We start from the raw sequence: 56,479 nt of genomic DNA, 5'->3' as shown, positions 1-56,479 counted from the left end.
CCTCCGGCCAGCGCAAGGCGCCGGCCGACCCGGCCCCGGTCTTCGGCCCCTCCGTCAAGCTGGACATCGAGGCCGAGGTCGGCTTCGTCGTCGGCGTCGGCTCCGAGCAGGGCACCCCCGTCCCGCTGGGCGACTTCCGCGACCACGTCTTCGGGCTCTGCCTGCTCAACGACTGGTCGGCGCGGGACATCCAGGCCTGGGAGTACGTCCCGCTCGGCCCGTTCCTCGGCAAGTCCTTCGCCACGTCCGTGTCGGCCTGGGTGACCCCGCTGGAGGCGCTGGAGTCGGCCCGGATCGCGCCCCCGGCCCGCGACCTCCCGCTGCTCCCCTACCTGGAGGACGCGGACGAGGACGAGCCCGGCGGCTTCGACCTGCGGATCTCCGTCGCGATCAACGGGCAGGTGGTCGCCGAGCCGCCGTTCGCCACCATGTACTGGACGGCGGCCCAGATGCTGGCCCAGATGACGGTGAACGGCGCGTCGCTGCGCACCGGCGACCTGTACGGCTCCGGCACGGTCAGCGGCGCCGAGCCCGGCCGGCGCGGCTCCCTCCTGGAGCTGACCTGGAACGGCCGCGACCCGCTGGACCTCCCGGACGGCAAGCGCACGTTCCTGGAGGACGGCGACGTCGTGACGATGACGGCCTGGGCCCCGGGCCCGGACGGCACCCGGGTCGGGATCGGCGAGGTCACCGGACGGATCGTGCCCGCGTCATGACACCCCCGCCCCGTCGCTGACGCTCCCCCGGACCCGTTCCTCACCCAGGTCCGGGGGAGCTGTCGGCCCCGGCCCCGGCCCCCGCCGGCCCGGGAGGCGGACGCGGAGGCCGGCCGGTACGCCGCACATGGGGCGTTCACCCGTCCGGGGGGCCTTCCTCCTGTTCCTGGCATACGCGGGAGAAGGCCCGCGAGGCTCTGTGCCATGGAAGCACCGACGAACACCGGACCCGAGGCCCCCCAGCCGCGGTGGGCGGTTCCGCCCGTGGGCGGCTGGACCGCAGATGACCTGGACACACTCCCGAATCTGCCTCCGCACACGGAGCTGATCGACGGGAGTCTTGTCCTCCGGCCTCCGCAGACCGTGTTCCACATGCGGGCGGTCGACTTCTTCACCTGGCAGTTGCAGGCGTTCGCGCCACACGAACTCGAAGTCGTGCGCGAGTTCACCATCGACATCGACCGCTGCAACCGACCCGAACCCGATGTGATCGTCGTGGACGGCGAGATCGTCCAGGATCTGAACCAGACCCGCTTCCCTGCGGACAGCGTGCTGCTGGCCGTCGAGGTCGTGTCCGAGGAATCCGTCACCCGGGACCGCAAGACCAAGCCCGTGAAGTACGCACGGGCGAAGATCCCGCACTACTGGCGGGTGGAGAACCACGACGGTCGTGCCGTGGTCTACGTCTTCGAGCTGGAGCCGTCGACCGGGGCCTACACCTCCACCGGCATCTTCCACGACCGGATGAAGGTCTCCGTCCCCTTCCCCGTCGACCTCGACCTCACCGCGATCACCGCGCGCCGCCGGGCGGCGGAGCCGCAGTAGGCCGTCCCGCCGCCCGGTCCGTACCGCTCGCTCGTACCCGGGTCACTCGTACTCCGGCGGCTCCTCGTCCCAGTCGAACTCCGGATCGCCGTCGGGAGCCGACGGAACCGCCGGGGCCGACGAGGCCCGTGCGGCGGGGACCACGGCCGGGGCGGAGGACTCCAGGGGCGGCCGGTCCGAAGCCGGGGCCGGGTCCGGAGCCGGGGCCGCCGTCGTCCCCGCCTCCCCGAACGTCGCCAGGACCTCCAGCACCCCCTCCCCGTACGTCGCCAGCTTCTTCTCGCCCAGGCCGCTGATCCCGCCCAGCGCGCTCGTCGAGTCCGGCCGGACCGTGGCGATCTCCCGCAGCGTCGCGTCGTGGAAGATGACATACGCCGGGACGCCCTGCTCCTTCGCCCGTGCGCCGCGCCAGGCCCGCAGCGCCTCGAAGACGGGGACGGCCTCGGGGGCCAGCTCGGCCCCGGCCGCCGCCTGGGGCTTCGCCTTGCGTTCGCCCTTCGTGGACCGCGAGGCGGGCTTCGGGGCCTCCTTGCGCAGCAGCACCTCGCGCCCGCCGCCGAGCACCGGGCCGCTCTGCTCGGTCAGCACCAGCGTGCCGTATTCGCCCTCGACCGCGATCAGCCCCTGGGCCAGCAACTGCCGTACCGCGCCGCGCCATTCGGCCTCGGTCAGCTCGCCGCCGATGCCGAAGACCGAGAGCTGGTCGTGGTCGAACTGGATGACCTTGGCGGTCTTGCGGCCGAGCAGGATGTCGATGATCTGGCCCGCGCCGAACTTCTGCCCGCGCTCACGCTTCAGCCGCACCACGGTCGACAGCAGCTTCTGGGCGGCCACCGTGCCGTCCCAGCTCTCCGGCGGGGTGAGGCAGGTGTCGCAGTTGCCGCAGGACTCCTGGGCCGGTTCCTGGCCGAAGTACTTCAGGAGCTGGGCGCGCCGGCACCGGACCGTCTCGCACAGGGCGAGCATCGAGTCGAGGTGGGCGGCGGCGCGGCGGCGGAAGGACTCGTCGCCCTCGCCGCCCTGGATGAGCTTGCGCTGCTGCACGACGTCCTGGAGGCCGTACGCCATCCAGGCCGTGGACGGCAGCCCGTCACGGCCGGCGCGGCCGGTCTCCTGGTAGTAGCCCTCGACCGATTTCGGCAGGTCGAGGTGGGCGACGAAGCGTACGTCCGGCTTGTCGATGCCCATGCCGAAGGCGATGGTCGCGACCACGACCAGGCCCTCCTCGCGCAGGAACCGGGACTGGTGGGCGGCGCGGGTGCCCGCGTCGAGCCCCGCGTGGTACGGGACGGCCTCGATGCCGTTGCGGCAGAGGTACTCGGCGGTCTTCTCCGTCGAGTTGCGCGAGAGGCAGTAGACGATGCCCGCGTCCCCGGGGTGCTCCTCCTCGAGGAAGGAGAGCAGCTGCTTCTTCGGGTCGGCCTTCGGCACGATCCGGTACTGGATGTTGGGCCGGTCGAAGCTGGCGACGAAGTGCTTGGCGTCGGGCATGCCCAGGCGCCGGGTGATCTCCTCGTGCGTGGCGGCGGTCGCGGTCGCCGTCAGGGCGATGCGCGGCACGTCGGGCCAGCGCTCGCCGAGGACCGACAGGGCCAGGTAGTCGGGGCGGAAGTCGTGGCCCCACTGGGCCACGCAGTGCGCCTCGTCGATCGCGAAGACGGAGACCTCGCCGCGGGAGAGCAGCGCCAGCGTGGAGTCGAGACGGAGCCGTTCCGGAGCCAGGTAGAGCAGGTCGAGCTCACCGGCGACGAACTGCGCCTCCATCGAGCGGCGCTCGTCGAAGTCCTGCGTGGAGTTGATGAAACCGGCGCGCACGCCGAGCGCCCGCAGGGCGTCCACCTGGTCCTGCATCAGTGCGATCAGCGGGGAGACGACGACGCCCGTACCCGATCTGACCAGGGACGGGATCTGGTAGCAGAGGGACTTTCCGCCACCGGTCGGCATGAGGACCACGGCGTCCCCGCCGGCCACCACGTGGTCGACGATCGCTTCCTGCTCACCGCGGAACGCCTCGTATCCGAACACCCGGTGCAGCGTCCGCCGTGCGTCGCTCTCGGTCACATCCATGGTCCCGCCCGTCGTGCCATCGTCCTGTCCCGGCTCCGTCCCGGACCGGTCGCGGCTCGTCCTTGTCCGCAGCCGTCCCCTGCCACGATAGGCGCCGGGTACGACAACGCCGGACGGGCTTGACTTCCAGGGCCCGTCCGGCGTCGTCGCGGCGTCGTCGCTGTGCGCGGGGTGCTACCGCACGAAGACTCCCGCCTGGCTCGCCAGGTCCAGGAAGTACTGCGGGGCCAGGCCCAGCACCAGGGTGACGGCGACGCCGACCGCGATCGTGGTCATCGTCAGCGGGGACGGGACGGCGACCGTGGGGCCCTCCGCCTTCGGCTCGCTGAAGAACATCAGCACGATGACCCGGATGTAGAAGAACGCGGCGATGGCCGAGGAGATCACACCGACCACGACCAGGCCGCTCGCCCCGCCGTCCGCCGCCGCCTTGAAGACGGCGAACTTCCCGGAGAAACCGGAGGTGAGCGGGATGCCGGCGAAGGCCAGCAGGAACACCGCGAAGACCGCGGCGACCAGCGGCGAGCGGCGGCCGAGCCCGGCCCACTTCGACAGGTGCGTGGCCTCCCCGCCCGCGTCGCGCACCAGGGTGACGACGGCGAACGCGCCGACCGTCACGAAGGAGTACGCGCCCAGGTAGAAGAGGACCGACGAGATGCCGTCCGGGGTCGTGGCGATCACACCGGCGAGGATGAAGCCGGCGTGGGCGATCGAGGAGTAGGCGAGCAGCCGCTTGATGTCGGTCTGGGTGATGGCGACGATCGCGCCGCCCAGCATCGTGACGATCGCGACGCCCCACAACACCGGGCGCCAGTCCCAGGCGAGCCCGGGCAGCACCACGTACAGCAGGCGCAGCAGCGCGCCGAACGCGGCGACCTTGGTGGCCGCGGCCATGAAGCCGGTGACCGGGGTCGGGGCGCCCTGGTAGACGTCCGGGGTCCACATGTGGAACGGAACGGCGCCGACCTTGAAGAGCAGGCCGGTCAGGACCATCGCGCCGCCGATCAGGAGCAGCGCGTCGTTGCCCATGGTGTCGGCGAGCGCCGGGTCGACCTGGGTGACCGTGCCGTCGATCACCTGGGCGATGCGGGCGTACGAGACGGAGCCCGCGTACCCGTAGAGCAGGGCGATCCCGAAGAGCAGGAACGCCGAGGAGAACGCGCCGAGCAGGAAGTACTTCACCGCGGCCTCCTGCGACATCAGCCGCTTGCGGCGGGCGACGGCGCACAGGAGGTAGAGCGGGAGGGAGAAGACCTCCAGGGCCACGAAGAGTGTCAGCAGGTCGTTGGCGGCGGGGAAGACCAGCATGCCGGCCACCGAGAACAGGAGCAGCGGGAAGACCTCGGTGGTGGTGAATCCGGCCTTGACCGCGGCCTTCTCGCTGTCGCTGCCGGGGACCGAGGCGGCCTGGGCGGCGAAGGAGTCCACCCGGTTGCCGTGCGCGGTCGGGTCGAGGCGGCGCTCGGCGAAGGTGAAGACGGCGACCAGTGACGTCAGCAGGATGGTGCCCTGCAGGAACAGGGTCGGCCCGTCGATCGCGAGGGCGCCCATCGCGGCGATGTGGGCCTTCGTCGTGGCGTATCCTCCGGCGGCCAGGCCGACGACCGCGGCGAACGCGGCGGCCAGGGCGACGACCGTCAGGAAGACCTGGGTGTAGTGGCGGAGCCGGCGCGGCACGAGGGCCTCGACGAGCACGCCCACGACGGCCACACCGATCACGATGAGGACCGGCATCAGCTGGGTGTACTCGATGACCGGCGCCTCGAACCTCTCGCCCGGGGCGGCCGTCGTCACTCCTCCCGCCGTCGTCCACAGGTTGTGGACAGCTGTTGCGCTCACTTGGCGGCCTCCACCTCGGGCTGGGGGTCCTTCTTCTGTACGTCCGACATGGTGTGCTGCACCGCCGGGTTGACGATCTCGGTCAGCGGCTTCGGGTAGACGCCCAGGAAGAGCAGCAGCCCGATCAGCGGGACGACCACCGCCAGTTCCCTGACCTTGAGGTCCGCCATGCCCCGGACCTCCTCCTTCACCGGGCCCGTCATCGTCCGCTGGTAGAGGACGAGGACGTAGAGCGCGGCGAGGACGATGCCGGTGGTGGCGACGATGCCCGCCGCCGGGTAGGCGCTGAACGCGCCGACCAGGACCAGGAACTCGCTGACGAACGGGGCGAGTCCGGGCAGCGACAGGGTGGCCAGACCGCCGATCAGGAAGGTGCCGGCCAGCACGGGCGCCACCTTCTGCACCCCGCCGTAGTCGGCGATGAGCCGCGATCCGCGCCGGGTGATCAGGAAGCCCGCCACCAGCATCAGTGCCGCGGTCGAGATGCCGTGGTTGACCATGTAGAGCGTGGCGCCGGACTGGCCCTGGCTGGTCATCGCGAAGATGCCCAGGATGATGAAGCCGAAGTGCGAGATCGACGCGTAGGCGATCAGGCGCTTGATGTCGCGCTGGCCGACGGCGAGCAGCGCCCCGTACACGATGCTGACCAGTGCCAGGACGACGATCACCGGGGTCGCCCACTTGCTGGCCTCCGGGAAGAGCTGGAGGCAGAAGCGGAGCATCGCGAACGTGCCGACCTTGTCGACGACGGCGGTGATCAGGACGGCGACCGGGGCGGTCGCCTCGCCCATGGCGTTGGGCAGCCAGGTGTGCAGCGGCCACAGCGGGGCCTTCACCGCGAAGGCGAAGAAGAACCCGAGGAACAGCCAGCGCTCGGTGCCGGTCGCCATGGACAGCGAGCCGTCGGCGCGGGCCGCGGCGATCTCGGAGAGCGAGAACGTCCCCGCGACCACGTACAGCCCGATCACGGCGGCCAGCATGATGAGCCCGCCGGCCAGGTTGTAGAGGAGGAACTTGACCGCGGCGTACGAGCGCTGGGCCGCGGCGTTCTCGTCGCTGCCGCTGTGCGCCCGGTCCCCGAAGCCGCCGATGAGGAAGTACATCGGGATGAGCATGGCTTCGAAGAGGATGTAGAAGAGGAAGACGTCGGTGGCCTCGAAGGAGAGGATCACCATCGCCTCGACCATCAGGATCAGGGCGAAGAAGCCCTGGGTCGGGCGCCAGCGCGAGGACTTCGTCTCCAGGGGGTCGGCGTCGTGCCAGCCGGCCAGGATGACGAAGGGGATCAGCAGCGCGGTGAGCGCCATGAGCGCCACCCCGATGCCGTCCACGCCCAGCTCGTAGCGGACGCCGAAGTCCTTGATCCAGGCGTGCGATTCGGTGAGCTGGTAGCGGTCGCCGCCGGGCTCGAAGCGGGCGAGCGCGACGCCCGCCAGGACGAGCGTGGCCAGCGAGAACACCAGCGCCGTCCATTTGGCGGCGGTGCGCCTGGCGGCCGGGACGGCGGCGGTGGCGACCGCGCCGATCGCCGGGAGTGCCGCCGTCGCTGTCAGGAGGGGAAAGGACATGGTGATCAGACCGCCCTCATCAGCAGGGTCGCGGCGATGACGATCGCCGTACCGCCGAACATCGAGACCGCGTAGGAGCGGGCGTAGCCGTTCTGCAGCTTGCGCAGCCGGCCCGAGAGCCCGCCCATCGAGGCGGCCGTGCCGTTGACGACGCCGTCGACCAGGGTGTGGTCGACGTACACCAGGGAGCGGGTGAGGTGCTCGCCGCCGCGGACCAGGACCACGTGGTTGAAGTCGTCCTGGAGGAGATCGCGGCGGGCGGCCCGGGTGAGCAGCGAGCCGCGCGGGGCGACGACCGGCACGGGCTTGCGTCCGTACATCGCCCAGGCGATGGCGACGCCGATGGCGAGCACCACCATCGTGGCGGCGGTGACCGTCGTGGCGCTGACCGGCGCGTGTCCGTGGCTGTGGCCGGTGACCGGCTCCAGCCAGTTCAGGAAGCGGTCGCCGATGGAGAAGAAGCCTCCGGCGAAGACCGAGCCGAACGCGAGGACGATCATGGGGATGGTCATCGACCGCGGGGACTCGTGCGGGTGGGGCTCGGTGTGCTCGCCGCGGGTCTCGGCCGCCGGCTCGACGTCCGGCTCGGCGGGCGACGGGGGCGACGTCCGCCACCGCTCCTCGCCGAAGAACGTCAGCAGCATCACGCGCGTCATGTAGAAGGCGGTGATCGCGGCGCCCAGCAGGGCCACCGAGCCGAGGATCCAGCCCTCGGTGCCGCCCTTGGCGAAGGCCGCCTCGATGATCTTGTCCTTGGAGAAGAAGCCGGACAGGCCGGGGAAGCCGATGATCGCCAGGTAGCCGAGGCCGAAGGTGATGAAGGTGACCGGCATGTACTTGCGCAGGCCGCCGTACTTCCGCATGTCCACCTCGTCGTTCATGCCGTGCATGACCGAACCGGCGCCGAGGAAGAGCCCGGCCTTGAAGAAGCCGTGCGTCACCAGGTGCATGATCGCGAAGACGTAGCCGATCGGGCCGAGCCCGGCGGCCAGGATCATGTAGCCGATCTGCGACATCGTCGACCCGGCGAGGGCCTTCTTGATGTCGTCCTTCGCACAACCGACGATCGCACCGAAGAGCAGCGTGACGGCTCCGACGATCACGACGACCAGTTGTGCGTCCGGTGCGGCGTTGAAGATCGCGCCGGACCTGACGATCAGGTACACGCCCGCGGTCACCATCGTCGCGGCGTGGATGAGGGCCGAGACCGGGGTCGGGCCCTCCATCGCGTCACCGAGCCAGGACTGCAGCGGCACCTGGGCCGACTTGCCGCAGGCCGCGAGCAGCAGCATCAGGCCGATCGCCGTCAGCTTGCCCTCGCCCGTCTCCCCCGTCGCTTCCAGCACGGGGCCGAAGGCGAAGGTGCCGAAGGTGGTGAACATCAGCATGATCGCGATCGACAGGCCCATGTCGCCGACGCGGTTGACCAGGAACGCCTTCTTGGCGGCCGTGGCGGCGCTGGGCTTGTGCTGCCAGAAGCCGATCAGCAGGTACGACGCCAGACCGACGCCCTCCCACCCGGCGTACAGCAGCAGGTAGTTGTCGGCGAGGACCAGCAGCAGCATCGCCGCGAGGAACAGGTTCAGATAGCCGAAGAAGCGGCGACGGCGCTCGTCGTGCTCCATGTAGCCGATCGAGTAGATGTGGATCAGGGTGCCCACACCGGTGATCAGCAGCACGAACGTCATCGACAGCTGGTCGAGCTGGAAGGCCACGTCGGCCTGGAAGCCCTCGACCGGAACCCAGCTGAACAGCTTCTGGTGCAGCGTCCGGTCCTCGGCGCCCTTCCCCAGCAGGTCGAGGAAGAGCACGGCGCCGATGACGAACGAGGCGGCGGCGAGCAGGGTGCCGATCCAGTGGCCGGCGCGGTCCAGCCGCCGGCCGCCGCAGAGCAGGACCGCCGCTCCGAGCAGAGGCGCCGCGACGAGCAGCGCAATCAGATTCTCCACGATTCAACGTCCCCTTACAGCTTCATCAGGCCGGCGTCGTCGACCGAGGCCGAGTGGCGGGAACGGAACACCGACACGATGATCGCGAGCCCCACCACGACCTCCGCGGCGGCGACGACCATCGTGAAGAAGGCGATGATCTGGCCGTCGAGATTGCCGTGCATCCGGGAGAAGGTCACGAGCGCGAGGTTGCAGGCGTTGAGCATCAGCTCCACGCACATGAACAGCACGATCGCGTTCCGTCGGATCAGCACCCCGGCCGCGCCGATGGTGAACAACAGGGCGGCGAGATAGAGGTAGTTGACCGGATTCACTTGGTGACCTCCTCTTCGTCGGCCCGGTCGGATTCACCGGTGCGGCCGGGTTCGGCGGTCCGGCCGAGCCGCTCGCCGGAGCGCTGCTCCAGCGCCTTGAGCCGGTCCAGCGACTCGTGCGACACGTCGCGGATCTGACCGCGGTCGCGCAGCGTCCGCATGACGGTGAGATCGGCCGGGGTGCCGTCCGGGAGCAGCCCCGGGATGTCCACGGCGTTGTGCCGGGCGTACACGCCGGGCGCCGGCAGCGGCGGCAGCTGCGTGCCGCGCACCCGCTCCTCGGACAGCTCCCGCTGGGTCCTGGCCCGCTCGGTGCGCTCCCGGTGGGTGAGCACCATCGCGCCGACCGTGGCCGTGATCAGCAGGGCGCCGGTGATCTCGAAGGCGAAGACGTACTTGGTGAAGATGAGGCTGGCCAGCCCCTCCACGTTCCCGCCGTGGGCGGTGTTGGCGGCGCCCAGTCCGTTGAAGCTGTTCAGCGAGGCGTTGCCGATGCCCGCGATCAGCAGGACGCCGAAGCCGAGGCCGCAGCCCGCGGCCAGCCAGCGCTGCCCCTTGAGGGTCTCCTTCAGCGAGTCGGCCGCGGTGACGCCGACGAGCATGACCACGAAGAGGAACAGCATCATGATCGCGCCGGTGTAGACGACGATCTGGACGATGCCCAGGAAGTACGCGCCGTTGGCGAGGTAGAACACCGCCAGGACGATCATCGTCCCGGCGAGGCTCAGCGCGCTGTGCACGGCCTTCTTCATCAGTACGGTGGACAGCGCCCCGATCACGGCGACGACGCCCAGCACCCAGAACTGGACGGCCTCGCCGGTCGAGGCCGCGGCGGCCAGGGCGGTCATGCGTCCACCCCCCGCGAGCCGTTGCTCTCGTGGGCGTCGTCCGAGGGCTTCTCGCCCTTGGAGACCGCGACCTGGCGCTCCGTGCCGGGGGCGGCGCCGGAGACCAGGCCCCGGTAGTAGTCCTGCTCGTCCATCCCCGGGTAGATCGCGTGCGGGGTGTCGACCATGCCCTCCTCCAGCCCCGCGAGGAGCTCGTCCTTGGTGTAGATGAGGCTCTCGCGGGTGGTGTTGGCGAGCTCGAACTCATTGGTCATCGTGAGCGCCCGGGTGGGGCACGCCTCGATGCACAACCCGCAGAAAATGCAGCGCGCGTAATTGATCTGGTAGACGCGTCCGTAACGCTCGCCCGGGGAGTAGCGCTCCTCGTCGGTGTTGTCCGCGCCCTCCACGTAGATCGCGTCCGCCGGGCAGGCCCAGGCGCACAGCTCGCAGCCGACGCACTTCTCCAGGCCGTCCGGGTGGCGGTTGAGCTGGTGCCGGCCGTGGAAGCGCGGCGCCGTCACCTTCGGCGTCTCCGGGTACTGCTCGGTCAGCCGCTTCTTGAACATGGCCTTGAAGGTCACGCCGAAGCCGGCGACGGGGTTCTGGAACTTCTCGGAGGATCCCGGGGTCCCCGAGGACTCTGATGACTCAGACACCGTCCGCCTCCTTTCCGTCACTCGCATGTTCGTCACTCTGAGTATCCGACCCGCCACTGACAACGAGCTCCCGCTCGCCCCGCGGCCTGCGGCGCGGCACCGGCGGCAGGGTCTGGCCCGGCAGCGGCGGCACGGGGAATCCGCCCGCCATCGGATCGAACTCCGGCTCCGGGCCCGCCTGCTCGGCCTCCGCCCGGACCTTCCGGTCGCGGAAGACGTCGACGACGAAGGAGATCAGCAGGATCGCGAGCACGGTGCCCGCCACGTACAGCACGATCCGGGAGAAGTCGTAGCCCTCGTTGCTCAGCGCCCGCACGGTGGCGACCATCATCAGCCAGAGCACGGAGACCGGGATCAGGACCTTCCAGCCGAGCTTCATCAGCTGGTCGTAGCGGACCCGGGGCAGCGTGCCGCGCAGCCAGATGAAGAAGAACAGCAGCAGCTGGACCTTGATGACGAACCAGAGCATCGGCCACCAGCCGTGGTTCGCGCCCTCCCAGAAGGTGCTGATCGGGTACGGGGCCCGCCAGCCGCCCAGGAAGAGGGTCACCGACACCGCGGAGACCGTCACCATGTTCACGTACTCGGCGAGCATGAACATCGCGAACTTGATCGACGAGTACTCGGTGTTGAAGCCGCCGACCAGGTCGCCCTCGGACTCCGGCATGTCGAACGGGGCCCGGTTGGTCTCCCCGACCATGGTGACGATGTAGATGATGAAGGAGACCGGCAGCAGCAGGATGAACCAGCGTTCCTCCTGCGCCTCCACGATCTTCGAGGTCGACATCGACCCGGAGTAGAGGAAGACCGAGGCGAACGCGGCCCCCATCGCGATCTCGTAGCTGATCATCTGCGCGCAGGAGCGCAGACCGCCCAGGAGCGGGTACGTCGATCCGGACGACCAGCCCGCCAGCACGATGCCGTAGATCCCGACCGAGGCGACCGCGAGGATGTAGAGCATCGCGATCGGCAGGTCGGTGAGCTGCATCGTCGTGCGGTGCCCGAAGATCGAGACCTCGTTGCCGGACGGGCCGAACGGGATCACGGCGATCGCCATGAACGCCGGGATGGCGGCGACGATCGGCGCGAGCACGTACACGACCTTGTCGGCGCGCTTGACGACGACGTCTTCCTTCAGCATCAGCTTCACGCCGTCGGCCAGCGACTGGAGCAGGCCCCAGGGCCCGTTCCGGTTGGGGCCGATGCGCAGCTGCATCCAGGCGACGACCTTGCGCTCCCACACGATGGAGAAGAGCACGGTCACCATCAGGAACGCGAAGCAGAACACCGCCTTGATGCCGACGAGCCACCACGGGTCGGTGCCGAACATCGACAGGTCCTCGGCGGCGAGTACGGTCCCGTGCGGCGCCGCGGCCAGTTCAGCGAAGGCACTCACGCCCCCACCTCCGATGCGATGTCGTGGGAGCCCGGCGCTGCGGGGCCGATCCGGACCAGGCCGCCGGGCCGGGCACCGGTGTCGGCCGGGACGCCCCGCCCGACGGAGTTCAGCGGCACCCAGACCACCCGGTCCGGCATGTCGGTGACCTTCAGCGGGAGTTCCACCCGGCCGGTGGGTCCGGTGACGGCCAGCAGGTCGCCGTCCTCGACGCCCGTCTCGGCCGCGGTGGCGGCGGAGAGCCGGGCGAGCGCGGCGTGCCGGGTGCCGGCCAGCGCCTCGTCGCCCTCCTGGAGCCGGCCCAGGTCGAGCAGCATCCGGTGGCCGGCGAGGACCGCCTCGCCGGTGCCGGGCCGGGGCAGCGGCTGCGCCGTCTCGTCCGGGTCGTCGGCGTGCGCGCCGGTCCAGCCGCCGAGCCGGTCCAGTTCACGGCGCACGGCCCGCAGGTCCGGCAGCGCGAAGCGGTCCGGTCCCTCGGCGTCCGTGACGTCGGCCAGGGCGTCGGCCAGCATGTGCAGCACCCGGGCGTCGGCCGGTGCGGGGGTGCGCGTCATCTGCTCGGGCTTCAGCGCCGCCTCGAACATCCGCGCCCGGCCCTCCCAGTTGAGGAAGGTGCCGGACTTCTCGGCCACCGCGGCGACCGGGAGGACCACGTCGGCACGTTCGGTGACCTCGCTCGGCCGCAGCTCCAGCGAGACCAGGAAGCCGACCTCGTCGAGCGCCTCCAGGGCCCGCGCCGGGTCCGGCAGGTCCCTCGGCTCGACCCCGGCGACGAGCAGCGCGCCCAGTTCGCCTGTGGCCGCGGACTCCACGATCTGGCCGGTGTCGCGGCCGAAGCGGGACGGGAGTTCGGCGACGCCCCAGAGGGCCGCCACCTCGTCCCGGGCCCGCGGGTCGGTCGCCGGGCGGCCGCCGGGCAGCAGCGAGGGCAGCGCGCCCGCCTCCACGGCGCCGCGTTCACCGGCCCGGCGCGGGATCCACACCAGTGCGGCCCCGGTCGCGGTGGCGGTCCGTACCGCCGCGGTCAGGGCGCCGGGGACCGTGGCGAGCCGTTCGCCGACCACGATCAGGGAGCCCTCGCCGCGCAGCGCCTCGGCCGCCTCGGCTCCGGCGCCGTCGAGGCCGACGCCGTCCGCGAGCGCGTCCAGCCACTCGGTCTCGGTGCCGGGGGCGGCGGGGAGCAGTGTGCCGCCCGCCTTCTCCAGGCCCCGGGTGGCGTGCGAGGCGATGGCGAAGGTGCGCTGTCCGTGCTTGCGCATCGCCTTGCGCAGCCGCAGGAAGACGCCGGGCGCCTCCTCCTCCGCCTCGAACCCGGCCAGCAGCACCGTCGGGGCCTTCTCCAGCGAGGTGTACGTGACCCCCGTGCCGTCCAGGTCCCGGCCGCGGCCGGCGACGCGGGCGGCCAGGAAGTCGGCCTCCTCGCCGCTGTGCGCGCGAGCCCGGAAGTCGATGTCGTTGGTGTCCAGCACGACCCGGGCGAACTTGGCGTACGCGTAGGCGTCCTCGACGGTCAGCCGGCCGCCGGTGAGCACCCCCGTCCGGCCGCGTGCGGCGGCCAGTCCGGTGGCGGCGGCGGCCAGTGCCTCGGGCCAGCTCGCCGGTTCCAGAACGCCGTCCGCGTTGCGCACCAGCGGGGTGGTGAGCCGGTCGCGCTGCTGGGCGTAGCGGAAGGCGAAGCGGCCCTTGTCGCAGATCCACTCCTCGTTGACCTCGGGGTCGTCGGCGGCGAGCCGCCGCATGACCTTGCCGCGCCGGTGGTCGGTGCGGGTGGCGCAGCCGCCCGCGCAGTGCTCGCACACCGACGGCGAGGACACCAGGTCGAAGGGGCGGGACCGGAACCGGTACGCCGCCGAGGTCAGCGCCCCGACCGGGCAGATCTGGATGGTGTTCCCGGAGAAGTACGACTGGAACGGGTCGCCCTCGCCGGTGCCGACCTGCTGGAGCGCGCCGCGCTCGATCAGCTCGATCATCGGGTCGCCCGCCACCTGGTTGGAGAACCGGGTGCAGCGCGCGCAGAGCACGCAGCGTTCGCGGTCCAGCAGCACCTGGGTGGAGATCGGGACGGGCTTCTCGTAGGTGCGCTTCTTCCCCTCGAAGCGGGAGTCCGCGTCGCCGTGCGACATCGCCTGGTTCTGCAGCGGGCACTCGCCGCCCTTGTCGCAGACCGGGCAGTCCAGCGGGTGGTTGATGAGCAGCAGCTCCATCACGCCCTTCTGCGCCTTCTCGGCGACGGGCGAGGTCAGCTGCGACCGCACCACCATGCCGTCGGTGCAGGTGATGGTGCAGGACGCCATCGGCTTGCGCTGGCCCTCGACCTCGACGATGCACTGGCGGCAGGCGCCGGCCGGGTCGAGGAGCGGGTGGTCGCAGAAGCGCGGGATCTCGATGCCGAGGAGTTCGGCGGCCCGGATGACCAGGGTGCCCTTGGGCACGCTGATCTCGATGCCGTCGATGGTCAGCGTGACCAGGTCCTCGGGCGGGATGGCCGCCTCGCCGCCCCCGGAGGGCGCACTCGTGGTGACTGTCATGCGTTCACCCCCTGGTGAGCGTTCTTGTCGTCGGCCCATGCGGTGGACCTGGCGGGATCGAAGGGGCAGCCCTTGCCCGTGATGTGCTGCTCGTACTCCTCGCGGAAGTACTTCAGCGAGGAGAAGATCGGCGAGGCGGCGCCGTCGCCGAGGGCGCAGAAGGACTTGCCGTTGATGTTGTCGGCGATGTCGTTCAGCTTGTCGAGGTCGCCCATCCGGCCCTTGCCGGCCTCGATGTCGCGGAGCAGCTGGACGAGCCAGTACGTGCCCTCGCGGCAGGGTGTGCACTTGCCGCAGGACTCGTGGGCGTAGAACTCGGTCCAGCGGGTGACGGCGCGCACGACGCAGGTGGTCTCGTCGAAGCACTGGAGCGCCTTGGTGCCGAGCATGGAACCGGCGGCGCCGACGCCCTCGTAGTCGAGGGGGACGTCGAGGTGTTCGTCGGTGAACATCGGGGTGGACGAGCCGCCCGGGGTCCAGAACTTCAGCCGGTGCCCGGGGCGCATGCCGCCGCTCATGTCGAGCAGCTGGCGCAGTGTGATGCCGAGCGGGGCCTCGTACTGGCCGGGGCTCGCGACGTGTCCGCTGAGCGAGTACAGCGTGAAGCCGGGGGACTTCTCGCTGCCCATCGACTTGAACCAGTCCTTGCCCTTGTTCAGGATCGCGGGAACCGAGGCGATGGATTCGACGTTGTTCACCACTGTGGGGCAGGCGTACAGACCGGCGACCGCGGGGAAGGGGGGTCGCAGCCGGGGCTGGCCGCGGCGCCCTTCGAGCGAGTCGAGCAGTGCGGTCTCCTCACCGCAGATGTACGCGCCCGCGCCCGCGTGCACGGTGAGTTCCAGGTCGAGCCCGGAGCCCAGGATGTCCTTCCCGAGGAAGCCCGCCTCGTACGCCTCGCGCACGGCCTCGTGCAGTCGCCGCAGTACGGGGACGACCTCGCCGCGCAGGTAGATGAAGGCGTGCGAGGAGCGGATCGCGTAGCAGGCGATCACGATGCCTTCGATGAGGCTGTGCGGGTTGGCGAACAGGAGGGGGATGTCCTTGCAGGTGCCGGGTTCCGACTCGTCGGCGTTGACCACCAGGTAGTGGGGTTTGCCGTCGCCCTGCGGGATGAACTGCCACTTCATCCCGGTGGGGAAGCCCGCGCCGCCGCGACCGCGCAGGCCGGAGTCCTTGACGTAGGCGATGAGGTCGTCCGGTGCCATGGCGAGGGCCTTGCGCAGTCCCTCGTAGCCCTCGTGGCGGCGGTAGGTCTCCAGGGTCCAGGACTCGGGTTCGTCCCAGAAGGCGGAGAGGACGGGGGCGAGGAGTTTCCCGGGGTCGTCCCCGTTTCCGTGGCCGCTTCCGTTGTCGTTGATCTCGGTCGCCAACGTCATCACTCCCCCTCCTCGGCGATCGGGCCGGCCGGGTGGTCCGGGTCGGAGGCCGAGGTCTGCTGCGGTGCGTCGTGCGAGCTGAGGTGCTCGGACGGCGACGGTTCGTGGGGCTGGGCGCCGGTGGGGCGTTCGCCGCGCGGGGCGACGACACGCGGGTGCGGCTCCTCGCCCTTGGCGAGCCGGAGGCCGATCAGCGAGGCGGGACCCGCACCGCCGGACGCCTCGACGGCGCCGGGGCGCTCGTCGGGGAAGCCGGCCAGGATGCGGGCGGTCTCCTTGTAGGAGCACAGCGGGGCGCCGCGGGTGGGTTCGACGGTGCGCCCGGCGATCAGGTCGTCGACCAGGCGGGTCGCGCTCTCCGGCGTCTGGTTGTCGAAGAACTCCCAGTTGACCATCACCACGGGGGCGAAGTCGCAGGCCGCGTTGCACTCGATGTGTTCAAGGGTAATCTTCCCGTCCTCGGTGGTCTCGTCGTTGCCGACGCCGAGGTGTTCCTTGAGCCGGTCGAAGATGGCGTCGCCGCCCATGACCGCGCACAGGGTGTTGGTGCAGACGCCGACCTGGTAGTCGCCACCGGGCCTGCGCCGGTACATCGTGTAGAAGGTGGCGACGGCGGTGACCTCGGCGGTGGTGAGGCCGAGCATGTCCGCGCAGAACGCCATGCCGGTGCGGGAGACGTGGCCCTCCTCGGACTGCACCAGGTGCAGCAGGGGCAGCAGGGCGGAGCGGCTGTCGGGGTAGCGGGCGATCACCTCCTGCGCGTCCGCTTCGAGCCTGGCGCGCACCTCGGCCGGGTAGGCGGGGGCGGGGAGCTGCGGCATCCCCAGACTGACTTCCTGACGTGCTTCGGTCACCGGTCGACGCCTCCCATCACGGGGTCGATGGACGCGACGGCGACGATGACGTCGGCGACCTGGCCGCCCTCGCACATCGCCGCCATGGCCTGGAGGTTGGTGAAGGACGGGTCGCGGAAGTGGACCCGGTAGGGGCGGGTGCCGCCGTCCGAGACGACGTGCACGCCGAGCTCGCCCTTGGGGGACTCGACGGCGGTGTACGCCTGCCCGGCGGGGACCCGGAAGCCCTCGGTCACCAGCTTGAAGTGGTGGATCAGGGCCTCCATGGAGGTGCCCATGATCTTCTTGATGTGGTCGAGCGAGTTGCCCAGGCCGTCCGGGCCGAGGGCGAGCTGGGCCGGCCAGGCGATCTTCTTGTCGGCGACCATCACCGGTCCGGGGGCGAGCCGGTCGATGCACTGCTCGACGATCCGCAGCGACTGGCGCATCTCCTCCAGGCGGATGAGGAAGCGGCCGTAGGCGTCGCAGCTGTCGGCGGTGGGGACGTCGAACTCGTAGTTCTCGTACCCGCAGTAGGGGTCGGTCTTGCGCAGGTCGTGCGGGAGTCCGGCGGAGCGCAGCATCGGGCCGGTGACGCCGAGCGCCATGCAGCCGGTCAGGTCGAGGTAGCCGACGTCCTGCATGCGGGCCTTGAAGATGGGGTTGCCGGTGGCGAGCTTGTCGTACTCCGGCAGGTTCTTCTTCATGGTCTTCACGAACTCGCGCAGCTGGTCGATCGCGCCGGGCGGCAGGTCCTGGGCGAGTCCGCCGGGCCGGATGAACGCGTGGTTCATGCGCAGGCCGGTGATCAGCTCGAAGAGGTCGAGAACGAGTTCACGATCGCGGAAGCCGTAGATCATGATCGTGGTGGCGCCGAGCTCCATGCCGCCGGTGGCGATGGCCACCAGGTGCGAGGAGATCCGGTTGAGCTCCATCAACAGCACGCGCAGGACGGTGGCCCGGTCGGGGATCTGGTCCTCGATGCCGAGGAGCTTCTCGACCCCCAGGCAGTACGCCGCCTCGTTGTAGAAGGGCGTCAGGTAGTCCATGCGCGTGACGAAGGTGGTGCCCTGGGTCCAGTTCCGGAATTCGAGGTTCTTCTCGATGCCGGTGTGGAGGTAGCCGATGCCGCAGCGGGCCTCGGTCACGGTCTCGCCGTCGATCTCCAGGATCAGTCGCAGCACCCCGTGCGTGGACGGGTGCTGGGGGCCCATGTTGACGATGATGCGCTCGTCGTCGGACTTGGCCGCGGACTGGACGACCTCGTCCCAGTCGCCGCCGGTGACTGTATATACAGTCCCCTCGGTCGTGTCGCGGGCGTCCGAGAGGGGCGTCCCGGAGGGCTCCGACGCGGTGCGGTGGGGGTGGGGAGTAGACATCAGGAGTACGACCTCCGCTGGTCCGGAGCCGGGATCTGGGCGCCCTTGTACTCGACGGGGATGCCGCCGAGCGGGTAGTCCTTGCGCTGCGGGAAGCCCTGCCAGTCGTCCGGCATCATGATCCGGGTGAGGGCGGGATGCCCGTCGAAGACGAGCCCGAAGAAGTCGTAGGTCTCGCGCTCGTGCCAGTCGTTGGTCGGATAGACCGGGACGAGGGACGGGACGTGCGGGTCGCTGTCCGGGGCCGACACCTCCAGCCGGATCAGCCGGCCGTGCGTGATCGAGCGCAGGTGGTAGACGGCGTGCAGCTCCCGGCCCTTGTCGCCGAGGTAGTGGACGCCGCTCACGCCCGTGCAGAGCTCGAAGCGCAGCGCCGGGTCGTCGCGCAGGGTCCGGGCGACCCGGACGAGGTGTTCGCGGGCGATGTGGAAGGTGAGCTCGCCGCGGTCCACGACGGTCTTCTCGATGGCGTTGGCGGGCAGCAGGTCCTGCTCCTCCAGGGCCCCTTCGAGCTCGTCCGCGACCTCGTCGAACCAGCCGCCGTACGGCCGGGAGGCGGCGCCCGGCAGGGCCACGGGGCGGACGAGGCCGCCGTAGCCGGAGGTGTCGCCGCCGTTGTTGGCGCCGAACATGCCCCTGCGTACGCCGATGACCTCGCCGCCCTCGTCCCGCGGGACGGGTACGCCGTTGCCGTCGTGCTCCTCGTGGTTGTGGTTCCCGCTCATCGCAGCAGCCCCTTCATGTCGATCAGGGGCAGCGCCTTGAGTGCCGCTTCCTCCGCCTCGTGGGCGGCCTCCTGCGCGTTGACCCCGAGCTTGGAGCCCTGGATCTTCTGGTGGAGCTTGAGGATCGCGTCCATCAGCATCTCGGGCCGTGGCGGACAACCCGGCAAATAGATGTCAACCGGAACAATATGATCAACACCCTGAACAATGGCGTAATTGTTGAACATTCCGCCCGATGATGCGCAAACCCCCATGGAGATCACCCACTTGGGGTTGGGCATCTGGTCGTAGACCTGCCGCAGGACGGGAGCCATCTTCTGGCTGACCCGTCCTGCCACGATCATCAGATCCGCCTGCCGCGGCGATCCGCGGAAGACCTCCATCCCGAAACGGGCCAGGTCGTAACGCCCGGCTCCGGTCGTCATCATCTCGATGGCGCAGCAGGCGAGGCCGAAGGTGGCGGGGAAGACGGAGGACTTCCGTACCCAGCCGGCGGCCTGCTCGACAGTGGTCAGCACGAAGCCGCTGGGCAGCTTCTCTTCGAGTCCCATGGTGTGCCCCTCAGCCCCTCAGTCCCATTCCAGGCCGCCGCGACGCCATACGTACGCGTAGGCGACGAAGACGGTGAGCACGAAGAGCAGCATCTCCACGAGCCCGAAGATCCCCAGGGCGTCGAAGGTGACCGCCCAGGGATAGAGGAAGACGATCTCGATGTCGAAGACGATGAAGAGCATCGCCGTCAGGTAGTACTTGATGGGGAAGCGGCCGCCTCCGGCCGGCGTAGGGGTGGGCTCGATGCCGCACTCGTACGCTTCGAACTTCGCCCGGTTGTACCGCTTGGGGCCGATAAGCGTGGCCATGACCACGGAGAAGATCGCAAACCCTGCCCCGAGGGCGCCGAGCACGAGGATGGGCGCGTAAGCATTCACGCTCCTCGCTCCTTCCAGTCGTCCTTGACCGTTGGACCGCATCGGGCGACCGGCTCACCACCCCAGCAAGATCGTGCACATGTGAGGCAGTTCACAAGCCCGACTGCCCCGCATCCTATGCCCGTCCTCCTGTGATCTGCGACACGGGGTACAGCAACGTCTTTGTGATCTCCACCACCCGTCGAAGGATCATGAAGTCGGATGAGTGGTGATCTTCACACGTGAAGCGGTCGAGCGATCACGAGACGTGACATTCGATGCTGTTACCGCTGGTCAAGCAGGCGTTGCACTATCAAGAGATGGCCATACCAAGCAAATTGGAGATGGACGGTCCGGGATGATAAAGGGGCCCGATGATCTACGACCCCGATCCGGCCCCCGCGACCCCGTTCCGGCGGTCCGGGGTCACCACCCTCCGTTCGGGGTGCCCGGCCTCACCCGAGCGAGGGACCGGAAAGGAGTGAAGTGGACACACGTGAGCATGTGTGATTTTCGTAGCGAACAGGACATCACCCGTCGCACGGCGCCGCCTTGAGGGTCCGTCGCACGCACGGAGATGACGCCGCGACAGGTGTGTGACCTGTGCCACACCGCCAGGGCCCTGACAAAAGCGGGCTTGGCCATCGGTACGAACGGATGGTAGGCGGCGGGCAATTCGGGCGTATTGCCGAAAGTCCGTGATCACAGCCGTGATCACCCATGCCCGTTTTGCCCGTTACGGCGTCAATAAAGGCCATCGGAAAGCGGATTCACAGATTCCGGACGTAACTGTGTCGCAACACACGTTTCTTGATGGGAGCCCCGGGGCCTGATAGCGCTAGTACTCATGTCCCACACCGCTCACATACCCAGCCACCGGAAGCCCCGCCGAAACGCCTCCACGACGGCGCTGCGGGCCGGAGTTGCCGGTGGCGTCCTCAGTACCATCGCGGTCGCAGGCGCTGCCGGTCCGGCCCAGGCCGAGCCGGTGACCCAGACCATCGAGATGCCCACCATCACCTCCGGGCTCTCCACCGCCGTCGCCGCGTCCGCGCAGGCCACGCAGCAGGTTGCCCAGGACCTGCAGACGCAGGCCCAGCAGGAAGCCGCGGCCGCCGCCGCCGCCAAGGACGCCAAGAAGGCCAAGGCCGAGGCGGTCCGCAAGGCGGAGGCGAAGAAGAAGGCCGAGGAGGCCGCCAAGGCCAAGGCCGAGGCCGCCGAGCGCGCCTCCCGCACCGCCGAGCGCACGACGCTCAGCGCGAGCTCCGGCTCCTCGTCCTCGTCCTCCTCCGCCCCGTCCTACTCCTCCTCGTCGAACGCGAGCGGTTCGGCCGCGGCCGTCATCGCCTTCGCGAAGGCGCAGCTCGGCGACGCGTACGTGATGGGCAGCACCGGCCCCAGCTCGTGGGACTGCTCCAGCCTCGTCCAGGCCGCGTTCCGTTCGGTCAACATCGACCTGCCGCGCATCTCGCAGGCCCAGTCCACCGCCGGCACCCAGGTCTCCCTGAGCAACCTCCAGCCCGGCGACATCCTGTACTGGGGCGGCGCGGGCAGCGCGTACCACGTCGGGATCTACGTGGGCGGCGGCGAGTTCATCGGTGCGCAGAACTCCAGCACCGGTGTGGTGCAGCGCCCGCTGTCCTACGACCCGCCGTCGGGCGCGGTCCGCGTTCTCTGATTCACAAGCGGTTCTCCGGCCCACACACGCCTCCGCGGCGCGCCGGAACGCGCGTGGACCAGCACGCATGAAGACGGTGAAGGGCCGTCGCTCCCCCGCTCGGGAGCGACGGCCCTTCGGTGTTTCCGGTGCTTTGTCGTTGCCGGCGCTTCGGTGTTCCTGGTGCTTCGTCGTTGCCGGTGCTGTGGTCCTGCGGTCTGTGGCGCTGTGGTCCTGTGGTCTGTGGTCCTGTGGCGCTCCGGCGGGTACGCGGCATCGATGCCGTCGGCCGGGGTGATGTCGCGTACTTGCCGGACACCGTCCACCGCCGCTTGTGAACTGGGGCGAACAGCCCTCGCGTCACCGAGCACAGGACGGCACCGCCATGACCGGAACCACGGCCACCACCCCCACCGGGCGCACCGCCCCGCCTCCCCGCACTCCTTTACGCGGCCGGCTCGCCGTCGTCTCCGTCATGCTGGGCATCTTCTCGATCGTCACCACCGAGATCCTGCCCATCGGCCTGCTCACCTCGATCGGGTCCGACTTCGCCGTCTCGGACGGCACGGCGGGCCTGATGATGACCATGCCCGGACTCCTCGCGGCCGTCTCCGCCCCCTTGGTCACGGTGGCCACGGCACGGATCGACCGGCGCGTGATGCTCTGCGCCTTCATGCTCCTGCTGGCCCTGGCCGACTTCCTCGTCGCCGCCGCGACCGACTACCGGCTCGTCCTGGTCTCCCGGGTGATGGTCGGGGTCACCATCGGCGGCTTCTGGTCCATCGGCGCCGGGCTGGCGGGCCGGCTGGTCCGCCCGGCGTCGGTCGGCCGGGCGACAGCGGTGATCTTCTCGGCCGTCCCGCTGGGCTCCGTACTCGGCGTCCCCGCCGGTACGTTCGTCGGCGGCCTGGCCGGCTGGCGGACGGCGTTCGTGGTCATGGGGGTGCTGAGCGTGGGCGTACTGGTCCTGATGCTCCTGGTGGTTCCGCCCCTGCCGCCCGCCCAGGTCACCCGGGCGCGCCTGCTGGGCACGGTGCTGGCCCGGCCCGGCACCCGGTTCGCCCTTCTCCTCACCTTCCTCGTCGTCCTGGCCCACTTCGCGACGTACACCTACGTCACCCCCTTCCTGGAACAGGTCACGCACGCCGGTCCGACCTTGATCACGGCGTTCCTGCTGGTCTACGGGGCCGCCGGGATCGTCGGCAACTTCGTCGGCGGCGCGCTGGTGGCACGCCGCCCGCGCCTCGCGGTCTCCCTCGCCGCGGGCCTGATCGCCGCCTCGGCCGCCCTGCTCCCGGTCCTGGGCGGAGGGGAGGCCGGAGCCGTCGCGTTGCTGGCCGTCTGGGGAGTGGCCTACGGTGCGGTGCCGGTCTGCTCGCAGACCTGGTTCGCCAGGGCCGCGCCCGAGGCGCCCGAAGCCGCGTCCGTCCTGTTCACCGCGTCCTTCCAGGCGACCTTCGCCCTCGGCGCCCTGGCGGGCGGAGCCGTACTGGACCGCGGGTCCGTGTCGGCGGTCATGACGCTCGGCGGCGCGACCGCGGCCCTCGCTGTGGTCGCGGCGGTCGTGGCGGGGCCCCGGCCCCGGAGCCTCGGCGTCCGGGAGCGGCGGGGGTGAACCGCGCCGCCCCGGGCGCGGGGGCCGGGCCCCGTACGGGGTGGGGAGAACCCCACCCCGGCACGCGGTGCTGGCACCCCGATGAATTCGGGGGACCGCTTTACTGCCCGATTCGTCTGCCGACAGCACGATGTTTGCATGCAGCAGACGCAGGCTCATTCACCCGGTCGCGGTCGTGATCCATTCATAGATGTCATCAGAGCGCTGTGCGTGCTGGCAGTGATTTCCCAGCACTGGCTCATGCCCGTACTCGCCTACGAGAACGGGCACTTGAGCACCGGAAATGCGCTCGCGAGTCCCGGCTGGTGGGTCGTCACCTGGCTGACGCAGGTCATGCCGATGGTTTTCTTCGCGGGTGGCGCGGCCAATTTCTTCTCGTTCCGGCCGACGAAATCGACGCGCGTCTGGCTCCGGAGCAGAATTGCGCGTCTCCTGGTGCCGGTGGTGCCCCTGGCCGCCGTGTGGCTGCTGCTGCCCCACGTGTTGATCGGTGCGGGGGTGCCGGAACAGCCGGTGCTGCTGGCGGGCAAAATAGCCGGCCAGCTGCTCTGGTTCCTCGCCGTCTACGTCCTCGTGGTCGCGCTCACCCCGGTGATGTACGGGTGGTACCGCCGGTACGGGTGGCGCGTGGTCGGCGTGCTCGCCGTCTGCGCCCTGGCCGTCGACGTGCTGCGCTTCGAGGTCGGCCCCGCGATCGGTTTCGTGAACGCCCTGTTCGTCTGGCTGGCGGTCCACCAGATCGGCTTCCACTACGCCGACGGCAGCCTGCGCATACGAAGCGGATGGGCGTCGGCGGGGTTGTCCGCGGCCGGCTTCGGACTCACCGCGGTCGCCGTGTTCTTCGGGCCCTACCCGGCGTCGATGATCGGAATGCCCGGCGCCCCGGTCTCCAACATGAGCCCTCCGACCGCGCTGATGCTGTCGCTGGCGGTCGGCCAGCTCGGGCTCTGGCTGACGCTCAAACCCGTCATCACCCGGCTCGCCGCACGTCCGTCGGTCACCGCCGTTCTGGGGTGGTGCGGAACCCGGTTCATGACCCTGTACCTCTGGCACATGCCCGCGCTCGTGATGACGGCGGGAATCGCGGTCGTCGGACTCGGATTCTCGACCCCGACCCCCGGCAGCCCGATGTGGTTCGCGGTGGCACCGCTGTGGGTCGGCGTTTCGGGGGTGTTCCTGGTGTGCTTCACCAGGGTGTTCGGCCGGTTCGAATTCCGCCGTGGTTCCGGTGCGGCCTCGGAAATGGGCCTCGGGAAAATCGTTCTCGCCGCGGTCCTTTCCGCCGGCGGCCTTCTCGGACTCGCCGCCCAGGGATTCATCGCCCCCGGAAATCCGCTCGCTCCGGTGCTCTGGGTGGCGCTGGTACTGGCGGGGCTGCTCGTCGTACGGGAGCGGACCGCGCCGAAGACCGCGGCCGGACAGGGCTCTCGCCTCGTGCCCGTTCAGCTGGACGTGCACCACGAGGGTGCCCGGGGCGGGGACGTTCGGGGCGAGGACTCCCGGACCGAGGGCGCCCGGGGCGGGGACGTCCGGACCGAGGGCGGCCGGACCGAGGGCGGCCGGGTTCTTGCCCGGCACGGCAGCGGCTGAGGATTTCGTCCCCCGGGTGCGGGGGCCGGGCGGTGGTTCCCCACCTCCCGGCCCTCGCACTTCCGCGTCTCACGCCCCGTCGGCCGCGAGCTGTTGCCGGACCAGGCCGACCAGGCCGTCGATGAGGGGGCCGGGCTCGACGGACGGGTCGAGCGACCGCTGGAGCAGGTAGCCGTCGATCGCCGCCGTGAGGGTGACCGCGACGGTGAGCGGGCGCGCGACGCCCCGGGCCCCGAACCAGTCGCACAGCCGCTGCCGCAACTCGGCCAGCAGGGCGGCGATCTCGGCGCGCAGCTCGTCGTCCCGGCTCGCGGCGACGAGGGACTCGTACAGCAGCAGCAGTTCCGGATCGCGCGGATCGTTGGCGGACAGCGCCCGGAGCATGGTCTCCACGGCCGCTGCCGGATCCGTCAGCGACAGGGCCTCGTCGATCCGGTCGAGGAAGAACGTCCGGATCTTCCGCACCGCGGCGATGCGCCGGAGTTCGCCGATGCTCCCCACGTGGTAGTGGATCACCCCGGTGTTCACGCCCGCGCGCTCCGCCACCCGCCGACTGCTCACGTCGCCCCAGCCCAGCTCAGGAATGAGGGAGGCGGCGGCTTCGATGATCTTCTCGCGCGTCTCCGTCCCGCGCGAGGGGTTCGCGGACCCGTCGCTCACAGCCGTACCCCCTGGATCGCGATCACGGCGAGCACACCGGCCGAGGCCAGCGAGATCGCTTCGAGAACGAGCAACTGTACCGGCAGGGGGTCGGGCACCACGGGGAAGACCGCACCGAGGTCGGCCGCGAAGACCGCGATGTAGCCGAGGCTCAGCACCAGCGCCGCCACGAAGGCCCAGTGCTGCCCGGCCAGGGCGAAGCCGGCCACCACAAAGCTGGCGAGCCCGAGGGAGGTCAGATACACGTTGAAGCTGTTGTACTGCCAGCGGGGAAGCGGGGAGAAGTCCCTCGTATCGATCAGCTTCCCCGGGACCATGGGAATCAGCAGCAGCGCCTCCCAGACCAGGAGCGCCGCGGTCACCGTCGCCAGCAAGGATTGATTCATCACGCTCTCCGTTACGTGTGTGCATGGAGTCGGCCGTCTTTTTGGACGATAGTCCTGGACGGTCGTCCAAATCAAACGGAGGGACGAACCACGCCTGCGGGTGGTCCCGCTCGGGGTCGCACACCGGGCCCGCTCAGCGGCCGGCGAGGGTGAACCACACCGTCTTCGAGTGCGGCGCCCTCGTCCCGTACGCGGTGGCTCCCCACCGGGCTGCGAGCCCGTCCACGAGGAGGAGCCCCCGCCCGCCCTCGCCCACCCCGGCCCCCGGCGCGGGGGCCGGTGAGGGCGGCGGCGCGGGCAGGCGGCCCGGTTCGCCGTCCGTCACATAGACCGTCACCTGCCGGTGGTTGACGGTGACCTCCACCCGGACCTGCGGTGAATCCGTATGGCAGTACACGTTGGAGACGACCTCGCTCACGCAGAGCCGAGCATCGTCGACCAGGCCCGGGTGCCCACCGACCCGCAACACCGTCGCCACGAAGTCCCGCACGACTTTCGGGGCGGTGGAGCCGTTCGGCACGACAAGCCGGTAACGCTCACCGCGCTGCGGGAGGTGGGGAACGGGTGACGGAGGAGCGGTTACAGAGGCCATGACGCGGTCTCCCTACGTGGGGCGGTCTCCGGAACGCCGTGCGGTGGGCGCGGTCCGTGGCATCGGCCGAGCCCCGTACGCGTTCAACTCGCTTACGGGTGGCTGCACTTCGGTTCACTGACGCTTTTGGGCGTCGCCCACTGGGACCATAGGGTGCAGGAAAGACCCGTAGCAAGGTTGCCACTGCCACTTCACGCGATCGGGTGGACCGGGAGAGCCGCGCCGCGCGAGACTGCGCGGCGACGAAGGATGGTGACATGCCACCGAGGGACAACCCGACCGCCCGCCAAGCACGCCTGGGCTGCGAACTGAGAAAGCTGCGCGAGCAGGCCGGCAGGACCGCTCGCGAGGCCGCCGGACTGATCTCGACCGACCAGGCGAAGATCAGTCACATGGAAGCGGGCCGCATCGGCGTCAGCGAGGAACGGATCCGTCGCCTGGCCAGCTTCTACGCGTGCGACGACGCCGCGTTGATCGATGCACTGTGCGCCATATCGCGGGAGCACCGAGGACAGTTCTGGTGGGACGAGTACCGCGGCGTACTGGCCCCGGGCTTCCTGGACATCGCAGAACTGGAACACCACGCCAGTTACATGCGCTGCCTCCAGTCCGTGACGCTGCCGGGTCTGCTCCAGACACCGCAGTACGCGCGTGCGCTGTTCGAGGGAGTGCTGCCCAAGCTGCCCGAGGACGAGGTGGAAGCGAGGGTCGAGCACCGCATGCGCAGACAGACCGTGCTCGCCCGCGAGAAACCACCGAAGTTCGACGTCATCATCCACGAGGCCGGACTCCGCATGCGGGTCGGCGGTCGCGAGGTCGCGCGCGGCCAGCTGCTGCACCTCTTGGAGGCGGCCGACCGGCCGGGGGTGACCGTACGCGTGATCCCGTTCGCCAGCGAGAAGTTCGTCGAGGTGACCCAGACCGTGCTGTACGCGGGCGGGGTGACACCGCAACTGGACACCGTCCACATCGACACCCCGTTCAGAGGGGCCTACCTCGACGCAGCGGCCGATCTGAACCGGTACCGCATGCAGCTCGACTTCGCCCAGCAGGTCAGCCTCGGGCCCGAGGAGTCGCTGAGCTTCGTTCACCACCTCGCACGGGACCTGTGATAATCCGCGGCATGAGCGCAGACATCGAATGGCAGAAGTCGTCGTTCTCCGGCGGCGGAGAACAGTGCGTCGAGGTGGCAGGGCAGGGCGACGAGATCCTGGTGCGCGAGAGCGACGACCCGAGCGCGGTGACCAGGACGAGTCGCAGCAAGTTCGCCGCCTTCATCCAGGGCGTCAAGGCGGGCGAGTTCGACCATTTCGCCCAGTAACGTCACTCAGCTGCCTCAGGAGAGCCCCCACCGAGTGGGGGCTCTCCCGCTTTTTCGACAACCATGCTCCGGGGCATGGTTGCACCGCCGTCATCCGTGACGCTACCGTCACTCTGCGTCTCTCTGCGTCGCCGCATGGTGGGGTCATCCGCTCCCGCACACCACACGTGACGCCCGACTCTCCCTGCCCTCGCGCCACTTGGCGCGCCGCCGCGATCGGACGGTCAACGACGATGTGTGCGCCCCTCACTCCCTTGCAGCCGGTCGTCGAACACGGCTACCGTTTCGAGGCCCTCCGCTACGGCCCCGCCACCGGCTTCGTCCCCGAGCCGATCGACCTGCGCGTCCTGGCCACGCCCCAGGAGGCCGTCCGTGCCCTCCGCGTCCAGCTCCGGACGAACCATCTCTTCGGTCTCACACCGCGCGAACTGGTCCGTGCCCACCACTGGTCGGACCGGGGCGGCTGGGTGCAGGCCCTGGGCGCACTCCACCGCGGCGAACCCTGCGGATTCACGCTCATGCTGCGCGGCGGCCGGCACCTCGAATGGCACATTCGCCCGCTGACGTACGTATCGCTCGGCACCCACCTCACCGGAGCCCCGCCCCCGCCCTTCGCGCCCTCCTCGCCCCTCCCCACCGCCCCGCACCGCACAGAGATCCGCATGAGCTAGGCTCGCCGGGGTGCAGTGAGGGCCTCGAAACAGGGTCCGGGTCACCCGTGCCACCGGAACGGACTCGCCACCGGCTCCGTCCAACCCTGAGCAGCAGCCCCGGAAGCACCGGAAGAAAGTGTTCAGGTATCGGCCCCCGTGGGCCGGGATGTGAGGCCGCCCGTGCGGGACTACTTGCTCATGCTGTTCATCACGGCCGCGGTGACCGTTCTCCTGACCGGCCCCGTCCGGAAGTTCGCCATCTCGATCGGGGTGGTCCCCGAGGTCCGGGCGCGCGACGTCCACCGCGAGCCCACTCCGCGCATGGGCGGCACGGCCATGTTCGGCGGGCTGCTGGCCGGGCTGCTGGTCGCTTCCCACATGCCGCACCTGGAAGAGATCTTCACCCAGAGCTCGACGCCACGGGCATTGCTGTCCGGCGCGACCCTGATCTTTCTGCTCGGCGTACTCGACGACAAATGGGGCGTCGACGCACTGGTCAAGCTCGGCGGTCAGGTGCTCGCCGCCGGGGTGATGGTCTTCCAGGGGCTGACCATCCTCTGGCTCCCGGTGCCGGGCACCGATGGGATCTACCTCTCCGACTGGCAGGGCACCCTGCTGACCGTGGGACTGATCGTCGTCTCCATCAACGCGGTCAACTTCGTCGACGGGCTCGACGGCCTGGCCGCCGGGACGGTGGGCATCGCGGCGACGGCGTTCTTCCTGTACGCGTACCGGCTCTGGTACGGCTACGGGATCGAGGCCGCCGCCTCCACCACCCTGATCTCCGCGATCGTCGCGGGCATGTGCCTCGGCTTCCTGGTCCACAACTCGCACCCGGCCCGCATCTTCATGGGCGACTCGGGGTCCATGCTGCTCGGCCTGGTCATCGCCGGATGCGCGGTCTCCGTCACCGGGGAGGTGGACCCCAGCCTCCTCAACCAGTCGGTCGACAACACGTCCGGCTCGGCCGCGATGGTGCCGGTCTATATCCCGCTGCTGCTGCCGCTGTCCGTCATCGCGCTGCCGGTCGCGGACCTGGTGCTCGCCATCGTCCGGCGCACCTGGAACGGGATGTCCCCCTTCGCCGCCGACAAGGGCCACCTCCACCACCGCCTGCTCCAGCTCGGCCACTCGCACCGCCGGGCCGTGCTGCTCATGTACTTCTGGTCGGCGCTGTTCTCGTTCGGGATCGTGGCCTTCTCGGCGCGCGGCGCCAAGTCCTGGATCCTGTACGGCATCGCGTTCGTCTGCGGGGTGGGCCTGCTCCTGCTGCTCCAGCCCCGCTACGACTTCGCCATCACCGACCTGCTGACCCGGATGCGGCTGCTCCCGCGCAGGCCCAGGGGCCGCGTGGTCGCCACCGGCGGAAAGCGCACCGAGGACGGCGACCACCACCGCCCGCACGCGGACGCCGGCCACCGGAACGGCTGAGGGCCGGCGGCTGGCGGCTGGCGGGCGAGTGCCGGCCGGGACGTCACGCGCGGGAAGAGAGCGAACCCTTCGCGGACCAGAAGTCCGACTTGACATACGGGAAAGGAATCTTCTTTCCTGCATAGTTCGGGCCGACTGTTTCCGTCTTCGGCAGAGAAACCTCGGAGGGGTTCACGCAAGGCGTCGCGACTTCAAAGAACGCTTGCCCGTTGGCGCCAACAAGAACGCGCACGTTGAATCCATCAGGCGTCCTGTAGTACATGGCTGGAATATCCGAATTATTCACTGCGAGCTGCTTGTATTCTCGACTCTTCCAGTAGCGCTCGATCACCCCCAGGAAGCTCCCTCGACGCTCCTCCGAGATAATCGTCATGACTGCTCGACGCCTTTGCACATCACATCCGCCTTCGGTCGACTGACCGTGCGTCCAGTACACCGGAGGCTTGATTGCAGCAAAAGTACCGTCAAGGATTTCGTCAGCCCGCTCAGCCGCTTCCTGCATGTCCATCTTTCCCCCCTGCCCAGTCAAATCACTCGATGCTCCGCATCCAGCCAGAAGTAACACACCAGAAGCCATCGACACAGCCCTAAGAACCCTCATCGCGATACCTCCTCGGTGATTTTTCCAGCCTTCCCGGCTACAATCTTGGCAATATTGTCTGCTGACTTCTGATCTTTCGCCGGGTCGAAATAATTCGAATGCGCCGACATCTTTCCACGGTCTTCCAGAATTGTCGCCCCGTCATCCACCAGGAAGCGCGTGGCCCCGAAATTCCTACTTGCCGGGTCGGTGCCGAACCAATGTTCATCGGGGTCGGTCTGTGCGTCTTGGGCCATGTAGCCACCAACCCCTCCGGCAATAGCCCCGACAGCTCCGCCGGCAACCGCTCCCAGCGGGCCGGAACTCGCTCCCAGAACAAAACCGGTTGAACCCCCGCCTGCCGCACCGGAGAGCATTCCTGATGCTTCATCATGGTTCGGTAGTTTTGTGACGATGTCGTTGTCGGCTGCACCCACGAACACATGCCCCTTACCCACGTTGAGGTCCTGGGCGCTGTCCGCGCCGGTGCCGGGACTTCCGACCAGGATGATGTCGTCGGCGCCTGGGATGCCGTCTTTCTCCTGGGCTGCGAGTCCGACCGTGAGGGAGCCATAGGAATGTCCGATGGCAGTGACGTGCGGGGAGCCCTCGTTCGTCGCGGAGATCCCCGCCATGAACGCGTTGTAGGCAGGGGCTCCCGCTTCGGCATCGTTCGTGAGCATCACGCTCCTGCCACTGACCAGGTCGCTCGGTGTCATCTGCGGCGCGTCGTATCCGAGCCACACAATCGATGAAGTACTGCTGGACGGGTTGGCCTCTTGCGCACCGATGGCTGTTTGCCATGCACGATTCACCGTTCCCCCGGCGAAATCCGCATCCAACTTGGTGTCGAGCCCGGGGACGTATGCCGAGACATTGTCGGCGGTGTCCGGGTTGCCGTAGGCAATGATCGCGCGGCCATTGCCCTCGTCGCCGATACCCAGCAGGTACATCGGTGGATCGCCGCCCTTTCCCAGCTTCTCCTGGATCCCCTTCAGACCGCCCAGCATGTCCCGGGAAGCCTCGTCATGCCTCCCCTCGAGTTTCCCGATGAGCATCTGGAGGTTCTCCCGGTTCGCCTCATCGCGCGCCAGTGCCGGAATCCCGTCCAGGTTGCCGATCAGCCCCGGGAACGCGGAGACGTACTCCTCGCGCTGCTCCTTGCTGAGGTGGTCCCACCACTCCTTGCGTTCCGCGGGGGGCTTGTCGAGCGGAACGTTCTTCTCCAGGTACTCCCGCGCGGCCCCGCTCACCGCATCGGAATCGGACGCGACGTCCGCCCACGTCCTGCTGTCGACCGTGAGGCCCGGGGCCGCCCTGAGTTTGTCGAGTGCCGCGCTGTACCGCTCGTCGATCTCGTGCGCCTCCCGCAGGGCGTGGGCGATGCGGTCGGCGATGTCCTGGGCCTTGGCGTGGTGCGGGTTGAGGTTCTTCAGGGTGGGGACGCCCGGGCCCTTGGCGGGGTCGTACATGCCGTTGGCGTCGTAGTACAGGCCCGGGTTTCCGGCGCCGATGAGGCCGTTGTCTCCCATCACGGAGCCGCCGGGCGGTGTGTCGCCGGTCAGTTCGTTCCTGCCGCCGGCCGGGTAGTCGACGCTGCCGTTGTCGTTGACGGTGTAGCCGAGGGAAGCGGCGTCGGTGAGGGCGGTGCGCAACTTGCGTTGCGGGGCGGCGAGTTCGTCGGCGAATCCGTCGAGGGTTCCTCGGATCAGGCCGGTCTCGGTGTGGATGTAGTGGTAGTTCTCGCTCAGTCGCCTCAGCCGTTTCACGGCCGACCGGGCGGATTCGCTGTCCTGGGTCCTGGTGAGCCTGCCGCTCATGTCGGCGTCGACTCGTTCGCGGGCGGCGTCGGCGAACGCGGAGGCGGCGCGCCAGCCGTCGGCCGCCCCGGTCAGTTCCGCCGGCCTGAGGTCGCGGAGACGCTGCCAGGTCAGTCCGGGTGTTGCGGCCATGGCCTACTCGCCCCTCCGGGTGCCGGGCACCACGACCGACTTGGCGCTGTTCCCCACCTCGATGTCCACCTCGCCCAGGATCACGGCCACCTGCCGCAACTTCGGTTCCAGGGAACCGCATTCGTCGCGGACCCTGCCGAGGCGTTCGTCCCACGAGGTGAGTACGGACTTGAGCGCTTCGAGGCCGGCCAGTCCGGTCAGCCCGTCGGCGGTGCCTTCGTGGGCCCTGCGCAGGGCGGTCCTGGCGGTGATCGTGTCGGTCTGGAGGTCGCCCGCGGTGCCGGCCGCCCGCGTCCACGGGCCGCCCTTGTGCCTGAGTGTTCCGGGGCCGCCCCCACCGGGCGGGGCGGCGGGGCCGTTCTCCCCCGGCAGGCCGTCGATCCGTAATCGCGTGGGGTGCCGGCCGGCGGCCTCTGCCTTGAGCTGTTCCCACTCGTCCCACGCCATGCTGGTGTCCTCCCCGGGCCCGAGCACCCCGCCCGTGGCGGCCGTGCTCGTCGTGACTGTCGCCGCAGAGGTTAACGGACGGGGGCTCAGGGTCACCTCCGCACGATCACTCGCACGAGGTATGAGTAGCCATACCTGCCCGCCGGGGCCGGGGAACGTGCAGGGGTCCGGGGAAACGTGCAGGCCGGGGGGAACGTGCGCGGCCGGTCAGGCCCTCGGGGCCACCTTGGAGAGGCCGTTGATGATGCGGTCCATCGCGTCGCCGCCCGTGGGGTCGGTGAGGTTGGCGAGCATCTTCAGCGTGAACTTCATCAGCAGCGGGTGCGTCAGGCCGCGCTGGGTGGCGATCTTCATGACCTTCGGGTTGCCGATCAGCTTCACGAAGGCGCGGCCCATCGTGTAGTAGCCGCCGTAGGTCTCCTTGAGCACCTTCGGGTAGTTGTTCAGCGCCAGTTCGCGCTGCGCGGGGGTCGTACGGGCGTGGGCCTGGACGATGACGTCGGCGGCGATCTGGCCCGACTCCATGGCGTACGCGATGCCTTCGCCGTTGAACGGGTTGACCATGCCGCCCGCGTCGCCGACGAGCAGCAGGCCCCGGGTGTAGTGCGGCTGGCGGTTGAAGGCCATCGGGAGGGCGGCGCCGCGGATCGGCCCCGTCATGTTCTCCGGGGTGAAGCCCCAGTCCTCCGGCATCGAGGCGCACCACGCCTTGAGGACCTCGCGCCAGTCCAGCTCCTTGAAGGCGGAGGAGGAGTTGAGGATGCCGAGGCCGACGTTGGACGTGCCGTCGCCCATGCCGAAGATCCAGCCGTAGCCGGGCAGCAGCCGGTCCTGGGGGCCGCGGCGGTCCCACAGCTCCAGCCAGGACTCCAGGTAGTCGTCGTCGTGGCGGGGCGAGGTGAAGTACGTGCGCACGGCGACGCCCATCGGGCGGTCCTCGCGGCGGTGCAGGCCCATGGCGAGCGACAGCCGGGTGGAGTTGCCGTCGGCTGCGACGACGAGCGGGGCGTGGAAGGTGACCGGGGTCTTCTCCTCGCCGAGCTTGGCGGTGACGCCGGTGATGCGGCCGGTGCGGTCATCGACGACCGGGGCGCCGACGTTGCAGCGCTCGTACAGCCTCGCGCCGGCCTTCTGCGCCTGGCGGGCCAGCTGTTCGTCGAAGTCGTCGCGCTTGCGGACCAGTCCGTAGTTCGGGTACGCGGCGAGGTCCGGCCAGTCCAGCTGGAGGCGGACGCCGCCGCCGATGATCCGCAGGCCCTTGTTGCGCAGCCAGCCGGCCTCTTCGGAGATGTCGATGCCCATGGCGACGAGCTGCTTGGTGGCACGCGGGGTGAGGCCGTCGCCGCAGACCTTCTCGCGGGGGAAGGCCGTCTTCTCCAGGAGCAGGACGTCCAGTCCGGCCTTGGCGAGGTAGTACGCGGTCGTGGATCCGGCCGGGCCTGCCCCGACGACGATCACATCCGCGCTGTGCTCGGAGAGGAGCTGCTCGGTCACGGTCGGATCTCCCGAAGACTCGAAATCGCGTGCCGCGCGGCACCTGTCCCATGCAGTCTATGGGGGTTCCCTGATCGACTTCCGAAGGGCTCCCAGATGTCGACCGAGCATTCCGGCGCTCCCTCCGCCACCTCCTCCGCTCCTTCCGTGCACCTGCGTGTCCCGACCGACGAGGACGCGCTCTCCTGGCACCGCGCCTTCGACGACCCCGAGGTGATGAAGTTCTTCGGCGGTACGTCGGAGGAGATCTCCCTGTACGAGGAGTGGACCGCCCGTCAGCGCAAGCTCGACGCGGAACTCGGCTTCTGCCTCTGGACCGTGCTCGACGAGGACGGCGAGGTGATCGGCTTCACCGGTGCCCAGCCCTGGCCGCGGACCGAATACGGGCCGGTGGGCGAGATCGAGATCGGCTGGCGGCTGGCCAGGTCGGCCTGGGGCCGGGGGTACGCCACCGCCGCCGCGCGCATCACGCTGGAGCGGCTGCGCGCGGCCGGGGTGGAACGGGTGGTCGCGCTGATCGACGCGGGCAACGAGCGGTCGATCGCCGTGGCCCGGCGGCTGGGCCTGGAGCGGGCGGAGAGCTTCACCGATCCGAAGACGGGACGACGGGTGGACTGCTTCCGGCCGACGTCGTGACCGGGACCTCGGCGGTGCGGTGAGGGGCCGCCGCCGGTGCTGACGCAACGGCGGCGGCCGTCAGTCGGTGTCGTCGAGGGGCCGGGTGGCCCACGAGGTGCCCTCCCCCGACGGGCCGGTCGTTGCGCCGGCCTTGTTCCCGCCCGCTTCCCGCCCGCCGGGTCGTCCTCCTAACCGTCCAGGAGGAACAGCACGCCCGCGGTGGCGCCGCCACCGACGAGCAGCGCCGCGAGGAGCGTGCCGGTCCAGACGAACACCGTGCGCCTGCGGGAGCCGGTCGCCGGGGCGGGCCGGGAGGCGGGCGACGTCCCGGGCGCGGCGGACAGTTGCGCGGTCCGCTCGTCGTACGCGTACGCGTACGGGCCGGGGCCCTGGGACGGGAACTGAGCCGGGGCCGGGGCCTGGGCCTGGGCCTGGGCCTGGCCGGTCGGGTTCTGGGACGCCGGGGCCTGGGGCGGTGCGGGGTGGGCCGGGGTGCCGGGGGTCGTGCCCGGTTGCGCCGGTACGACCGGGGCCCCGCCCGGGTACGCCGGGGGCATGCCCGGGGGCATCGGGCCGGGCGGCGTCGGCGGGGCGGGCGGAGTGCCCCCGCCCGCCATGCGCAGCAGGTACGGCGCCACGAACACCGCGCCGCCCACCCACAGCAGTCCGAACAGCAGCGCGTCCGGCACGCTCGGCGCGAACTCCGCCGTGCCCTGCCCGCCCATCTCCACGAAGCCGCCCGACAGTTCCGTGGACACCCCGCCGATCCCGCACAGCACCAGGAACATCGCGAGGAACAGGGCGCCCGCGGCGGCCTGTTCGCGCCGGTCCGCCGAGCGCCGCGCGGCCATGATGCCCACCGCGAGCGCGCACACCACACCGGTCACCACCGCGCAGGTCACCGCCCAGCCGCCGACCTCGTCGCCCAGTTCGGGGAGCCCGAAGCCGCCGTGCTCCATACCCGAGCCGAAGTAACCGAGCCGGCCCCGCACGTCGTACTCGACCGGGGCGCCCCAGCTCACGCCGAGCACCGCGAGCCCGATGTTCGGCAGCAGCGGCAGCGCGATCAGCATCGCCTCGCCGTCCACGTCATCGATGTTGGCGTAGGAGATGAACCCGATCAGGGAGCAGAGCAGGAGCACCGCGCCGAGCGCCCGTACCGCCGTCCCGGCCGTCCGGAGCGCGGCGTGCACGGCGGGCCGCTGCGCCCGCCACCGGCCCGAATCGTCGCGGTACAGCGCCCCGGCGGTGACGAGCAGCGACAGCGTCAGCGCCCCGAGCATGGCGAGCAGTGGCGCGGACGAGATCGAGACCCCGGCGATCTCGGGCTGGGAGAACAGCCCGAGCACCAGCACGACGGCCGAGGCCACGAGGCTGATCCGAACCGCGGCCTCCATGCCGTCGCCCCGCTTGCGGGCCGCCCTGGCGGCCAGGAACAGCGCGCCCAGCCACAGCACGGTGACGGTCAGCGGGACGACGGAGAGCACGGCGCCGCCCTGCGTCATGTCCCCATCCATGCCGTAGCCGTCGGAGTCGTAGCCGCCCCCGTAGTCCTCCCCGTAGTCGCCCCCGTAGTCCTCCCCGTAACGGCCGGTCGGGCCCACGGCCCGCAGTTCGAAGTTGCCGCCGAACGCCTGGAGCAGCATCGCCAGCGCGATCCGCAGCCGGTCGGTCCACCCGACGACGACCGTGTCGTCCTGCCCGTACGAGGGAATGGCGAGCGCCACCGCGAGGGCGACCAGCAGTCCGCTGGGCCAGGCCGCCGCCCTCGCCGCACCGGCCCAGCCGCCGCGGAGGACGCGGCCGAAGAACTCCCCGACGGGCGACGGCCCGGCAGGGGCCGTCGTCGGCGGGGCCATCGGCGGGCCCGCCGGTATCGGCGCGTACCCGGGCCCGGGAGCGCCCGGGGCGGGGGTTGCGTACCCGGGAGTTCCGGGCGGGGGACCGGCGGGCGGCGGCGGCTGGAGCGGCGGGGCCGGGGACACCGGAGGCCGGGACGGGGGCTGCGGGGGCGCCGCCTCCGGCGTCGTCGGCGCGGTGGCCTCCGCCGGGGGTGTGTCCGGACGCTCGCGCCCGCACTTCATGCAGAAGCGGGCCTCGTCCAGGGCCGGAGTTCCGCAGAAGGGGCAGTACGACGACATGAAGGCTCCGACGGCAGATACGGAAACGGGAACAGGGCGTGGAAAGACGTGACCTGTCAGGGACACATCTTCACCGACGCCCGGTTCCCGTCGGCCGAAGTCACCGGAGCGTTACGTGGCGGGCCCGCGCCCGCCACCGTTCAGGGACCCGCCACCGTTCAGGGGCCCGTCACCGTTCAGGGGGTGGGCCCGCCATCGCGGTCAGGGGCGTACGCCCCGGTGCAGCGCCACCACGCCGCTGGTGAGGTTGCGCCAGGCGACCTTCGACCAGCCGGCCCGCTGGAGCGCGGACGCGAGGCCGGGCTGGTCGGGCCAGGCGCGGATGGACTCGGCGAGGTAGACGTACGCGTCGGGGTTGGACGAGACGGCGCGCGCGACCGGCGGCAGCGCCCGTATCAGGTACTCGGTGTAGACCGTGCGGAACGGCTCCCAGGTCGGCTGGGAGAACTCGCAGATCACCACCCGTCCGCCCGGCCTCGTCACCCGGTACAGCTCGCGCAGCGCGGCGTCCGTGTCCTGGACGTTGCGCAGCCCGAAGGAGATCGTCACCGCGTCGAAGGTCTCGTCGCGGAACGGCAGCCGGGTGGCGTCGCCCGCGGTGAAGGGCAGCCAGGAGTGGCGCTTCTTGCCCTCCTCCAGCATGCCGAGGGAGAAATCGCACGGCACGACGTACGCGCCCGTCGCGGCGAACGGCAGCGACGACGTCGCCGTGCCCGCCGCCAGGTCGAGGATCTTCTCCGCGGGCCGGGCGTGCACCGCCTTCGCGACCTCCTTCCGCCACAGTCGGGCCTGGCCGAGGGACAGCACGTCGTTGGTGAGGTCGTAGTTCGCCGCCACCTTGTCGAACATCGTGGCGACTTCGTGCGGCTGCTTGTCCAGGGAGGCTCGGGTCACCCGTCCATTCAAGCAGCCCGGTCCGCCGCGCCACGCGCCGGTCGGGGGTCACCGGCGCGTGGACTGAACCAACCGGGTCCGTCGGCGGTCAGTACAGAAGGGGGGCACCGGGCCGCCCGGGGCCGGGGAGGCACGGATGTCGGTACGGAACGCACGTCGGCGGGGCCGGCCGGAGCGGGGCCGCGGCCGGCTGTGGGCCGCGGTCCTCGTACCGGCGGCACTGGTCTGTGCCGTCGTGGTGGCGGGGCCGCCCCGGCTCGCCGGGGAGGGGAAGAAGCCGGACGTGCCCACCGCGTCCAGGACGCCGCCGGCCGGCACCGGCACGTTCGCCGTCGCCCGCGCCGAACCCCGGGACGGCGGGAAGCGGGGCGGCAAGCCGTACCGGGTCGAGGTGGAGAAGGGCACGGGCGTCGACCCGGACCGGGCCGCCGCCGAGATCGCCCGCGTCCTGTCCTCGCCGCGCGGCTGGTCGCACCGCGGCGAGCACAGCTTCCGCCGGGTCTCCGAGGGACCGGCGGGCCTGGTGATCCGTATCGCCACGCCCGCGACCACCGACACCGTCTGCGGCCGGAGCGGCCTCGACACGCACGGCGAGGTCAACTGCCGGGTCGGCGCCGACGTCATGGTCAACCTCAAGCGCTGGCAGCAGGGGTCGCCCGAGTTCCACGGCCCGCTCGCCGAGTACCGGGCCCTGATCATCAACCACGAGGTGGGCCACTGGCTGGGCCGGGGCCACGAGACCTGCCCGGGCAGGGGCCGCCCCGCCCCCGCGATGATGCAGCAGATATACGGGCTGAAGGGCTGCGTCTCCAACGCCTGGCCGTACGACGCCGAGGGGCGCTACCTGGGCGGCCCCGCAGTGCCGTGACGAAGACGAAACGGCCGAACGGGACGTAACGGCCGTCGACAGGTTTGGGCTAGCGCCGCCGGAAGACCAATCGCCCGTCGAGCACCGTTACGGGACGGCCCTCAGCGCCGCCGGAAGACCAGCCGCCCGTCGAGCACCGTCGCCGTGCAGCACCCGGCGCCCTCGGCGAGCAGCGCCGCCAGGTCCGGTACGTCGAACACCGCCAGGTCCGCGGGGCCGCCGGGGTCGAGGGGCGTCGCGAACACCTCGGCCGGTCCCGGTCCCGGACCTGGTCCCCCTCCCGGACCGGCGACCAGCGGGTCCAGGGAGGCGGGGCCCGCCGCCGGTCCGGCGGGGGCGTGGACGCGCAGGCCCGAGCGGGCGACGGCCGTGCGCACGGCGGGCCGGGCGAAGGGGCCCCGGACGGCGGTCGTGCCGTGCCGCAGCATCCGTTGCAGTCCGCGCCGGGCACTGGCGCCCCAGCGGGCGTCGTCCATGCCGAGCGCGGCGAGCGCGGCGCCGGTGAGCGGTTCCTCGCCGAGTTCGTCCGCCTCTCGCGGGTCCGGGTGGTAGGCGGCCTCCAGCAGTGCCGGGGCGCCCGCGTTCAGCAGCCCCGGGGTGATCAGGCCGGACCACTGCCGGATCCGGGCCCGCGGCCGGGCGGCGGCCAGTTCCGCGCACGGTCCGACGGCGACGACCACGGCACCGTCCACGGCCACGGCGTCGGCCCCGTCCGGTCCCCCGTGCACCGCGTCGGCGGCGTGGATCGTCAGCAACGCGGCCTCTCCGATCTGTGGTGGTGGGGGGACGGGGGCGTCAGTTGGTGCTCAGGAGCTTCAGTTCGGGGTGTGCCGTGCCGCCCTCGATCGCCGTGGACGAGATGTGCGAGACGACGCGGTCGTCGGCCGGGTCGTTCGCCGGGTCGTCGTGGACGACGAGGTGCTCGTACGTGGTGGCGCGCTGCGCCGGTACCCGGCCCGCCTTGCGGATCAGGTCGATGATCTCCATCCGGTTGGAGCGGTGCTTGGCCCCGGCCGAGGAGACCACGTTCTCCTCCAGCATGATCGAGCCGAGGTCGTCGGCGCCGTAGTGCAGGGTCAGCTGGCCGACCTCCTTGCCGGTGGTCAGCCAGGAGCCCTGGATGTGCGCGACGTTGTCGAGGAAGAGCCGGGCGATGGCGATCATCCGCAGGTACTCGAAGAGCGTCGCCTGCGTCCGGCCCTTCAGGTGGTTGTTCTCCGGCTGGTACGTGTACGGGATGAACGCCCGGAAGCCGCCCGTCCGGTCCTGGACGTCACGGATCATCCGCAGGTGCTCGATGCGCTCGGCGTTGGTCTCGCCGGTGCCCATGAGCATGGTGGAGGTGGACTCGACGCCGAGGCCGTGCGCGATCTCCATGATCTCCAGCCAGCGTTCGCCGGACTCCTTGAGCGGGGCGATCGCCTTGCGCGGCCTGGCCGGCAGCAGCTCGGCACCGGCGCCCGCGAAGGAGTCGAGTCCGGCGGCGTGGATGCGCCGGATGGCCTCCTCGACGGAGACCTTGGAGATCCGGGCCATGTGCTCGACCTCGGAGGCGCCCAGCGAGTGGATGACCAGCTGGGGGAACGCCTTCTTGATCGCGGAGAAGTGCTCCTCGTAGTACTCGACGCCGTAGTCCGGGTGGTGGCCGCCCTGGAACATGATCTGGGTCCCGCCGAGTTCGACGGTCTCCGCGCAGCGGCGCAGGATGTCGTCGAGGTCGCGGGTCCAGCCCTTGGCGGTGTCCTTCGGCGCGGCGTAGAAGGCGCAGAACCTGCAGGCCGTGACGCACACGTTCGTGTAGTTGATGTTGCGCTCGATGATGTACGTCGCAATGTGCTCCGTACCGGCGTAACGGCGTCGGCGGGCGGCGTCGGCGGCCGCGCCCAGGGCGTGCAGCGGTGCCGAACGGTAGAGGTCGAGCGCCTCTTCCGCGGAGATCCGACCGCCTTCGGCGGCTCGGTCGAGGATGGGCTGAAGGTCGGCCTTCTCGGTCACCGGGCTGTCACCTTTCGGCGGTTTTTCAACGATCTACGGACCGGTTCAGCGTACGCCAGCCCCTGTCGGGTTCAGCTGCCGGACCGGGTCAGCGTGCCGTACGGAAGCCCCGCGCCCCGCTCCTCGGACCGGAACTCCAGGGTGCCGTCGGCGGTGCGGGTGAAGTGGACGACGGAGGTGGTGGAGGTGCACAGGCCGGGGGTGCTGGGGCGGTCCGGGTCGGTGCGTTCCTCCAGGGTCAGCTCCTTGCCCTCGACGAAGGTGAGGGTGGCGACGCTGTTGCAGCTGACGGTGATGCCGAGGCGGGTCAGCTCGGTGTTCATGCGGACCACGTCCGCGCCCTTCTTCCCGGCGGTGAAGACGGCCGTGAGCGTTCCGTGCGGCTGCCCCGTGGTCTTCTCGGTGACCGGGCCCTGCCACGTGCCGACGAACTCCTTCGGGAGCGCGGCGGCCTCGCCCGCTCCTCCCGTGCCGGAGTCGCCCGATTCGGTGGGCCGCGACGGGCTGGACCGGGAGGCGCCCGGCTCGGGGCTCTCGCTGCCGTGCCCGGCGTCGGCGCTGGTGTTGCCGCCCGGCATCAGGTCGAAGAGGAACGCGGCGCCCACGGTCACGGCGGCGAGTGCGCCCGCCACGGCGAGCGCGAGGGTGCAGCTCAGCCTCCGGCCGCGGTTCGCGTCCGGCCGGGCCGGGGTGGAGTCCGCGCTGACGGTGACGGAGAAACGGGGGTCGGCGGGCCGTGGACCGTACGGCCCGGACCTGTCGGACCGGCCGTGCGGTCCGGCCGTCCCCGAGGCCCCGGCGGTCCCCGGCGCCCCGGTCGTTCCCGGTGCTCCGGCCGTTCCCGGTGCTCCGGCCGGCTCGCCCGCACCGGCCGGGGTGGGCCACGAGGGCAGTATGCCCGGATGCGACAGCCGGGTCGGGTCGTGCGTGGGGAAGGGATCGACCGGCGGCCCGAACCCGCTGCCCGCACTGCCGAACCCGCCGCCCCCGCCGCCGGGCCCGCCCGTGCCCCCGTTGCCGCCCCCGTCCCCGTTGCCGCCCCCGTTCCCGCCGGCCGCGCCCCACGCCGCGCTGCTGAACGGCACCGGCCCCGACTGCACCGGCGCGTCCTGCGGCTCCAGGTCCAGCAGCGCGACCGCCGACCGGCTGACCTCGCGCACCAGCGGTCCGGGCAGCCACCCGGCCGCCACCAGCGCGGCGGCCCCGTCCGGCGCCAGCCGCCGGGCCAGCTCCAGGGGCGTGGGCCGGTCCCGGGGGTCCTTCATCAGGCAGCCGGCGACGACCTCCCGCAGGTCCCCCTCCAGCTCGCCCAGCTCGGGCTCCTCGTGCACCACCTTGTAGAGGAGTACGGCCGAGGAGTCGCCGAGGAAGGGGGCCGTCCCGGTCGCCGCGTACGCGAGCACCGCGCCGAGCGAGAAGACGTCGGCCGCGCCCGAGACGTCGACGCCCCGGATCTGCTCGGGCGCCATGTAACCGGGCGAGCCGACCGACACCCCGCTGGAGGTGAGCGAGGCGGTGGCGCCGAGGGCGCGGGCGATCCCGAAGTCGATCAGGCGGGGGCCGTCGAGGGCCAGCAGCACGTTGGACGGTTTCACGTCGCGGTGGATGAGGTCCTGCGCGTGCACGGCGGCCAGCGCCTCCCCGAGCCCGGCGCCCAGCGTCCGCACCGCGTTCTCGGGCAGCGGCCCGTGCTCGGCGACCGCGGCGGAGAGCGGCGGCCCGGCCACGTAACCGGTGGCGACCCACGGAATGGGCGCGTCCGGGTCGGCGTCCAGCACCGGCGCCGTCCACTGCGCGCCGATCCGCCGCGCCGCGTCCACCTCGCGCCGGAAGCGGGCGCGGAACTGCTCGTCGAGGGCGAAGTGGGGGTGCACGACCTTGACCGCCACGGTGCGCCCTCCGGCGCTGCGCCCCAGATAGACCCGGCCCATGCCGCCCGCACCGAGCCTGCCGAGCAATCGGTAGGCGCCGATGCTCAACGGTTCGCCGGCTTCCAGCGGCTGCATATGAACTCCCCCTGTGTACCGGCCCGACCTCCGACCGAAGCCTAGGGGGCGAAGGTCATCGGGTCACAGAGGAAACCATCCGCCTATTTCGCCCCTGAGGGAACGAACAACAACTTTCGGCACCACAAAAGGCGTGAATGAGTCGTTCACCCGAGCGATTACGGTGCGCGAACCAGCTCGCCGCATCCCGCCTTCGGGCAATCGGTTATTCGACGCGTATTGCCCCGAATCGAATCGACGGCCGGACGGACCGGGAACGGAGCGAAGGGAACGGAACGGAGCAAGAGGAAGGGAAGGGAACGGAGCGAGGGGAAGGAGACGGAAGAGAAGGGAAGGGCGCGGGGGAGAGGGCGGGAAGAGGGGCGGGAACGGATAAGCGCCCCGGAAAGTACAGGATTCATCCATGTCCGGCGCATTCCCCCGACAACCCGATCCGCACATTCACCCGGCGGCCCGATCCGCACATCCGCCCGGCGGCCCGATCCGTACCTCCCCCCGGCGGCCCGATCCGTACCTCCCCCCGCCCGCGCCCATGCGGCACCCGTATCCCCGTACCGCATCCCGCCGCGCCCCGCCTCCCCCGCGCGGTCAGCCGCCGAGCAGCTCGACCTTCACGTCCGCGGGGAAGCCGGTGGTCGGGCCGACCCGGCGCGCGAACTCCGACACGCCTGCCAACTGGTCCGGCCCGAAGCGGAAGTCCAGGGTCGTGAAGTACCGCTCCAGCACCTCCGAGTCGAACGCCTCCCAGCGCGCCGCCTGTTCCGCGACCTTGGCGACCTCCTCCAGGGAGAGGTCCCGCGAGGCCAGGAACGCCTCGTGCACCTTGCCCACCCGCTCGGGCTCGATCGCCAGGTAGTCCTTGCGGGCCGCCCAGACCGCGAAGACGAACGGCAGCCCGGTCCACTCCTTCCACATCTGCCCGAGGTCATGGACCTGGAGGCCGAGCCGGGGCGCGTCGTGCAGGTTGGCGCGCAGCGCGGCATCGCCGATCAGTACGGCCGCCTCCGCCTCCTGCATCATCAGGCCCAGGTCCGGCGGGCAGGTGTAGTAGTCCGGGTTCACCCCGTACCGCTCGGCGAGCAGCAGCTGGGCCAGCCGCACGGAGGTGCGCGAGGTCGAGCCGAGCGCCACCCGGGCCCGGTCCAGCTGTTCCAGCGGGACCTGGGACACGATCACGCACGACATGACGGGACCGTCGCAGCCCACCGCGATGTCGGGGAAGGCGACCAGGTCGTCGGCGTTGCGCAGGAACTCCACCAGCGTGACGGGGCCGATGTCCAGATCGCCCCTGATCAGTTGCTCGCTGAGCCTTTCCGGGGTGTCCTTCGAGAGCTCCAGGTCGAGCAGGGTCCCGGTGCGTGCCAGCCCCCAGTACAGCGGCAGGCAGTTGAGGAACTGGATGTGGCCGACGCGCGGCCGGTTGCGGCGGCCGTCGCCCGCGGCGGTTGAAACGGTTGAATTGTCCACATCGCGAGGCTAGACCCGCGGCGCCACCCGTACGGCACCGGGGGCGCGGGGCGTTCCCGATCCCACTCCCCGGAGCACTCCCGCCCACTTCCCGGAGCGCCCCCGCACCCCTTTCCGGAGCACTCCCGGCCCCTTCCCGGAGTGTCCGCGTCCGGTTCCCGGCAGGCACCCGCGCCGCGTTCCGGAAGTGCCGCGAGGACCCCTTCCGTACTCCTCGAAGACCCCTCCTCGACACCCTCCGGTGCAGCCACTTCGTGTGGTCATCGGCACGGCAATCAAACATCCGAGTGAAGTGATCTTTCCCTCTACCCCTCGATACACGCTGCGTGCTAGGCTCGACGCAAGTTGCAGTTTGGTTTCCCTTGCAGTACAGAGCCTGCGGAGCATGTAACCCGCAGGCTTTTGTAGTTTTCAGACTTCTATGCAGGTTCTGGAGCAGGGCAACCCTTTGGCCCAAGGAGGGCTTATGGCTACCGGAACCGTCAAGTGGTTCAACGCTGAAAAGGGCTTCGGCTTCATCGCCCAGGACGGCGGCGGCCCGGATGTCTTCGTCCACTACTCCGCGATCAACGCGTCCGGGTTCCGCTCCCTCGAGGAGAACCAGGTCGTGAACTTCGACGTCACTCAGGGCCCCAAGGGTCCGCAGGCTGAGAACGTCACCCCGGCCTAGTTGCCCGGGTCGGCCGATCGCGGCCGGCTAGTAGTACCCAAGGAGCCCCGCTCCTCCGCCTCGGCGGGGAACGGGGCTCCTGCCTTTCCCGTTTCTCCGCTTCCCGCGCCTCCCGCTCACCCCCCTCCGTTTCTCTTCCCTCCCCGCTCCACTCTTCTCCGCTCTCCTGCGCTCTTCTCCGCTCTCCTGCGCCGGTTTTTGCCGCCCGCGCGGGAGTACCGGCGGCGGAACGGAATTCCTGCCCGCCGACCGTTCCCCGCGCCTTCCCCGGCCCGTTCCTTTTCCGCTTCCACGGCTTTCCGTACGACGGCGCTTGACCTTGACACCGTGTGAAGCCGTGGAGTGAAGACATCATGTTCACCATCGGAGACTTCGCCCGGTACGGGCGGGTGTCGGCCCGGATGCTGCGCCACTACGACGCCATCGGGCTGCTGCGCCCCGACCGCACCGACCCCGCCACCGGCTACCGCTTCTACGGCGCCGCCCAGCTCGCCCGCCTCAACCGCATCATCGCCCTCAAGGATCTCGGCTTCACGCTCCAGCAGGTGCAGGTCATCCTCGACGAGCAGGTGGGTCCGGAGGAGCTGCGCGGCATGCTGCGGCTGCGCCGGGCGGAACTGGAGGCGGCCATGCGGGCCGCCGCGTCCCGGCTGGCACAGGTCGAGGTGAGGCTCCGGTCGATCGAGAGCGAGGGACACATGTCCACGAACGACGTCGTCGTCAAGAAGGTCGCGGCGGTACGGGTCGCCGAGCTGACCGGCACCGCGGCGAGCTACGAGCCGGAGCACGTCTCCCCCGTGATCGGCCCGCTGTACGAGCGGCTGTTCCCCCTGCTGGAAGCGGCGGGTACCGTGCCGAGCGGGCCGGGGATCGCGTACTACGAGGACGCGCCGGAAGGCGGTGCGGTCGTCGTCCACGCCGGGGTCACGGTCTCCGCGCCGGTGGGTCCGGTCGGCGACACCGGGATCACGGTGGTCGAGCTGCCCGCGTTCGAGGCCGCGACGATCGTGCACCGGGGGTCGATGGACGGTGTGCTGCCGACCTCCCAGACCCTGGCCCGCTGGATCGACGCCCACGGTTACCGGTCCGCGGGGTACGCCCGCGAGATCAGCCTGGAGTGCCCCGAGGACCGGGACCAGTGGGTGACGGAGCTCCAGGAGCCGATCGCCCGGGTCTGACCCCGTAATCGGATCACGAGTCGGATCACGGGTCCGATCCGGGGCCTGATCACGGGTCCGATCACGGGCCTGACCCCGGATCCGACCACGGATCGGATCCCGAACCGGATTCCGGATCGGACCATGTCCTTCCGCGGACGGCGCCCCGTGCCCCGGCCGCGGAGGGGCGCGCCCCTACCGTCCTCCCCCGCTCCCCGCCCACAGCCCGTCGTCCGTCAGTCCCAGCAGGTCGATCGCGTTGCGGCGCACGATCCGGTCCACCACGTCGGCGTCCAGGTGCCCCATCTGCGCCTCGCCGACCTCGCGGGACCTGGGCCAGGTGGAGTCGGAGTGCGGGTAGTCCGTCTCGTACAGGACGTTCCCCACCCCGATCGCGTCCAGGTTCCTCAGGCCGAAGGCGTCGTCGAAGAAGCAGCCGTACACGTGCTCGGCGAACAGCTCCGACGGCGGGCGGTGGACCTTGTCGGCGACGCCGCCCCAGGCCCGGTTCTCCTCCCAGACCACGTCGGCGCGTTCCAGGACGTACGGGATCCAGCCGATCTGACCCTCCGCGTACATGATCCGCAGGTTGGGGAAGCGTTCGAACTTGCCGCTCATCAGCCAGTCGACCATGGAGAAGCAGCAGTTGGCGAAGGTGATGGTGGAACCGACGGCGGGCGGGGCGTCGGCCGAGGTGGACGGCATCCTCGAGGACGAGCCGATGTGCATCGCGATCACCGTCCCCGTCTCGTCGCAGGCCCGCAGGAACGGATCCCACTCGTCCGTGTGAATGGACGGCAGACCGAGATGCGGGGGTATCTCGGAGAACGCCACCGCGCGCACGCCGCGCGCCGCGTTGCGCCGGACCTCCTCGGCGGCCAGGTGCGCGTCCCAGAGCGGGATCAGGGTGAGCGGGATGAGCCGGCCCCGCGCCTCGGGGCCGCACCACTCCTCCACCATCCAGTCGTTGTAGGCGCGCACCCCGAGCAGCCCCAGCTCACGGTCGTTCGCCTCGGTGAAGGTCTGGCCGCAGAAGCGGGGGAAGGTGGGGAAGCAGAGGGCGGACTGGACGTGGTTGGCGTCCATGTCGGCGAGCCGCTCGGGCACCGAGAACGAACCCGGACGCATCTGCTCGTACGTGATGATCTCCAGCTTGATCTCGTCCCGGTCGTAGCCGACCGCGGTGTCGAGCCGGGTGAGCGGCCGGTGCAGGTCCTCGTACACCCACCAGTCGCCGATCGGCCCGTCGTCGCCCCGCTCCCCCATCACGGGTGCGAACTTTCCGCCCAGGAACGTCATCTCCTTGAGCGGTGCGCGGACGATCCGCGGACCTCGGTCGAGGTACTTGGACGGGAGCCGGTCCCGCCAGACATGAGGGGGCTCCACCGTGTGGTCGTCCACCGAGATGATCTTCGGGAAGGTCTCCATGTCCACCACGGTAGCGCCGATCTGACGAACCGTCAGCCATCTGTGCGGCCACCCTTTCCGAAATCGTTGTCGAGGGCTTGTGCAGAGCGTCACCCACTGCTGTCGTGGCCGCCCAAGACAAGGCAGACTGTTGAGCGCGATACCAGCGGTACCGAGCAATCCGGATCCACCCGGCCCGGAGCGGTACAGGGACGGGTAATCCGGACGGGCGGCACCGGCACGACCGGCGCACCGGCGGGGCGAGCAGGGCAGGAGGCAGCAATGGACCGTGACCACGGGCCGCGCGCGCGTGTTCCGGAGCAGCGTGCTCCGCAGCAACGGTCGGCACCCGGTGCCGAACTGCGCTTCTCCGTGCTCGGTCCGGTGCGGTCATGGCGCGACGGCGAGGTGTTGCCGTCCGGTTCGCCGCAGCAGCGCGCCCTGCTGACCGCGCTGCTGCTGCGCGACGGCCGCACGGCCACCGCCGCCGAACTCATCGACGCCATCTGGGGCGACGAACCGCCCTCGCAGGCGCTCGCCGCCATACGTACGTACGCCTCCCGGCTCCGCAAGGTGCTGGGCCAGGAGACGCTGGTCAGCGACGCCGGCGGGTACGCGATCCGGGCCGACCGGGACGCCCTCGACGTGAACGTGGTCCGGGACCTGGCGGCCGAGGCGGAGAAGGCCCGCGCCGGTGGCGACCGCGCGCAGGCCCGCGCCCTCCTCGGCAAGGCGCTCGGGCTGTGGGAGGGCGAGGCGCTGGCGTCGGTGCCCGGCCCGTACGCCGAGAACCAGCGGACCCGGCTGGAGGAGTGGCGGCTCCAGCTCACCGAGACCCGCCTCGACCTGGACCTGGAGGTCGGCAGCCACGCGGAGGCGGTCTCCGAACTGACCGCGCTCACCGCCGCGCACCCGCTGCGCGAGCGGCTGCGCGAGCTGCTCATGATCGCCCTGTACCGCAGCGGCCGGCAGGCCGAGGCGCTCGCGGTGTACGCCGACACCCGCCGGCTGCTCGCCGACGAACTGGGCGTCGACCCGCGCCCCGAGCTGTCCCAGCTCCAGCAGCGCATCCTCCAGGCCGACGAGGAACTGGCCCGCCCGTCGGACGAGCCGGCCCCGCCCCCCGCACCGGTGCGCCCCGCCCAGCTCCCGGCCACCGTGCCGGACTTCACCGGCCGCTCCTCCTTCGTGCGCGAGCTCGGCGACCGGCTGGCGACCGCCGAGGGGTCCGTCATGGCCGTCTCGGCCCTGGCCGGCATCGGCGGCGTCGGCAAGACCACCCTCGCCGTGCACGTCGCCCACCAGGCACGCCAGCACTTCCCGGACGGCCAGCTGTACGTGGACCTCCAGGGCGCGGGGGCGCGGGCCGCCGAACCGGAGACGGTCCTCGGCGCGTTCCTGCGCGCCCTGGGCACGGCGGACTCGGCGATCCCCGACTCCATGGACGAACGCGCCGCGCTGTACCGCTCCACCCTGGACGGCCGCCGCATCCTGGTCCTCCTGGACAACGCCCACGACGCGGCCCAGATCCGCCCCCTGCTGCCCGGCACCGCGGGCTGCGCGGCCCTGGTCACCAGCCGCGTCCGCATGGTCGACCTGGCCGGCGCCCACCTCGTGGACCTGGACGTGATGTCGCCCGAGGAGGCGCTCCAGCTCTTCACCCGGATCGTGGGCGAGGAGCGGATCAACTCCGAGCGCGAGGCGGCCCTCGACGTGGTCGCCGCCTGCGGTTTCCTCCCCCTGGCCATCCGCATCGCCGCCTCCCGGCTGGCCGCCCGCCGCACCTGGACGGTCTCCGTCCTCGCCGCCAAGCTCGCGGACGAACGCCGCCGCCTGGACGAGCTCCAGGCCGGGGACCTCGCGGTGAAGGCCACCTTCGAACTCGGCTACGGGCAGCTCGAACCCGCCCAGGCCCGCGCCTTCCGCCTGCTCGGCCTGGCCGACGGCCCCGACATCTCCCTGGCCGCGGCGGCCGCCCTGCTCGACCTGGACGCGCACGTGGCGGAGGACCTCCTGGAGGCCCTGGTCGACACCAGCCTCGTGGAGTCGGCGGCCCCGGGCCGGTACCGCTACCACGACCTGGTGCGCCTCTACGCCCGCTCCTGCGCGGAGCGCGGCGAGCTCCCGGAGGAACGCGAGTCGGCCCTCTCCCGCCTGCTGGACTTCTACCTGGCGACGGCGGCGGGGGTGTACGCGCTGGAGCGGCCGGGGGACCGCACGGTCGCCCACCTGGAGCCCACGGAGAGCAAGGGGCTTTCGTTCACCAGCCACGAGCAAGCGCTCGACTGGCTCTACTCCGAGGCTAGTTCGCTGCTGGCGTGCGCCCAGCAGTCGGCTGTCGCCGGAACCCTCCGGCGGAGTGTCGATCTCCTCATGGCCTGCAAGGACCTCGCTGAATCCGGCGCCAACTCGCGCCAGTTCGAGTCCGTGGCCACAGCGGTGCGGGATGCCGCGGCGACGGCCGGCGATCCACGCTCCGAGGCCCGGGCACGGACGACGCTCGCGCAGGTGCACAGCACCGCCGGCCGTTTCGACCAGGCCGACGAGGAAGCACGCAAGGCCATGCGGCTCGCGCCCTCGACGGACGACGTGTGGACCCACTGCAACGCCCCCAACGAGCTCGGGATCATCGCCGGATACCGGAATCGGCTCGACGAGGCGGAGACTCTTCTCCAGCAGACCATCGCCGCCTTCCGGGCCGATGCCAATCAGCCCGGCGAGGCGAGCGCCCTGTGCAACCTGTCCCGGGTTCACCTCGCCATCGGGCACACCGCGAGCGCGGTGGAACTCGCCAGCGAGGGCGTGGCCCTCTACAACCGCATGGGGCTCACACTCCGGTTGGCCAACGGCCGCTACGCCCTGGGCCTGGCCCTGGCCCGCGCCGGCCGGCAGGACGAGGCACAGGACCGGCTGGCCGAGGCGCTCTCCGTCTTCCGTGACAGCCGGCAGAAGCTGTGGGAAGGGATGACCCTCTTCCGCCTGGCCGAGGTCCACCTCGACGCAGGGCAGCCCGCCCAGTCCGCGGGTCTGGCCGAACAGGCCCTGACGGTCCTGTTGCACGTGGGCGGCGAATGGCGGCGCGCCAACGTGCTGACCACGCTCGGGAAGGCCCTCCAGGGCATAGGGCAGGCGGACCGGGCAAGGGCCTGCTGGCGGGAAGCGCTCTCGGTCTTCGACCAACTGGAGGCTCCCGAGGCGGCGACCGTGCGTCAGCTGCTCTCCTCCGCCACGATCGCCAGCGGATCCTGACAGGCGTTCATCATTCGTTTATCGCTCCACGGCACTCTCTTACCTGTCGACTCGTCGTGTCGGGGGGCAGGCGGGTCGGCAGGGGGACCGCGCACTAAGGTGAACGGCTCTGAACAGCCCGTCCGGCAGTCAACGGGGGAACAGCCGGACGGGCTTGGCCGCCTATCCATGTACCGAGTAATGGAGTTCACGACATGAGCGACGACAAGAAGATCCAGGTGCCGAACCAGGCATCGGGCAAGACGGGGGACGTCAAGCCCACCGACAGTCACATGACCGGTGGTGAGCCGGAGATCAAGCCCATGGACAGCCACATGACCGGTGGCGAGCCGGAGATCAAGCCCATGGACAGCCACATGACCGGGGCCGATCCCCGCTAGTTCTTCATGTGACGGGGAAGGCGGCCGCGGCGGCGCGGAGGGGGAGCCGTCGCGGCCGCCGCATGTCTACACACCTGCAGTCAGGTAATCGCGCCAACAATTGATCGCTTCTCGCCAGAGGGGTTCCGAGATCGCCCCCCCTGTCACTAACGTCACTTCACGTCCAGAAGCTTGCTCCCATCACAGGAGTTGGAATGACCCGCACGAAGAAGACCCTTGTCGCCGCCGCGTTCGCCGTGGCCCTCGGCCTCGGCGCGGCCACCCCGGCCCTGGCCGAGAACCACGCCGGAGACACCCCGGTCACCACCCAGGACACCGTGGTAACCCCGCAGGACGAGAACCACGCCGGCTGAGCCGCACCGCACAACAGCGAAGGGGCACGAGCCGGTCGGCTCGTGCCCCTTCTTCGTGTCCGCCCCTACAGCCCCTGGACCAGCACCTTCGGGTCGCACAGCTTCCCCATGTCGTCCTCGTCCGAGGTGAGGACGACCACCCGGCCCCGCTGCCGCCCCGCGATCACCGCGAGGGCCGCGTCGATGGCGTACTTGTGACCGTGCAGGCCGGTGTCCGCCAGCAGGCCGATCGCCTCGTCCGCGACCTCCTTGGTCACGGGTTCGACGACGATCCGGGACATCGCCCAGTTCCACTCCGCGCGCCGGATCCTGTCGTGATACGCCTCGATGAGCGTCATGGAGCTGGTCAGGACCCTGGCACCCACCTGGTGGGCCTTGGTGAGCATGGCCGTCATGGCACGCTCACGGCGTACCGCCCTCGACAGGGCCTCACTGTCCAGCACGAAACAGAGATCTGCTGTCACGCGGCCGCCGCTCCGTCCTGTGCGTCCGGCTGCCGTTCCTCGAACCACCGCTCGATGTCACGCATCTCCGCCGCGGCAGCCGCCTGTTCCTCCTCCGTGGGCGGCCCGCCCTTCTCCTGCATCCACGCCACCAGCTCCCCCAGCCGGTCGTGCTCGCGCTGGCGCTCTATGGCACGGGTGACGTACGCGCTGAAGGCCCCCGGGCCCACCTCGCTGCGGATCTCCTCCGCGAGCTCCTCCGGCAGCGTGACCGTGTACTTCTTGGTTGCCATACAGGTCACCATACTCTCGGGCGGATCCGGCCGACGACCCCGTTCACTCCATGAGGTGAGCACATGACCTCATGGTGTGAACGCCCTGTCAGCCGCCCGTCCGCCCCCGCAATTCCCCCTTCAGCACCTTGCCGCTCGCGTTGCGCGGGAGTCCGGGCACGAACTCGACCGTGCGGGGGACCTTGTAGTTCGCCATCTCGCGTCTCGACCAGGCGATCAGGTCGTCGGCGGTCGTCGTCGCGCCCGGTCTGCGGACCACGTACGCCTTGCCGACCTCGCCGAGCCGGGGGTCCGGGACGCCGATCACCGCCACGTCGGCCACGTCCGGGTGCAGGCCGAGAAGCTGTTCTATCTCGGCCGGGTACGCGTTGAAGCCGCCGACGATGAACATGTCCTTGATCCGGTCGGTGATCCGGAGGTTGCCCGCCCCGTCGAGGACGCCCACGTCGCCGGTGCGGAGCCAGCCGTCCGGGGTGATCGCGGCGGCCGTGGTGCCGGGGTCCTCGAAGTAGCCCGCCATCACGTTGAAGCCGCGGACCAGGATCTCGCCGGGCTCGCCGGGGTCGGCCAGGACGCGGACCTCCGTGCCCGGGATCGCCCGGCCCGAGGTGGTGGCGACGGTCTCCGCCGGGTCGCCGCGGCGGCACATCGTGACGATGCCGCTCGCCTCGGAGAGGCCGTACGCGGTGAGGACCGTCGCGATGCCCAGCTCCGTGCGCAGGCGTTCCACCAGTTTCAGGGGGACCGCCGCCGCGCCCGTCACGACCAGGCGCAGGGCGGAGAGGTCGTGGGCGGAGCGCGCCGGATGGTCCAGGAGGGACTGGTGGAGGGTGGGCGGGCCCGGCAGGACCGAGATGCGTTCGGCGGCGATGTTGGCCAGGGCGGTGTCCACGTCGAACACCGGTTGCGGGACCATCGTCGCGCCCCGCATCAGGCACGCGATGACGCCCGCCTTGTAGCCGAAGGTGTGGAAGAAGGGGTTCACGATCAGATAGCGGTCGCCCTCGCGCAGACCGGCCAGTTCGCTCCAGATCGCGTAGCAGCGCAGGGTCTGGGCGTGGGTGATCACCGCACCCTTGGGCCGGCCCGTGGTGCCCGAGGTGTAGATGATGTCGGAGGGGTCCGAGGGGGCGATCGCGTCGGCCCGGGCGCGCGCCTCGGCCCCGGACACCTCCTTCCCCGCCGCCAGGAAGTCCTTCCAGGTGACGTAGTCGTCGGGGGCGGAGTCGGCGAGCACCACCACCCGTTCCAGGTGCGGGAGCGGCACCCCGGCCCGGCGCAGGGACGCCACGTAGGAGGTGCCGAGGAAGGTGCCCGTCACGAACAGGAGCCTCGCCCGGCTGCGTTGCAGGACGTACGCCGCCTCCGTGCCCTTGAAGCGGGTGTTGAGGGGGACGAGGACCGCGCCCGCCGTGACGGCGCCGAGTGCGGAGACGATCCAGTCCAGGCCGTTCGGGGCCCAGATCGCGACCCGGTCCCCCGGCGCCACGCCCGAGGCCAGGCACGCGGCGGCGGCCCGCTCGACACGTTCGCCGAGTTCGGCGTACGAGATCCGGGTCCGGCCCTCGACGACCGCCTCCCGGTCCCCGTACCGCCGCGCCGCCGCCCGTACCAGCCCCGGGATGCTGCCCCACTCCTCGTCGCCGCGCATCGCTCGCCCTCCTGACGCAATAGCTGACTATCCGTCAGATTAGCTGTAGCCTCAGCCGCTGTCAGCAGTCATGACTGCCTGGGAGGTGGCGGTGACGGCGCTCAAGGACGCGACGGCGATAGCCGGCATAGGACAGACGGCCTTCGCGAAACGACTCCCCGAATCCGAGAAGACCCTGGCCTGCCGGGCCATCGTCGCGGCGCTCGACGACGCGGGCATCGCCGCGTCGGAGGTGGACGCGTTCGCCTCGTACACCATGGAGGAGACCGACGAGGTCGAGATCGCCAAGTCCATCGGGGCGGGCGATGTCACCTTCTTCAGCAAGGTGGGGTACGGCGGCGGCGGCTCCTGCGCGACGGTCGCGCACCTCGCCGCCGCCGTGGCGACCGGGCAGGCGGGCGTCGGCGTCGCCTGGCGGTCGCGGAAGCGGGGTTCGGGCCCCCGGCCCTGGAAGAACACCGCGGCGCAGCTGCCCACCCCCGGCCAGTGGACCCGCCCGTACGGACTGCTGCGGCCGGCCGACGAGATCGGGATGCTGGCCCGGCGGTACATGCACGAGTACGGGGCGACCCGCGACCATCTCTTCAACGTCGCCCTCGCCTGCCGCAACCGCGCCAACCAGAACCCGGACGCGATGATGTACGAACGGCCGCTGACCCGCGACATGTATATGACCTCGCGCTGGATCAGCGAGCCGCTCTGCCTCTTCGACAACTGCCTGGAGACGGACGGGGCGCTGGCCTGTGTCGTCGTGTCGGCTGAGCGGGCCCGCGACTGCCGGCACAGACCCGTCTACATCCACTCCGTCGCCCAGGGCCTGCCCGCCCAGCACCACGGGATGGTCAACTACTGGAACGACGATCCGCTCTCCGGTCCCGCCTGGACGGCCGCCCGGCAGCTGTGGAAGCAGGCCGACTTCGGCCCGGACGACGTCGATGTGGCGCAGATCTACGACGCGTTCACCCCGCTCATCCCGCTCTCCCTGGAGGGCTACGGCTTCTGCGGGCGCGGCGAGGGTGCCGCGTTCACCGAGGGCGGGGCGCTGGAGAGCGGCGGCCGGCTGCCGATCAACACCGGGGGCGGCGGGCTCAGCGAGGCGTACGTGCACGGCTTCAACCTGATCACCGAGGGCGTGAAGCAGTTGCGCGGCGTCTCCACCGCCCAGGTCCCGGACGCCGCCACGTGCCTGGTCACCGCGGGCGAGGGCGTGCCCACGTCCGCCGTACTGCTGAGGAGTTGACCGGAATGGATGGAATGCTGCTGCCCGTGGTGGACGAGGACGGCGCGCCGTTCTGGGAGTACGCGGCCCGGGGCGAACTGCGGGTGCAGGCGTGCGCGGCCGAGGGGTGCGGGCGGCTCCGCTTCCCGCCGCGGCCGTGCTGCCCGCACTGCCGGTCCTTCGACAGCGAGTGGCGGCCGACGAGCGGGCGCGGGCGCATCTGGTCGTACGTGCTGCCGCACCCGCCGCTGCTGCCGGCGTACGCCGAACAGGCCCCGTACAACGCCGTGGTGGTCGAACTGGCCGACGTGCCGGGCATCCGGCTGGTCGGGAACGTGGTGAGCGGGCCGGACGCCCCGCTGGACTCGGTCGATCCGGCGCGGCTGCGGATCGGCGCGCCGGTGCGGGCGGTGTTCTGCCCGGCCGGGTCCGGGGTGACGCTGGTGCGCTGGCTGCTGGAGAGGTGAGCGACGGTGGCGCTGCGCACGGAGCGGGACGGGGGGACCGGGGTCGCGCTCGTCACCCTCGACCGGCCCGACCGGCTGAACGCGATCGACCTGGCCATGGCGGACGAACTGGCCGCCGCCTGGCGGGCGTTCCGCTTCGACGACGGGGTGCGGGCGGTCGTGGTCACGGGGGCGGGCGGCCGGGCCTTCTGCACCGGGATCGACCGGGGGGTGGACGTGCCGCAGCCCTCGTCCCCGTACGCGATCGACGACCCGCTGATCGCGATCGGGCCGAAGGCGAACGACCTGTGGAAGCCGGTGATCGCGGCCGTCGAGGGAATGGCCTGCGGCGGGGCGTTCTATCTGCTGGGCGAGGCGGAGTTCGTGATCGCGGCCGAGGGGGCGACGTTCTTCGACCCGCACACGACGTACGGCATGGTCAGCGCGTACGAGGCGATCTCCATGGCGCAGCGGATGCCGTTCGGCGAGGTGGCCCGGATGTCCCTGATGGGGACGGCCGAACGGGTCTCGGCCCGCCGCGCGTACGAGACCGGGCTGGTCAGCGAGGTGACGGAGGCCGGGGGTGCGGTGGCGGCGGCGCTGCGGGCGGCGGAGGTCATCGCCTCGTACCCGACGGCGGCGGTGCAGGGGACGGTACGGGCGGTGTGGTCCGCGAAGGAGGCGGCCAGGGCGCAGGCCATGGCCCACGCCCCGCACCTGATCGCGCTGGGGAACCTGCCGCCGGAGCAGCAGGCCGAGCTGTTCCGGGGCCGGGACGGAGGTAACGGAGGTAAGGGCGGGGGCCGGGGCGGGTTCCGGACCCGGTGAGGCCGGGGGACCGGCTCCCGGCTCGATGAAGTCGGGAGGCGGGTTCCCGGCCCGGTGGGGTCAGTAGCTCAGCTCGGCCTCGACCCGGCACTTCTTCACCCGGG

General features: G+C 70.7%; 52 protein-coding genes and 1 pseudogene (2 of these 53 only partly in view). 19 read left to right on the top strand and 34 right to left on the bottom strand.

Annotation, left to right across the window (positions count from 1 at the left end; translation table 11 throughout):
* Positions 1–716 carry the 3' portion of a fumarylacetoacetase gene (fahA, locus tag OCT49_RS20660; protein WP_283853340.1) on the top strand. Its footprint begins 514 nt before the window's first position, so 716 of the gene's 1,230 nt are visible here — the last part of the coding sequence; its start codon lies beyond the left edge, outside the window; its stop codon occupies positions 714–716.
* Positions 717–920: 204 nt separating this feature from the next.
* Entirely contained in the window at positions 921–1,541 is a 621-nt protein-coding gene (locus OCT49_RS20655) for a Uma2 family endonuclease (protein ID WP_283853339.1), read from the top strand.
* Between the two features lie 42 nt (positions 1,542–1,583).
* On the opposite strand, the gene recQ is transcribed toward OCT49_RS20655, so the two are convergent.
* From recQ to OCT49_RS20580, 15 genes are all read right to left on the bottom strand, one after another.
* Positions 1,584–3,608 carry a DNA helicase RecQ gene (gene recQ / locus OCT49_RS20650; RefSeq protein WP_283853338.1) on the bottom strand — a complete coding sequence of 675 codons (2,025 nt, stop codon included), beginning with the start codon at positions 3,606–3,608 and terminating at the stop codon, positions 1,584–1,586.
* Positions 3,609–3,782: 174 nt separating this feature from the next.
* Positions 3,783–5,447 (bottom strand): NADH-quinone oxidoreductase subunit NuoN, encoded by a 1,665-nt coding sequence (gene nuoN / locus OCT49_RS20645; RefSeq protein ID WP_283853337.1) that lies wholly within the window; start codon positions 5,445–5,447, stop codon positions 3,783–3,785.
* Positions 5,444–7,015 (bottom strand): NADH-quinone oxidoreductase subunit M, encoded by a 1,572-nt coding sequence (locus OCT49_RS20640; RefSeq protein ID WP_283853336.1) that lies wholly within the window; start codon positions 7,013–7,015, stop codon positions 5,444–5,446. Before OCT49_RS20640 ends, nuoN begins: the two co-directional genes overlap by 4 nt.
* A gap of 5 nt (positions 7,016–7,020) precedes the next feature.
* Complete coding sequence (gene nuoL / locus OCT49_RS20635) at positions 7,021–8,964, bottom strand: NADH-quinone oxidoreductase subunit L (RefSeq protein ID WP_283853335.1); 1,944 nt, start codon at positions 8,962–8,964, stop codon at positions 7,021–7,023.
* 14 nt (positions 8,965–8,978) lie between these two features.
* A complete protein-coding gene (gene nuoK / locus OCT49_RS20630) occupies positions 8,979–9,278 on the bottom strand; it encodes an NADH-quinone oxidoreductase subunit NuoK (protein WP_073785426.1) in 300 nt (99 codons plus the stop codon).
* Positions 9,275–10,126, bottom strand: coding sequence for an NADH-quinone oxidoreductase subunit J (locus OCT49_RS20625; RefSeq protein ID WP_283853334.1), 852 nt, complete (start codon positions 10,124–10,126; stop codon positions 9,275–9,277). Before OCT49_RS20625 ends, nuoK begins: the two co-directional genes overlap by 4 nt.
* A complete protein-coding gene (nuoI, locus tag OCT49_RS20620) occupies positions 10,123–10,764 on the bottom strand; it encodes an NADH-quinone oxidoreductase subunit NuoI (RefSeq protein ID WP_283853333.1) in 642 nt (213 codons plus the stop codon). The genes OCT49_RS20625 and nuoI overlap by 4 nt, the downstream gene beginning before the upstream one ends.
* Positions 10,757–12,094, bottom strand: a complete 1,338-nt coding sequence (gene nuoH, locus OCT49_RS20615) for an NADH-quinone oxidoreductase subunit NuoH (protein ID WP_502963484.1) — start codon at positions 12,092–12,094, stop codon at positions 10,757–10,759. The genes nuoI and nuoH overlap by 8 nt, the downstream gene beginning before the upstream one ends.
* A gap of 62 nt (positions 12,095–12,156) precedes the next feature.
* A complete protein-coding gene (locus tag OCT49_RS20610; RefSeq protein WP_283853331.1) occupies positions 12,157–14,688 on the bottom strand; it encodes an NADH-quinone oxidoreductase subunit G in 2,532 nt (843 codons plus the stop codon).
* Complete coding sequence (gene nuoF / locus OCT49_RS20605; protein ID WP_391725442.1) at positions 14,685–16,070, bottom strand: NADH-quinone oxidoreductase subunit NuoF; 1,386 nt, start codon at positions 16,068–16,070, stop codon at positions 14,685–14,687. Before nuoF ends, OCT49_RS20610 begins: the two co-directional genes overlap by 4 nt.
* Entirely contained in the window at positions 16,067–16,888 is an 822-nt protein-coding gene (gene nuoE, locus OCT49_RS20600; RefSeq protein WP_283855880.1) for an NADH-quinone oxidoreductase subunit NuoE, read from the bottom strand. Before nuoE ends, nuoF begins: the two co-directional genes overlap by 4 nt.
* A 29-nt stretch (positions 16,889–16,917) precedes the next feature.
* Entirely contained in the window at positions 16,918–18,279 is a 1,362-nt protein-coding gene (locus tag OCT49_RS20595) for an NADH-quinone oxidoreductase subunit D (RefSeq protein ID WP_283853329.1), read from the bottom strand.
* Positions 18,279–19,004 (bottom strand): NADH-quinone oxidoreductase subunit C, encoded by a 726-nt coding sequence (locus OCT49_RS20590; RefSeq protein ID WP_283853328.1) that lies wholly within the window; start codon positions 19,002–19,004, stop codon positions 18,279–18,281. The genes OCT49_RS20595 and OCT49_RS20590 overlap by 1 nt, the downstream gene beginning before the upstream one ends.
* Entirely contained in the window at positions 19,001–19,555 is a 555-nt protein-coding gene (locus OCT49_RS20585) for a NuoB/complex I 20 kDa subunit family protein (RefSeq protein WP_148838608.1), read from the bottom strand. The genes OCT49_RS20590 and OCT49_RS20585 overlap by 4 nt, the downstream gene beginning before the upstream one ends.
* Before the next feature lie 18 nt (positions 19,556–19,573).
* Positions 19,574–19,933, bottom strand: a complete 360-nt coding sequence (locus OCT49_RS20580; RefSeq protein WP_283853327.1) for an NADH-quinone oxidoreductase subunit A — start codon at positions 19,931–19,933, stop codon at positions 19,574–19,576.
* 826 nt (positions 19,934–20,759) lie between these two features.
* On the opposite strand from OCT49_RS20580, the gene OCT49_RS20575 reads away from it, so the two are divergent.
* From OCT49_RS20575 to OCT49_RS20565, 3 genes are all read left to right on the top strand, one after another.
* Complete coding sequence (locus OCT49_RS20575; RefSeq protein ID WP_283853326.1) at positions 20,760–21,590, top strand: C40 family peptidase; 831 nt, start codon at positions 20,760–20,762, stop codon at positions 21,588–21,590.
* 364 nt (positions 21,591–21,954) lie between these two features.
* Entirely contained in the window at positions 21,955–23,184 is a 1,230-nt protein-coding gene (locus tag OCT49_RS20570) for an MFS transporter (RefSeq protein ID WP_283853325.1), read from the top strand.
* 81 nt (positions 23,185–23,265) lie between these two features.
* Complete coding sequence (locus tag OCT49_RS20565; RefSeq protein WP_349632796.1) at positions 23,266–24,774, top strand: acyltransferase family protein; 1,509 nt, start codon at positions 23,266–23,268, stop codon at positions 24,772–24,774.
* A 69-nt stretch (positions 24,775–24,843) separates the two neighbouring features.
* Here OCT49_RS20565 and OCT49_RS20560 read toward each other — a convergent pair whose 3' ends face one another.
* The 3 genes from OCT49_RS20560 to OCT49_RS20550 form a co-directional block, all read right to left on the bottom strand.
* Positions 24,844–25,434, bottom strand: a complete 591-nt coding sequence (locus OCT49_RS20560) for a TetR/AcrR family transcriptional regulator (protein ID WP_283853323.1) — start codon at positions 25,432–25,434, stop codon at positions 24,844–24,846.
* On the bottom strand, positions 25,431–25,820 hold the full coding sequence (locus OCT49_RS20555; RefSeq protein WP_283853322.1) for a DUF8051 family protein: 390 nt from the start codon (positions 25,818–25,820) through the stop codon (positions 25,431–25,433). The genes OCT49_RS20560 and OCT49_RS20555 overlap by 4 nt, the downstream gene beginning before the upstream one ends.
* Positions 25,821–25,953: 133 nt before the next feature.
* On the bottom strand, positions 25,954–26,412 hold the full coding sequence (locus tag OCT49_RS20550) for an ATP-binding protein (RefSeq protein ID WP_283853321.1): 459 nt from the start codon (positions 26,410–26,412) through the stop codon (positions 25,954–25,956).
* A 257-nt stretch (positions 26,413–26,669) separates the two neighbouring features.
* Between OCT49_RS20550 and OCT49_RS20545 the strand changes: the two genes are divergently transcribed.
* From OCT49_RS20545 to OCT49_RS20530, 4 genes are all read left to right on the top strand, one after another.
* Positions 26,670–27,524, top strand: coding sequence for a helix-turn-helix domain-containing protein (locus OCT49_RS20545; protein WP_283853320.1), 855 nt, complete (start codon positions 26,670–26,672; stop codon positions 27,522–27,524).
* Positions 27,525–27,535: 11 nt separating this feature from the next.
* Complete coding sequence (locus tag OCT49_RS20540; protein ID WP_283853319.1) at positions 27,536–27,733, top strand: DUF397 domain-containing protein; 198 nt, start codon at positions 27,536–27,538, stop codon at positions 27,731–27,733.
* A 233-nt stretch (positions 27,734–27,966) separates the two neighbouring features.
* Entirely contained in the window at positions 27,967–28,404 is a 438-nt protein-coding gene (locus OCT49_RS20535) for a hypothetical protein (protein ID WP_283853318.1), read from the top strand.
* A 180-nt stretch (positions 28,405–28,584) separates the two neighbouring features.
* Entirely contained in the window at positions 28,585–29,817 is a 1,233-nt protein-coding gene (locus OCT49_RS20530; RefSeq protein WP_391725460.1) for an MraY family glycosyltransferase, read from the top strand.
* A gap of 43 nt (positions 29,818–29,860) precedes the next feature.
* Here OCT49_RS20530 and OCT49_RS20525 read toward each other — a convergent pair whose 3' ends face one another.
* From OCT49_RS20525 to OCT49_RS20510, 4 genes are all read right to left on the bottom strand, one after another.
* Positions 29,861–30,325, bottom strand: coding sequence for a hypothetical protein (locus OCT49_RS20525; RefSeq protein WP_283853316.1), 465 nt, complete (start codon positions 30,323–30,325; stop codon positions 29,861–29,863).
* An 89-nt stretch (positions 30,326–30,414) separates the two neighbouring features.
* A complete protein-coding gene (locus tag OCT49_RS20520; protein ID WP_283853315.1) occupies positions 30,415–32,349 on the bottom strand; it encodes an alpha/beta hydrolase in 1,935 nt (644 codons plus the stop codon).
* Between the two features lie 3 nt (positions 32,350–32,352).
* On the bottom strand, positions 32,353–32,796 hold the full coding sequence (locus OCT49_RS20515) for an amino acid ABC transporter permease (protein ID WP_283853314.1): 444 nt from the start codon (positions 32,794–32,796) through the stop codon (positions 32,353–32,355).
* Positions 32,797–33,003: 207 nt separating this feature from the next.
* Positions 33,004–34,290, bottom strand: a complete 1,287-nt coding sequence (locus OCT49_RS20510) for a geranylgeranyl reductase family protein (RefSeq protein WP_283853313.1) — start codon at positions 34,288–34,290, stop codon at positions 33,004–33,006.
* 96 nt (positions 34,291–34,386) lie between these two features.
* Between OCT49_RS20510 and OCT49_RS20505 the strand changes: the two genes are divergently transcribed.
* Entirely contained in the window at positions 34,387–34,926 is a 540-nt protein-coding gene (locus tag OCT49_RS20505; protein ID WP_283853312.1) for a GNAT family N-acetyltransferase, read from the top strand.
* Positions 34,927–35,096: 170 nt separating this feature from the next.
* Here OCT49_RS20505 and OCT49_RS20500 read toward each other — a convergent pair whose 3' ends face one another.
* The 3 genes and pseudogenes from OCT49_RS20500 to OCT49_RS20495 form a co-directional block, all read right to left on the bottom strand.
* Positions 35,097–36,767 (bottom strand): cell division protein PerM, encoded by a 1,671-nt coding sequence (locus OCT49_RS20500; protein ID WP_283853311.1) that lies wholly within the window; start codon positions 36,765–36,767, stop codon positions 35,097–35,099.
* 213 nt (positions 36,768–36,980) lie between these two features.
* Positions 36,981–37,049: pseudogene (locus tag OCT49_RS40140) on the bottom strand (zinc-ribbon domain-containing protein); the annotation flags it as partial.
* Between the two features lie 201 nt (positions 37,050–37,250).
* On the bottom strand, positions 37,251–37,943 hold the full coding sequence (locus OCT49_RS20495) for a demethylmenaquinone methyltransferase (RefSeq protein WP_283853310.1): 693 nt from the start codon (positions 37,941–37,943) through the stop codon (positions 37,251–37,253).
* Positions 37,944–38,079: 136 nt separating this feature from the next.
* Here OCT49_RS20495 and OCT49_RS20490 point away from each other — a divergent pair, with 136 nt between their 5' ends.
* On the top strand, positions 38,080–38,811 hold the full coding sequence (locus OCT49_RS20490) for a DUF3152 domain-containing protein (RefSeq protein WP_283853309.1): 732 nt from the start codon (positions 38,080–38,082) through the stop codon (positions 38,809–38,811).
* 101 nt (positions 38,812–38,912) lie between these two features.
* Here OCT49_RS20490 and OCT49_RS20485 read toward each other — a convergent pair whose 3' ends face one another.
* The 4 genes from OCT49_RS20485 to OCT49_RS20470 all read right to left on the bottom strand — a co-directional run bounded on the left by OCT49_RS20485 (position 38,913) and on the right by OCT49_RS20470 (position 44,279).
* A complete protein-coding gene (locus OCT49_RS20485; protein WP_283853308.1) occupies positions 38,913–39,566 on the bottom strand; it encodes a hypothetical protein in 654 nt (217 codons plus the stop codon).
* 40 nt (positions 39,567–39,606) lie between these two features.
* Positions 39,607–40,806, bottom strand: a complete 1,200-nt coding sequence (gene mqnC, locus OCT49_RS20480; protein ID WP_283853307.1) for a cyclic dehypoxanthinyl futalosine synthase — start codon at positions 40,804–40,806, stop codon at positions 39,607–39,609.
* Between the two features lie 71 nt (positions 40,807–40,877).
* Positions 40,878–42,812 (bottom strand): protein kinase domain-containing protein, encoded by a 1,935-nt coding sequence (locus OCT49_RS20475; protein ID WP_283853306.1) that lies wholly within the window; start codon positions 42,810–42,812, stop codon positions 40,878–40,880.
* 588 nt (positions 42,813–43,400) lie between these two features.
* Complete coding sequence (locus OCT49_RS20470; protein WP_283853305.1) at positions 43,401–44,279, bottom strand: menaquinone biosynthetic enzyme MqnA/MqnD family protein; 879 nt, start codon at positions 44,277–44,279, stop codon at positions 43,401–43,403.
* Between the two features lie 466 nt (positions 44,280–44,745).
* Here OCT49_RS20470 and OCT49_RS20465 point away from each other — a divergent pair, with 466 nt between their 5' ends.
* Together OCT49_RS20465 and OCT49_RS20460 are read left to right on the top strand one after the other, a co-directional pair.
* A complete protein-coding gene (locus OCT49_RS20465; protein ID WP_003967102.1) occupies positions 44,746–44,949 on the top strand; it encodes a cold-shock protein in 204 nt (67 codons plus the stop codon).
* 353 nt (positions 44,950–45,302) lie between these two features.
* Positions 45,303–46,127, top strand: a complete 825-nt coding sequence (locus tag OCT49_RS20460; protein ID WP_283853304.1) for a MerR family transcriptional regulator — start codon at positions 45,303–45,305, stop codon at positions 46,125–46,127.
* 174 nt (positions 46,128–46,301) lie between these two features.
* On the opposite strand, the gene OCT49_RS20455 is transcribed toward OCT49_RS20460, so the two are convergent.
* Complete coding sequence (locus OCT49_RS20455) at positions 46,302–47,534, bottom strand: amidohydrolase family protein (protein WP_283853303.1); 1,233 nt, start codon at positions 47,532–47,534, stop codon at positions 46,302–46,304.
* Positions 47,535–47,795: 261 nt separating this feature from the next.
* Between OCT49_RS20455 and afsR the strand changes: the two genes are divergently transcribed.
* The 3 genes from afsR (at position 47,796) to OCT49_RS20440 (ending at position 51,495) form a co-directional block, all read left to right on the top strand.
* Positions 47,796–50,762, top strand: coding sequence for an SARP-family global regulator AfsR (gene afsR, locus OCT49_RS20450; RefSeq protein WP_283853302.1), 2,967 nt, complete (start codon positions 47,796–47,798; stop codon positions 50,760–50,762).
* 194 nt (positions 50,763–50,956) lie between these two features.
* A complete protein-coding gene (locus OCT49_RS20445) occupies positions 50,957–51,142 on the top strand; it encodes a hypothetical protein (RefSeq protein ID WP_283853301.1) in 186 nt (61 codons plus the stop codon).
* A 194-nt stretch (positions 51,143–51,336) separates the two neighbouring features.
* Positions 51,337–51,495 (top strand): hypothetical protein, encoded by a 159-nt coding sequence (locus OCT49_RS20440; RefSeq protein ID WP_283853300.1) that lies wholly within the window; start codon positions 51,337–51,339, stop codon positions 51,493–51,495.
* A gap of 65 nt (positions 51,496–51,560) precedes the next feature.
* On the opposite strand, the gene OCT49_RS20435 is transcribed toward OCT49_RS20440, so the two are convergent.
* The 3 genes from OCT49_RS20435 to OCT49_RS20425 all read right to left on the bottom strand — a co-directional run bounded on the left by OCT49_RS20435 (position 51,561) and on the right by OCT49_RS20425 (position 53,882).
* Positions 51,561–51,959: a PIN domain-containing protein gene (locus OCT49_RS20435; protein WP_283853299.1), complete on the bottom strand. Its 399-nt coding sequence runs from the start codon at positions 51,957–51,959 to the stop codon at positions 51,561–51,563.
* Positions 51,956–52,231, bottom strand: coding sequence for a hypothetical protein (locus OCT49_RS20430; RefSeq protein WP_283853298.1), 276 nt, complete (start codon positions 52,229–52,231; stop codon positions 51,956–51,958). Before OCT49_RS20430 ends, OCT49_RS20435 begins: the two co-directional genes overlap by 4 nt.
* An 88-nt stretch (positions 52,232–52,319) precedes the next feature.
* The gene (locus OCT49_RS20425) at positions 52,320–53,882 is read right to left on the bottom strand and encodes a FadD3 family acyl-CoA ligase (protein WP_283853297.1); all 1,563 of its coding nucleotides are present in this window, start codon (positions 53,880–53,882) and stop codon (positions 52,320–52,322) included.
* 91 nt (positions 53,883–53,973) lie between these two features.
* Here OCT49_RS20425 and OCT49_RS20420 point away from each other — a divergent pair, with 91 nt between their 5' ends.
* Genes OCT49_RS20420 through OCT49_RS20410 form a run of 3 tightly spaced genes read left to right on the top strand, consistent with a single transcriptional unit; the run spans position 53,974 to position 56,375 of the window.
* Positions 53,974–55,122, top strand: a complete 1,149-nt coding sequence (locus OCT49_RS20420; RefSeq protein WP_283855879.1) for a lipid-transfer protein — start codon at positions 53,974–53,976, stop codon at positions 55,120–55,122.
* A 5-nt stretch (positions 55,123–55,127) separates the two neighbouring features.
* Positions 55,128–55,568 (top strand): Zn-ribbon domain-containing OB-fold protein, encoded by a 441-nt coding sequence (locus OCT49_RS20415; protein WP_283853296.1) that lies wholly within the window; start codon positions 55,128–55,130, stop codon positions 55,566–55,568.
* Between the two features lie 6 nt (positions 55,569–55,574).
* The gene (locus OCT49_RS20410; RefSeq protein WP_283853295.1) at positions 55,575–56,375 is read left to right on the top strand and encodes an enoyl-CoA hydratase/isomerase family protein; all 801 of its coding nucleotides are present in this window, start codon (positions 55,575–55,577) and stop codon (positions 56,373–56,375) included.
* A gap of 60 nt (positions 56,376–56,435) precedes the next feature.
* Here OCT49_RS20410 and OCT49_RS20405 read toward each other — a convergent pair whose 3' ends face one another.
* On the bottom strand, positions 56,436–56,479 hold the final stretch of the coding sequence (locus OCT49_RS20405; protein ID WP_283853294.1) for a hypothetical protein. The gene runs 499 nt beyond the window's last position; only the last 44 of its 543 coding nucleotides appear in the window; the start codon falls outside the window, past its right edge; it ends in the stop codon at positions 56,436–56,438.

This window comes from Streptomyces sp. ML-6, from assembly GCF_030116705.1.
Lineage (GTDB): Bacteria > Actinomycetota > Actinomycetes > Streptomycetales > Streptomycetaceae > Streptomyces.
Note: the sequence above shows the minus strand (reverse complement) of the source record. Positions and strands in the feature narration are given on the sequence as shown.

Excerpts from the sequence above, each read along its gene's own strand:
- OCT49_RS20475 (WP_283853306.1), bottom strand. The coding sequence starts at position 42,812 with ATGCAGCCGCTGGAAGCCGGCGAACCGTTGAGCATCGGCGCCTACCGA.
- OCT49_RS20590 (WP_283853328.1), bottom strand. The coding sequence starts at position 19,004 with ATGAGCGGGAACCACAACCACGAGGAGCACGACGGCAACGGCGTACCC.
- OCT49_RS20445 (WP_283853301.1), top strand. The coding sequence starts at position 50,957 with ATGAGCGACGACAAGAAGATCCAGGTGCCGAACCAGGCATCGGGCAAG.
- OCT49_RS20515 (WP_283853314.1), bottom strand. The coding sequence starts at position 32,796 with ATGGCGTGGGACGAGTGGGAACAGCTCAAGGCAGAGGCCGCCGGCCGG.
- OCT49_RS20500 (WP_283853311.1), bottom strand. The coding sequence starts at position 36,767 with ATGGCCCCGCCGACGACGGCCCCTGCCGGGCCGTCGCCCGTCGGGGAG.
- OCT49_RS20570 (WP_283853325.1), top strand. The coding sequence starts at position 21,955 with ATGACCGGAACCACGGCCACCACCCCCACCGGGCGCACCGCCCCGCCT.
- OCT49_RS20655 (WP_283853339.1), top strand. The coding sequence starts at position 921 with ATGGAAGCACCGACGAACACCGGACCCGAGGCCCCCCAGCCGCGGTGG.
- OCT49_RS20440 (WP_283853300.1), top strand. The coding sequence starts at position 51,337 with ATGACCCGCACGAAGAAGACCCTTGTCGCCGCCGCGTTCGCCGTGGCC.
- OCT49_RS20465 (WP_003967102.1), top strand. The coding sequence starts at position 44,746 with ATGGCTACCGGAACCGTCAAGTGGTTCAACGCTGAAAAGGGCTTCGGC.
- OCT49_RS20625 (WP_283853334.1), bottom strand. The coding sequence starts at position 10,126 with ATGACCGCCCTGGCCGCCGCGGCCTCGACCGGCGAGGCCGTCCAGTTC.
- afsR (WP_283853302.1), top strand. The coding sequence starts at position 47,796 with ATGGACCGTGACCACGGGCCGCGCGCGCGTGTTCCGGAGCAGCGTGCT.
- OCT49_RS20530 (WP_391725460.1), top strand. The coding sequence starts at position 28,585 with ATGCTGTTCATCACGGCCGCGGTGACCGTTCTCCTGACCGGCCCCGTC.
- OCT49_RS20565 (WP_349632796.1), top strand. The coding sequence starts at position 23,266 with ATGAATTCGGGGGACCGCTTTACTGCCCGATTCGTCTGCCGACAGCAC.
- OCT49_RS20585 (WP_148838608.1), bottom strand. The coding sequence starts at position 19,555 with ATGGGACTCGAAGAGAAGCTGCCCAGCGGCTTCGTGCTGACCACTGTC.
- OCT49_RS20430 (WP_283853298.1), bottom strand. The coding sequence starts at position 52,231 with ATGGCAACCAAGAAGTACACGGTCACGCTGCCGGAGGAGCTCGCGGAG.
- OCT49_RS20425 (WP_283853297.1), bottom strand. The coding sequence starts at position 53,882 with ATGCGCGGCGACGAGGAGTGGGGCAGCATCCCGGGGCTGGTACGGGCG.
- OCT49_RS20575 (WP_283853326.1), top strand. The coding sequence starts at position 20,760 with ATGTCCCACACCGCTCACATACCCAGCCACCGGAAGCCCCGCCGAAAC.
- OCT49_RS20640 (WP_283853336.1), bottom strand. The coding sequence starts at position 7,015 with ATGTCCTTTCCCCTCCTGACAGCGACGGCGGCACTCCCGGCGATCGGC.
- OCT49_RS20490 (WP_283853309.1), top strand. The coding sequence starts at position 38,080 with ATGTCGGTACGGAACGCACGTCGGCGGGGCCGGCCGGAGCGGGGCCGC.
- OCT49_RS20595 (WP_283853329.1), bottom strand. The coding sequence starts at position 18,279 with ATGTCTACTCCCCACCCCCACCGCACCGCGTCGGAGCCCTCCGGGACG.
- recQ (WP_283853338.1), bottom strand. The coding sequence starts at position 3,608 with ATGGATGTGACCGAGAGCGACGCACGGCGGACGCTGCACCGGGTGTTC.
- OCT49_RS20525 (WP_283853316.1), bottom strand. The coding sequence starts at position 30,325 with ATGGACATGCAGGAAGCGGCTGAGCGGGCTGACGAAATCCTTGACGGT.
- OCT49_RS20535 (WP_283853318.1), top strand. The coding sequence starts at position 27,967 with ATGTGTGCGCCCCTCACTCCCTTGCAGCCGGTCGTCGAACACGGCTAC.
- OCT49_RS20555 (WP_283853322.1), bottom strand. The coding sequence starts at position 25,820 with ATGAATCAATCCTTGCTGGCGACGGTGACCGCGGCGCTCCTGGTCTGG.
- OCT49_RS20610 (WP_283853331.1), bottom strand. The coding sequence starts at position 14,688 with ATGACAGTCACCACGAGTGCGCCCTCCGGGGGCGGCGAGGCGGCCATC.
- OCT49_RS20460 (WP_283853304.1), top strand. The coding sequence starts at position 45,303 with ATGTTCACCATCGGAGACTTCGCCCGGTACGGGCGGGTGTCGGCCCGG.
- nuoE (WP_283855880.1), bottom strand. The coding sequence starts at position 16,888 with ATGCCGCAGCTCCCCGCCCCCGCCTACCCGGCCGAGGTGCGCGCCAGG.
- OCT49_RS20520 (WP_283853315.1), bottom strand. The coding sequence starts at position 32,349 with ATGGCCGCAACACCCGGACTGACCTGGCAGCGTCTCCGCGACCTCAGG.
- nuoH (WP_502963484.1), bottom strand. The coding sequence starts at position 12,094 with ATGTTCGGCACCGACCCGTGGTGGCTCGTCGGCATCAAGGCGGTGTTC.
- OCT49_RS20505 (WP_283853312.1), top strand. The coding sequence starts at position 34,387 with ATGTCGACCGAGCATTCCGGCGCTCCCTCCGCCACCTCCTCCGCTCCT.
- OCT49_RS20550 (WP_283853321.1), bottom strand. The coding sequence starts at position 26,412 with ATGGCCTCTGTAACCGCTCCTCCGTCACCCGTTCCCCACCTCCCGCAG.
- OCT49_RS20415 (WP_283853296.1), top strand. The coding sequence starts at position 55,128 with ATGGATGGAATGCTGCTGCCCGTGGTGGACGAGGACGGCGCGCCGTTC.
- OCT49_RS20455 (WP_283853303.1), bottom strand. The coding sequence starts at position 47,534 with ATGGAGACCTTCCCGAAGATCATCTCGGTGGACGACCACACGGTGGAG.
- OCT49_RS20545 (WP_283853320.1), top strand. The coding sequence starts at position 26,670 with ATGCCACCGAGGGACAACCCGACCGCCCGCCAAGCACGCCTGGGCTGC.
- OCT49_RS20540 (WP_283853319.1), top strand. The coding sequence starts at position 27,536 with ATGAGCGCAGACATCGAATGGCAGAAGTCGTCGTTCTCCGGCGGCGGA.